28 protein-coding genes are annotated in these 43,629 nt (G+C 55.8%); 10 read left to right on the forward strand and 18 right to left on the reverse strand.

The window, feature by feature from the left end:
- Nucleotides 1-22: 22 nt before the first annotated feature.
- Complete coding sequence (locus tag KR51_RS01670) at nt 23-1,594, reverse strand: DUF6798 domain-containing protein (protein ID WP_022604176.1); 1,572 nt, start codon at nt 1,592-1,594, stop codon at nt 23-25.
- Between the two features lie 838 nt (nt 1,595-2,432).
- On the opposite strand from KR51_RS01670, the gene KR51_RS01675 reads away from it, so the two are divergent.
- Nucleotides 2,433-2,981, forward strand: coding sequence for a hypothetical protein (locus KR51_RS01675; RefSeq protein WP_022604177.1), 549 nt, complete (start codon nt 2,433-2,435; stop codon nt 2,979-2,981).
- 38 nt (nt 2,982-3,019) lie between these two features.
- On the opposite strand, the gene sir is transcribed toward KR51_RS01675, so the two are convergent.
- Nucleotides 3,020-4,981 (reverse strand): sulfite reductase, ferredoxin dependent, encoded by a 1,962-nt coding sequence (gene sir / locus KR51_RS01680; protein WP_022604179.1) that lies wholly within the window; start codon nt 4,979-4,981, stop codon nt 3,020-3,022.
- A 367-nt stretch (nt 4,982-5,348) separates the two neighbouring features.
- Nucleotides 5,349-7,685, reverse strand: coding sequence for a purple acid phosphatase family protein (locus KR51_RS01685; protein WP_022604183.1), 2,337 nt, complete (start codon nt 7,683-7,685; stop codon nt 5,349-5,351).
- A 730-nt stretch (nt 7,686-8,415) separates the two neighbouring features.
- On the opposite strand from KR51_RS01685, the gene KR51_RS21145 reads away from it, so the two are divergent.
- Nucleotides 8,416-8,679, forward strand: a complete 264-nt coding sequence (locus KR51_RS21145) for an IS1/IS1595 family N-terminal zinc-binding domain-containing protein (protein WP_040654767.1) — start codon at nt 8,416-8,418, stop codon at nt 8,677-8,679.
- Nucleotides 8,680-9,237: 558 nt separating this feature from the next.
- Here the strand turns inward: KR51_RS21145 and KR51_RS01695 are convergent.
- The 6 genes from KR51_RS01695 to ntcA all read right to left on the reverse strand — a co-directional run bounded on the left by KR51_RS01695 (nt 9,238) and on the right by ntcA (nt 20,255).
- A complete protein-coding gene (locus KR51_RS01695) occupies nt 9,238-11,829 on the reverse strand; it encodes a calcium-binding protein (protein ID WP_022604185.1) in 2,592 nt (863 codons plus the stop codon).
- A 1,162-nt stretch (nt 11,830-12,991) separates the two neighbouring features.
- Nucleotides 12,992-14,203 carry a hypothetical protein gene (locus KR51_RS01700; protein WP_022604188.1) on the reverse strand — a complete coding sequence of 404 codons (1,212 nt, stop codon included), beginning with the start codon at nt 14,201-14,203 and terminating at the stop codon, nt 12,992-12,994.
- Nucleotides 14,204-14,791: 588 nt separating this feature from the next.
- Nucleotides 14,792-16,291 carry a leucyl aminopeptidase gene (locus KR51_RS01705; RefSeq protein ID WP_022604190.1) on the reverse strand — a complete coding sequence of 500 codons (1,500 nt, stop codon included), beginning with the start codon at nt 16,289-16,291 and terminating at the stop codon, nt 14,792-14,794.
- Nucleotides 16,292-16,505: 214 nt separating this feature from the next.
- Complete coding sequence (locus KR51_RS01710) at nt 16,506-17,951, reverse strand: AtzE family amidohydrolase (protein WP_022604192.1); 1,446 nt, start codon at nt 17,949-17,951, stop codon at nt 16,506-16,508.
- Nucleotides 17,948-19,390: a DUF3084 domain-containing protein gene (locus KR51_RS01715; protein ID WP_022604194.1), complete on the reverse strand. Its 1,443-nt coding sequence runs from the start codon at nt 19,388-19,390 to the stop codon at nt 17,948-17,950. The genes KR51_RS01710 and KR51_RS01715 overlap by 4 nt, the downstream gene beginning before the upstream one ends.
- Nucleotides 19,391-19,571: 181 nt before the next feature.
- Complete coding sequence (gene ntcA / locus KR51_RS01720; protein WP_022604196.1) at nt 19,572-20,255, reverse strand: global nitrogen regulator NtcA; 684 nt, start codon at nt 20,253-20,255, stop codon at nt 19,572-19,574.
- Between the two features lie 657 nt (nt 20,256-20,912).
- Here ntcA and acs point away from each other — a divergent pair.
- The gene (gene acs / locus KR51_RS01725) at nt 20,913-22,883 is read left to right on the forward strand and encodes an acetate--CoA ligase (RefSeq protein WP_022604198.1); all 1,971 of its coding nucleotides are present in this window, start codon (nt 20,913-20,915) and stop codon (nt 22,881-22,883) included.
- 780 nt (nt 22,884-23,663) lie between these two features.
- Here the strand turns inward: acs and KR51_RS01730 are convergent.
- From KR51_RS01730 to KR51_RS01740, 3 genes are all read right to left on the reverse strand, one after another.
- Nucleotides 23,664-24,581 carry a hypothetical protein gene (locus KR51_RS01730; RefSeq protein ID WP_198016659.1) on the reverse strand — a complete coding sequence of 306 codons (918 nt, stop codon included), beginning with the start codon at nt 24,579-24,581 and terminating at the stop codon, nt 23,664-23,666.
- A 1,718-nt stretch (nt 24,582-26,299) separates the two neighbouring features.
- On the reverse strand, nt 26,300-27,232 hold the full coding sequence (locus KR51_RS01735; protein ID WP_022604205.1) for an RpnC/YadD family protein: 933 nt from the start codon (nt 27,230-27,232) through the stop codon (nt 26,300-26,302).
- Between the two features lie 66 nt (nt 27,233-27,298).
- On the reverse strand, nt 27,299-27,667 hold the full coding sequence (locus KR51_RS01740; protein ID WP_022604207.1) for a 2Fe-2S iron-sulfur cluster-binding protein: 369 nt from the start codon (nt 27,665-27,667) through the stop codon (nt 27,299-27,301).
- Nucleotides 27,668-27,882: 215 nt separating this feature from the next.
- On the opposite strand from KR51_RS01740, the gene KR51_RS01745 reads away from it, so the two are divergent.
- Together KR51_RS01745 and KR51_RS20065 are read left to right on the forward strand one after the other, a co-directional pair.
- Nucleotides 27,883-31,020: a plasmid replication protein, CyRepA1 family gene (locus KR51_RS01745; RefSeq protein WP_022604209.1), complete on the forward strand. Its 3,138-nt coding sequence runs from the start codon at nt 27,883-27,885 to the stop codon at nt 31,018-31,020.
- A gap of 302 nt (nt 31,021-31,322) precedes the next feature.
- The gene (locus tag KR51_RS20065; RefSeq protein ID WP_198016660.1) at nt 31,323-31,658 is read left to right on the forward strand and encodes a hypothetical protein; all 336 of its coding nucleotides are present in this window, start codon (nt 31,323-31,325) and stop codon (nt 31,656-31,658) included.
- 123 nt (nt 31,659-31,781) lie between these two features.
- Here the strand turns inward: KR51_RS20065 and KR51_RS01755 are convergent, their stop codons facing one another.
- From KR51_RS01755 to KR51_RS01765, 3 genes are all read right to left on the reverse strand, one after another.
- On the reverse strand, nt 31,782-32,063 hold the full coding sequence (locus KR51_RS01755; protein ID WP_022604213.1) for a hypothetical protein: 282 nt from the start codon (nt 32,061-32,063) through the stop codon (nt 31,782-31,784).
- A 21-nt stretch (nt 32,064-32,084) separates the two neighbouring features.
- Nucleotides 32,085-32,657 carry a peroxiredoxin family protein gene (locus KR51_RS01760; protein ID WP_022604214.1) on the reverse strand — a complete coding sequence of 191 codons (573 nt, stop codon included), beginning with the start codon at nt 32,655-32,657 and terminating at the stop codon, nt 32,085-32,087.
- Nucleotides 32,658-32,868: 211 nt separating this feature from the next.
- The gene (locus KR51_RS01765; protein ID WP_022604216.1) at nt 32,869-33,468 is read right to left on the reverse strand and encodes a peroxiredoxin; all 600 of its coding nucleotides are present in this window, start codon (nt 33,466-33,468) and stop codon (nt 32,869-32,871) included.
- A 315-nt stretch (nt 33,469-33,783) separates the two neighbouring features.
- Between KR51_RS01765 and rlmN the strand changes: the two genes are divergently transcribed.
- Together rlmN and KR51_RS01775 are read left to right on the forward strand one after the other, a co-directional pair.
- Entirely contained in the window at nt 33,784-34,851 is a 1,068-nt protein-coding gene (rlmN, locus tag KR51_RS01770; RefSeq protein WP_022604218.1) for a 23S rRNA (adenine(2503)-C(2))-methyltransferase RlmN, read from the forward strand.
- A gap of 323 nt (nt 34,852-35,174) precedes the next feature.
- On the forward strand, nt 35,175-36,851 hold the full coding sequence (locus KR51_RS01775) for a transglutaminase-like domain-containing protein (protein ID WP_022604220.1): 1,677 nt from the start codon (nt 35,175-35,177) through the stop codon (nt 36,849-36,851).
- Between the two features lie 92 nt (nt 36,852-36,943).
- Here KR51_RS01775 and KR51_RS01780 read toward each other — a convergent pair whose 3' ends face one another.
- The 3 genes from KR51_RS01780 to hslO all read right to left on the reverse strand — a co-directional run bounded on the left by KR51_RS01780 (nt 36,944) and on the right by hslO (nt 41,544).
- Nucleotides 36,944-38,146, reverse strand: coding sequence for an argininosuccinate synthase (locus KR51_RS01780; protein WP_022604222.1), 1,203 nt, complete (start codon nt 38,144-38,146; stop codon nt 36,944-36,946).
- A gap of 104 nt (nt 38,147-38,250) precedes the next feature.
- Nucleotides 38,251-40,380, reverse strand: coding sequence for a tetratricopeptide repeat protein (locus KR51_RS01785; RefSeq protein WP_022604224.1), 2,130 nt, complete (start codon nt 40,378-40,380; stop codon nt 38,251-38,253).
- A 267-nt stretch (nt 40,381-40,647) separates the two neighbouring features.
- Nucleotides 40,648-41,544: an Hsp33 family molecular chaperone HslO gene (gene hslO / locus KR51_RS01790; RefSeq protein ID WP_022604226.1), complete on the reverse strand. Its 897-nt coding sequence runs from the start codon at nt 41,542-41,544 to the stop codon at nt 40,648-40,650.
- Here hslO and KR51_RS01795 point away from each other — a divergent pair.
- The 3 genes from KR51_RS01795 to KR51_RS01805 all read left to right on the forward strand — a co-directional run bounded on the left by KR51_RS01795 (nt 41,543) and on the right by KR51_RS01805 (nt 43,459).
- Nucleotides 41,543-41,842 carry a hypothetical protein gene (locus KR51_RS01795; protein WP_022604228.1) on the forward strand — a complete coding sequence of 100 codons (300 nt, stop codon included), beginning with the start codon at nt 41,543-41,545 and terminating at the stop codon, nt 41,840-41,842. The genes hslO and KR51_RS01795 overlap by 2 nt on opposite strands.
- A gap of 30 nt (nt 41,843-41,872) precedes the next feature.
- Complete coding sequence (ureG, locus tag KR51_RS01800; RefSeq protein WP_022604230.1) at nt 41,873-42,469, forward strand: urease accessory protein UreG; 597 nt, start codon at nt 41,873-41,875, stop codon at nt 42,467-42,469.
- Between the two features lie 339 nt (nt 42,470-42,808).
- The gene (locus tag KR51_RS01805; protein ID WP_232214498.1) at nt 42,809-43,459 is read left to right on the forward strand and encodes an Npun_F5749 family FMN-dependent PPOX-type flavoprotein; all 651 of its coding nucleotides are present in this window, start codon (nt 42,809-42,811) and stop codon (nt 43,457-43,459) included.
- Nucleotides 43,460-43,629: the final 170 nt, after the last annotated feature.

A 43,629-nucleotide genomic window follows, 5' to 3' on the forward strand; every position in this document is an offset into this window, starting at 1 on the left:
TGAGTTTTGCCAGCATCCGGAGTCACTGAACGACTTCGTATAGGAGGTATTTCCGATCGGAATAGATCGACTTAAGTTCGGCGCAGGGAGCTTGTCGATCTTTCTGAACAACGACGTGAGAAACGCCGTATTCCTCGACGATACGGTTGAGTACATCGCACCGATCGCGATCGCCAGTGCGATTGACATTGTAGAACGCTTCTGCGAGGCCGAGTCTCTTATCCCATTCAATCACTTCTGCATCTCTGTAAGGGTGAGTCTTGCGATTTACAAAGATGGGTGCCCCGGTGTACAAACGGAATTTCTGGAGTTTTTTTGTATCCGGGGGCACCAAGTAGATCGACCCGCTCTCTTTTGTTTGATTGATGTAGTTCAAGAGCGGGATCGCGTTGTCGCGTTCGAGGAAAACTAGAACCTGTGCAACTGAGTTATAAATAACTAAGAGGGTTAGAATGGCAACACAACTTCTCAGAAAGAAACGGTATTTAGTGGCAGACGAGACATCCACAATCTCAAACAAGGCAGATTCAAGCTTGACAAGCAAGACGCAGCTGGAGAGTGGAACCAAGAAGACAGATATTCGCCAAGGTGCAACTAAGGCTAGAAAACTACTGTTTGATACGATCTGTAGCAGCGTAAGACAGACTGCGAAGGCAAGTGAGCCTGCTACAATCGCACGCAATTTGCTGCGCTTGAGCGCGATCGCAGCGCCAATAACCAGAGCCAGCTGTAAAGGAAAATCGGGTTTTGTTGCCCAGATGCTCGCATCAGCATGATGGGGAATTCTTTCATTGACAATAATATCTAAGGCAGAGTCTTGTAAAACAGCAATGCTAGGCTGTATCAAGGACAGTCCCATGTGAATAACGACGGGCATGACCAGTATTAAGGCAAAAACTCCCATACTCAAGAGCTTCTTTGCCGACCGGCCGTCCCTGAGGTCTAAAAATATGTATATGGAAACTAAAGCCCCCATGCTGGGAATGTAGGCTGGGTGGAGGTTGCTTGCAAGCCCCAAGGCTAATATAGCTAAGAAGCGCCTTTCTATCAGGAAAAGGTAAACAGACATCAGAATGAACGCACCGAAGCAAGCTGGCTGAAAAACGTCCATCAAGATGGACTGCTTTGCCACTCCTTGATGCAGGAACTTGCCCGTATCCACATCGAAGAACTTGATGTGGACGGTATGGATAGCAATCAAGAGGATCAGAAATAATAGGTAGCGCAGTAGATTCTTTCTAACGTCGTAGAAAGATGAGACGATACCTACGATCGACCAAGCATATGCTCCAAAAAGCAGGAAATAGTAAAAGTAAAATAGGTATTCTACATGAATTGAATAGGTGATTTGTACCAGGAAGCTGAATACAGGTAGCGGGTCGGTCGTACTTGCGAACCAATCTTGCGAGAGAAAGCCGCGACCTGCGTTGGCGAGTCCGTGCAGGAATTTCGTGTGTTGGTTGCCGGCCGAGCTGTAAATGGGATCTTGTGTATAACTCAGTCCAAAAACAACGGCTAAAAAGAAGAACTCCAAGACCTGGAATAGCCATTTTCTGGTTTTCAGTTGTGTAAAGCTGCGGTCGAGGAAGTCCATGCCGAGAACAGTCTGTGTTGAGTTGTGGTGACTACGTTGGGTCGGAGCACGAGCTACATGCAGGAAAGCTAAGGCAATCCATCTTGCAGTGGGTCGCGATCGAGCATTGGATAGTAAGATCCAGCGCGACGGAAAAGCCGATCGCTTCCGCAGAGGATAGCACTTTTGCGATGCCGAACGACACTGGAGAAGTTGCTTCGGATTCGAGTGTGGGGGATCGGGTGCAGACAGTGGGGCGATCTCCCAGTCAATTTCCGCATGCTGTTGCGAAATGCGCGACAAGCGCGCGTGCTCGACCTCGCCATCGTTGCTGCTGTTTGGGGAGGCGATCGCAAAGGCAATCGCCCTGCCCGAAAGCTCCAGTAGGGTGATTGGGTCTCGCGGTTTCGAAGGCGATCGCATCTCCCAAGGGCGCGATCGCCATCGTTTTCCCGTGTTTAGGTAGCCGCTTCCCAGTGAGTTCACAAAAAACTTGACACCCTACAGCCTTTGCTAAGCCAGTGAGGTAAACATGTTTTTTAGATTGACTAAATAGTAGAGGTTTGAGAAATGATGGCGTACCTCACGAGACCAAGAAACGCTGTCGTGCTGCGTCAAGAATAATTTTTAGTGTTCTCATCCTTTCGAACCATTGTCAAAAGGAGTCCCTAGAGATCGCCAACCCTAAATCTTGGACTTGACAGAGCACAAGTCACAGCCAATTGAGTATGTGTTTGCCCTGCTACCTCGCCTGGGGAAGGTTAAGTTTTGGAGAAACCCCGAGAGGCACTCGCGTCAGTCTCGCTATCCTGAATTGATGCACCAAGCGTGCAACTACTGTCCGCAAAGGACATGTCAGATGACATCCAATCCTGCTGACGCAGAGCGCTCCAATACGCCAGAAGGCCCCCAACAGCAGTCCCAAGACGATTTGGACGAGATGGAACTGCAGCGCGATAGTCTCAGGGGGCGAAAATTTACCCTTGCCGATGCGATCGGCCGCGAGGCCGGGTCTTTCCTGAAAGGTGAATCTCCAATTCCAAGGCTCGTGCAAGCAACAATCGCGATCGATACTTTTATCGGTCGCAATCTTGCAGATACGTCTGGAGTCGTGCAAGTCGTTCTGTGTCGTTGGGTTGACGAAAATACGGCACGCGTTAGTCGGCATCTTGACGTGCCACTGCAAGCGCTTCTGGAACTCCTGGAATCGATCGTCGAGAATCCGCCCATTCTGCACGAGTTCGTGTGGCAGGTTGACGTGCAGTGGGGAAAAGTTAATGCCGAGCGCCCTTTTTTCCAACGTCCCGGACAGAAACCGCACCCGGAGGACGAACATACCCACGAGTCGGTCCGTTACCAACTTGTCGAGCTGCGCGATCGCGTTCGTGAGGCGTTAATGCAGGGCTAGCTGCGGGAAATTGGTCCGGTTAGGCAAACTAGTTGCATCTACTCGTCCTTTGCCAAATATGCCTCAATGGCGTCGGCTGCCAACTGCGTCATGCTGATATTGTGTCCCTCTGCAGCTGCCTTCAGGCGATCGTGCAGGTCGTTGTAGATGCTAATGCGGTAGCGACGACCTTTACCGCGTCGCGATATCTGCGTCGATTCACGAGCATCAGCAGGGGTAGCGATAGCGGAGCCCGCGGCCGTCAGGGGTTCATAGCTATTCACAAATGCACGGATAGCGTCGAAGCCAACGCGATTGCAGAATTCGCCAAAGCTCTCACTCGCACGGCGATCGCGTGCAAAGAACCCCAGGATCGGCTCCAGATGTTCCTCTAAGCAATCGGCGGGCAGGCGCTCCATATAAGGACGTGCCAAGTGCGTTTGATTGGGCGTGCCGCCGAGCCAGAGCTGATAAGCTCCCGGCGCGCTGCCGACAAAACCTAACTCGGCCATGTACGGACGCGCGCAGCCGTTCGGGCAGCCGGTCATGCGGACGACCGGATGCTCCTGCTCCAAGCCAAGCTTATCGAGCATTGCGCGGATGCGCTGCAGGATACCCGGAATCGCGCGCTCGGATTCGACTATCGCCAAACCACACGTCGGCAGTGCCGGACAGGCCATGGCGTAGCGTACCAGTGGGTCGATTGCCTCGGGGTCGGTGACAACGCCGCGATCGCGCAGGATTTGCTCGATGTCGGCTTTCCATGCCGGCTCGACCTCGTAAAGGATAATGTTGTGGTTGGGCGTCAGGCGCATCGGCAACTCGTAACGCTCGACGATCGCCTGTAGCGCACTTTTAAGGCGGAAGTCACCCTCATCTTTGACGCGACCGTTTTCTACAGATAGTCCGAAGAACCACTTGCCGTCTCCTTGCTCGTGCCAGCCGAGGTAGTCTTCGTACTGGAAAGGCGGCAGCGGCCGGGCCGGCGCGATCGCCTTACCGAAAAATTGCTCCACGTGGCGGCGGAACGTCTCTATACCCCAGTCAGCCAAGAGGTACTTCATGCGGGCGTGGCGGCGTTCGACGCGATCGCCGTAGTCGCGCTGGGTTGCAACGATTGCCTTGATGAGATCGTAAATGTCGCTTTTATCGACATACCCGAGGGAGTCGGACAGGCGTGCGAACGTTTCTTCTTTGTTGTGGGTGCGTCCCATCCCGCCACCGACAAAGACGTTAAAGCCCTCGAGCTCGCCAGCAGCGTCGGTCATCACGACGAGGGTGACATCGTGGGTGTAGACATCGACGGAGTTGTCGCCGGGTACCGTAACGCAGCACTTGAACTTACGCGGCATGTAATGAGTGCCATAGAGTGGTTCTTCACCGCTATGGACGAGCGTTCCGTTGCCATTGCGCTGACGAGCGGCTTTGACAGCTGGATCTTCTTCAGCGCTGATAGATTTCTCGCCGTCAAGCCAAATTTCGTAATATGAGCCGGTTTGCGGGGTCAGCAAGTCGGCAAGATTATCGGCATATTCCCAGGCGTAGCGATATTCGGGTCGATTTTTATAGGGGGCGGGCGGAGCCATCACGTTACGGTTGAGGTCGCCGCACGCCCCGAGGGTCGAGCCCATGCTCTGGACGATTGTCGCGATTGTCTGTTTGAGATTGCGCTTGAGAATGCCGTGGAGCTGGAATCCTTGGCGGGTGGTGACGCGCATCGTGCCGTTGCCGTACTCGTCCGCCAGGCGATCGAGGGTGCGATACAGTTGCGGTGGGATAAAGCCGCCGGGGTTGCGGGTCCGAAGCATGAACTGATAGTCCTTCTCCTGCCCTTTGCGGCGATTGTCCCGGTTGTCCTGCTGGTAGGAGCCGTGGAACTTGAGGATCTGCACGCCCTCTTGGCTAAAGTGCGTAGTATCTTCAAGCAACTCGCTGGCCAGCGGCTCGCGCAAGAAGTTGCTGCGCTCCTTGATACCTTCGAGTCGGGAAGCGTTGCGGGATTTAGCAGGCGGGGTAACCATCGGCAGTTGCAGAGGCGCGGTATCGTCACACTTCGAAAAAGTGGATCTCCGGTAACCCGGTCGGGATTGCGGAGATCACTTCCATGGTAACGCTGCGAGGCATAGTCCACTTAACGGCGTGCTTTAGAAAATTGGCACTGTTTTTCGGAGGACTGTTTTTCGGAGGGATGTCTCGGGACGTTGACTACCCAGCCGCGTTCATTCCTGTTAAATCCCTCTGTACGAGTTCTAAGTTCGGTTGTTCAAGCCCTCTTGCTATATGTATTCCCTTACTTTGAGGATATTCTTCTTCCCCATAAGCCGAGGGAAACCCCAGTCCCTCGGCCCTATTGGCTTAAAGTGAGTTGTTCCAGCGAACGGTTGCGGTTTATAGCGCGACCGGACCTTCGAGGATTAGGAAGTTTCCTGCTTTTAGGTCGGCTCCCGGCACGCCCAATAGCGTTGCCAGTTGCACTCCGAGAGCAGAGATCGTCGCGTCGGTCTCACCGCCGATGCTTAGGTCGGAGAATTCGGTGATGCCATCGATGCCTGCAATACCGATAACGTCTTCGCCAATAGTGAAGTCTGTGAAGAGGTTCGTTGTCTCGGGGAGGATGGCACTCGCGACCCAGAACTGGTCGGCATCGCCACCACCAGTAATGATGTTGTTGCCACCGCCGTTCGGGAAAAAGAAGCGGTCTTCGCCTTCACCGCCGGATGCGCGATCGTTGCTGCCGAGGTTGAAGTCGTCATTATCGCCCAAACCATAGAGACGGTTGTCACCACCACCGACGACGCTGTCGAAGATGTCGGGGCCGTTGCCGCCGATCGCGCGATCGCCCGTACCCACCAAGATTTCGTTGACACCGGCACCAGCGTACAGACGGCTACCGCCACGGGTGGAGTTGTCGATGAGGTCACCGCCCGCACCGCCAAAGACAACTGCGTTCTCACCGGCGAAGTCGCCGAGTGCAGAATCAAGTTGGTCCAGACCGATGGTGCCAAATGCCGGCAGCGGTCCCATGACAACTTCTGCTAAAACAATGCCTCGATCGTCAACTTTTAAAGAAATCTCATCTCCATAAACCCGGCGTTCGGTATCGACGAGTTCGTAGTTGGAATCGAGAATCGGGAAACTGTAGACCGGAGTCAACGTGACTTGCGCGCCGCCAGCCTCGCCATTCAGGCGTTCGACGTTAACTTCCAGGTGACCGTAGTGCTTGCCGCCCGACACAAGTTGAGGAACTCCATCGACTTCTTGCCACAACTCAAGCTCGCCCTGGTCGGCGGTCCACTGGCTGAAGGGGTTGTATTTGAGCAGATTGCCGTCGGCATCTGTACGTTCTCCGCGCATCCCATCGCCAGCAACGCCGACATCGTAGTAATGAACGCCAACACCGTCGTTGTCTTCGTCTACAAAACTACGCTCGAACATTTCGCTGTGTCCGGAGAACACGGCGGCAACGCTATACTCCTCAAACAACGGGTGATATTGGCGTAGCGGCGTTCCCCCTTGACCCGAAGAATTTTCGTGATTCATCGGCAAGCCGTGGGTACCGCTGGAATAGGGAACGTGATGGAACTGAACGAAGATAATCCGACCCTGTTCCCGAGCATCTTCGAGTTGAGCGATCGCCCAGTTCCACTGAGCGCTCCCAGGATTGAAGTCGGCTAGATCGGTTCCCCCTTCTGCTTCGTACTGTTCGCGAGTGTAGTTTGCTTGCGTATCCGTTCCCGGCTCGGTAAAGTCCCGACCGCCGACTTGAGGAGGCTGTCCTTCCCCCCCATAATTGTCGCGACTGTCCTCCGGTTCGCCATTGGAGCTGTCGAGAGTCAGGACCGTGACCGGACCGTAATCGACACGATAGTAGGTGTCTTGGTGCTCGGGCGTGCCGTTTTCTGGAGTGTCAAAATACACGCGGTATTTGCTACGACCGAATAGAGGACCGAACCGTTCGTCTTCGTCAAAGCCATACCCACCATTGAGCGCGCCGAAGTTTTCCCAGTTCCCCAGAGCCGGCAAAATGGGATACTCCGACAAACCACTACCAAACTCGCCAGCATTGTGGCGGAAAAATTCGTCCCATCCAGGTTGGAATCCTCCCCCTTGGACGAGATCGCCAGGCATCATCATGAAGTCGGGTTCGCGATTGTTAATAATCTCGAGGTTTTCGCGATACCCGACAGTTTGAGTCAATGGATAGTTGAGGCGGGAGCCAGAAACACCGATATTTTCTGCCCAAAGGCTACCTTCTACTGAGGGACGAGGTAGAGATTCTGGTGCAAGAGCACCCTGCTGCCAATCGCGATTTTGGACGCGACCGCGCGGTTCGGTCTCGCTGTCTGCAAGAGCTACAAAGCGAACCCGATCCCAATCTTCAGCTGTGGGTGCAGTTGAGAAGCTAGCCTCATATACGCTGTCCCCAGCTGTCACAGAATAACTATATGTACTGTTGGGTAAAAGCCCATCTATATCGACAGTATGTTTGTAATTCTCTTCGCCCAGTAACCACGATCCTTGTTCTAATCCTTCGACCTCCTGTGCGAGTTCGGCTGCAGTATAGTCGAGTAATGACTCGAGAGTTGGGTCGCTTGCAAAGCTAACCGGAGCATCCAATCCCGGTCCGTTGATGGTTATCTCTCCGGAAGCGCCATCTTCCGTGAACCAAGTTATGTTCATTCCATCACTAGATGGCTGTTGAAGATAGGGATTGATGCGAAACATTATGATATGCCTCCGTAGGAATGGCGCAGGGAAATTGGTCTATCAACAGAGTACAAGTGTGAGATTAATTGGAGGATAAGGAGAATTTATTGATCGATAAGAAAAGGTTAAGACTTTGCGTCTCGATCGAATAGTTCGTGTTGCCTAGTTGGAGAAAAAGAACGCCTCCAAAGAGTTTTTGGGCTCAACGGCAATACACCCTATTAAACAAGCTAAAAAATATTAATTTCTTCCCACCTCATATCGGTGACCTATTTCCAAGTCGGAGATTGAAGATGGCTTTTATATCGAGCTTTAGGAATCTCTTGCTCCGGGTCAACGGCTAAAGTCTTCCGTCCCGGAACTACCTACGACATGAGTTCGATGGACCCGACTGCTGCAACCCTTACTACTGGGTTGGAATATCCAGTTGCCTGCAGATTATTCGCAACAAACCCCTTAATTGAGAACAGAGGCCTCATTGCGAAAGCCTTAGAAACCCTTGAGAACGATCCATTAAATTGCCATCCCGTAAGCGCTTTTCCAATCAGAATCTAGCTATCCCACATACTGTGAACTTACGTCCCTACTAGGTAGGGGTTGGTATTCTGGCAGACCTTATATGCAAGGCAGCTATTCGGTTGGGTCGGTATCGAAGCTGCAGCTGTGTCCGGGCGATCGCGACACCTGGCACGACAAAATGGCTGGCATTCCTGTACAGTGATGGAGGTAGATCTTAACGAGTTGGAACATGCAGTGCCCTGAGTGCGAAAGCAGCGAATACATCAAACATGGACGCACTCACTATGGCAAGCAACGTTATAAATGCAAAGCTTGCGGCCGTCAGTACGTCGAAGGCTCGGAATACCGCCACATTTCACCAGAGGACTGGGAGTTGGTCGACAAACTGATCCTTGAGAAGCTTCCACTAGCAGGTATCGCTCGGGTCATGGGCATCTCCGAGCGCCATCTACAGAGCTATGTGAATCGCAAGCAGGAGTCCCTCACCCGGTAGGTAAAGTTGATGCAAAAAACGGTAGAAATTGACTCTAGGAATGGATGGGCTGCGGTCTTTCGTATGTTGATAGTGTGGAAAGCATTGAGTTTGGATTGCTTTTGACGCGGATACTTGGATGATGGTTGTTCTATTCATAGAAGACTTCAAAGCCAGAGTCACGTGCCAGTTGTGAGAGTCTCGGCTCGGAGAGTACAGACAGTCTGCGGTCTGTTACACGGACTAATGGGCAGCCAATAACGCTGTGGTTCCGAAGAAGCGGCATAAGTCGGTTGGTAAGAAATCTGGAAAAACCCATTACTTGCAAGGATTTAACAAATTTCTTTGCTAGCGAATTCCGTGTCTAGATCGTAAGACTTGGGAGTATACGAGGTAGCAAAGGTACTACCTCGGAGCAATCTAGTATTTCTTCCACCACTACATCAGTTGTTACTGTGCCCCCCCCCATTTTCGCAGTGCATGACAACAAAAAAGCCGAGGGAAGCAAGTCCCTCGGCCGTATGTATTTGAAGTCAGTTGTTCCAGCTAACGGTTGTGGCTTTAGAGCGCAAAGGGGCCTTAGGCAATAACGAAGTCCGTTGCCGTCAGGTCGGCTCCCGGCACGCCCAAGAGCGTTGCCAGTTGCACGCCGAGAGCAGAGATCGTCGCGTCGGTCTCGCCGCCGATGCTCAGGTCGGAAAACTCGGTGATGCCATCGATGCCGGCAATGCCGATGACGTCTTGGCCCATAGTGAAGTCGGTGAAGATGTTTGATGCCTTGGGCAGGATGGCACTTGCGACCCAGAACTGGTCGGCGTCGCCGCCACCGGTAATTACGTTGTTGCCACCGCCATTCGGGAAGAAGAAACGGTCTTCGCCTTCACCGCCTGATGCACGGTTGTTCGCGCCCAGGAAGAAGTCATCGTTACCGCTCAGACCGTACAGACGGTTGTCACCGCCGCCGGCGACGCTGTCGAGGATGTCGGGGCCGTTACCGCCGATCGCGCGATCGCCCGTGCCGACAAGGATTTCGTTAGCACCGGAACCACCGTACAGACGGCTGCCACCGCTGGTGGAATTGTCGATTAAGTCGTCGCCCGCACCGCCGAAGACAGCCGCTTTTTCACCGTCGAAATCGGTAATCGCCGAGTCAAGCGGGTCCGGACCCATCGTGCCAAAGGCTGGAATCGGTCCCACTACTGCGGCTTTCAACGGCTCGGAGATGTTGAACTGGAAGATCTGACCGCCTTGGTCGGCCTGTCGCTCTGCGATGATGCCGCTAGATTCTCCGCGGTGCTGCACCACGCCGATGAACGTTTGCTCGCTCAAAGGCACGCTGCTGATGATTTCTTGTGCGCCGGTGCCTGCAATGTCCTCCTGAGTATAGAACTCGCCGGTTTCGGGGTTCTTCTCCACGAGGTGCGTCACCGCCCAGCTGCCCGAGAACTCCGAGCTCGTCGCTCGCGTGAACGTTTCTGGAATGGCGGCGACTCCGGCAAGTCCCCGGGGATTGTCGCTGCCGCCCGCCGATGCCAAGAAATAACCCGTGTTCGGCTCTACCAGTTCCAGCGAGTCGCCATTGATGGGGAGAACGTACTTCCGCTCGCCGGCATCGTTACCAGAGTCCTCGTCCACAATCAGGTAGTCGCCGTCAGCTGCCTTGACCCACTGCAGACCATCGGGTTGGTCCATCCGAGCTTCGCCGTCTTCGATATGAATCGCGTGGGTCAACGAGCCATCCGGATTCTCCTTACCAATGTGTCCGGCCCCTTTGCCACCCGTCTCCAGCGTCAGCGCGCCGTCTACACCAGCAAGGATCCGCGTAACGTCTGCCGATATGAAGTCCGGCAAGCCATTGCCATCGGCGTCGTTGTTCGCCAGTTCGTTAACGAGATCGGTTAACTCAACACCCAACTGAGCGCTGGGTACGGTCAGGTTTTGGACGAAGCGGTGCTTGGTGGGGTCCGGATCGACAGCGGGGTGCTCGGTCTTGCTGTCGCCGTTGAAGTAGGTGAAACCGCCAGCTTCCACACCTCCACCGGGTTGCTGGTTCGACTCGGTGCTGCCATCTTCCAGCACGTCGCCATCCTGCTCCCACAGGAATATTTCCGTTTCGTTGGCATTCTCGGGGGTGTCGAAGCCGTCCCACCGATAGCTCGTTGGATAGTAGCGCGCACCAAAACTGTTGGGAGCGTCGGCATCCTTGACGTAGTCGTCCAGCATCTTGGTGTCAACATCGACATCCTCAATGCCCAGAGACTCATAGGTCGCTCCATCGAGAGCCATGCCGTAGACTTGACCGTACAGCAAGCCGTTGCGACCCAAGAACGAATCCCGTTCGTTGGCGTCCTCGGCGAGAGGATTGCCTTGCGCGTCTACCCCCTTCTTACCGATGTAAATCGTCATCGGTTGAGGCTCGATTTCGAGGTTGTACCCAGCTAGGACGAAAACCACATAGTCTTCGCTGCCTGGGTTCATCGGCAGGATTTTTTCGAAGCCCCCCTGACCTAATGCGGGTACAGTGTAAGCGGTCTCGTTGGCGACGTCGACCACCATCGAAGCCAAGCCCATGGTGGTGGTGAAGAAATCCTGCCCGGACCCGAGACGCGCGTTCTCTTCAGTGATACCCGCAGCAGCGGCGGCCTCTTCAAACAACTGCCCGATGTTCCACTCTTCACCCATCAAGTACACGTCATCTTCAAGACCGATGCCGTCACCGTACTTGTTAGCTTGCTCGTAATAAGCTCCGCAGAAGGAGTGGAAAAACCAGTCGCCCTGGGTGAGCCGCTGATCGCCCTGCGGGTTGATGTCCGATGGCTCGCCCGAGTCAAACTCAATGACCGTGCCATCCGCCAGGGTTTGGTTGCCCCACTTAGCGCTCAAATCGGTCGGATCGAAGTTTTTGCCATCGACGATCTCGCCGAAAACGTTGTAGACAGTAGAAAACAACTTGCCCGAGCCCTCGAAAATCTCGCTAGCAGGGCTGTCGTTGTTTAGGAAATCTGCAAACCCTTCACGGTTATAGTCGATCGTGTGGACGTGTGAGCCGGTGAAGGTCGCTCCACTGTCCATCACCCAGCCATAGGTCTCGGATTCAGAAGAGCTTAAGGTTGCGTAGGACTCGGACTGATACACGACGCGAACGGTGTCCTCGTCCAGCAGATATGCCACTTGACCGTCCGGGTAGCCCGTTAGGGCTTCACCCGTGTTCGGATCGATCTCACCAACAGTTCCTAACGCCTTAAGAGGCCATTTGAAAAGGGTCTAGTCAGGTATCAAAGTACCCTGAGCGATCCGTAGAAAAGCCCCAAAAGTCCTATTCCCTCGTCGCGAGTCATGTGCCCGATTTCGCGCAACCCGACTTTTCAAATGGCCTCTAAAGTTGCCATACGGGAAATCGGTATCGCCGCTTCCCCCATCCTGCAAATCCTCGGGATTGTAGGAACTGCCTGCCTGCGGAATCAGTGCAGTCGTTTCTCCAATGTTCGGCATCGTTCAAACCTGCTTAACAACCGTGCACATTTAGGAACCCTACGCTTCGCTGAAATCGCGCATGCCAAAAGAGCGAATGTCATACTCGACACCCAGCATTTGACAGCGATCGCGAAGCTGAGAATTCGCTTAAATCGCAGCTCTTCATAGGGTTGCGCGCTCAAGTTAACGGCAAGTTAAGAGACAGGCAAGATTTTTTTTAAATTCGACACGGCGTCATACAAATTCGCGCTGCGCAAAAAAGCTTTACATTCTGGATCTATAGTTAAAGAGTTGGGCGGATAAAAGAATGTTAAAAGTTCCTTTAAAGCTTGTGTATGAGTTTTTAAGGCATCGCTTTAATTCTTTCAATCAAGGACAGATCCGCAAACCACAAGTCGGTTATATTTATTGAGATTATTCGGTTTTCACGAGCAGCAAAATGTCCCCCTAGCTCGCTGTACTTTCAGGTACTTGAAAAACTATTCTCAACACAAAAAACTTCGCACTTCAACGACCCATCAGCACACAAGAATGTGGGTTCGGACTTGGGAGGCTACGGTGAAGCCTCGCTCCAGGAGAAATCGAGACAGCTCGTAAGATGAAGCAGTTGGTCCAAACTAATAGGATCGCGATCGCGTCGGGAGCAGGCGCTGCCGGGAGGTCTTTGTCAACTAAAGGCTGCTCAGAAAGTCGACACTATCATTGGATGGATGCCTCAGATGGTTGGCTACGCAGCCGGAATCGTTGTAGGAGATGATTTCTGCCGGGAAGCGTTGACTCTGCTGGGAGATATTGCTCATCGGGCAAGGGTCAGCAAACCAAGACACCATCCGACTCAGTTAAATTGCTAATCCCGTCATTATGAAGATCGGTTCTCGGTGTTGGATGTCAACACAGTTACGCCTTCGATCGCTCGACCCACGAGAATGCGTTCGTGGTTTTTTTGCGTCATCAAGCTGCCATTTCCATCTGCTCTAATCGCGAACACGCCGCTGCCGTTGGTGTAAACTATCGTTCCGTCTTCAGCTAAGTCATAAGACAAAACACTCTTCGCCAAAATTTCCGGAACTCCTTCCACGCCCTGACGGACCAATTGCCAACTGGGCGGTACCAAAGCAGGTGCATCGGTTTCGCCTCGATGCTTTTTGGGGAGGTTCTCTGGGAAAAACGTACCACCTAACGTCCGCAATGGCTGACGCCCCACTTCTTGACGGGTCGTGGCATTTATTAGAGGCTGTCCTGTTGTCATTTGACTGAAGATATTGAAAAACTGAAAAATTGCGTAGAGCAATCGAACGGGCAACAAAAGCAAATCTTTGAGAAGCTGAGTGAGGCTGAATCCGCCGAGGGGTTTGTAGGGACGCCGAATGTAATATAGCCAGCCATCAGCAGAACACTGCGGGCCTAAAAGGTCGGATTTTGGGTCTTCAGCAAGAGTGCGGACGTCTTGCTGCTCGAAATCCAGCTCCATGATGGCAAAAGGCGCGCGGTTGACCACGTATCCTTGGCTGTTGCGGCTGACCCCGGCGGATTGATACACGATCGCCTTGCGCGCGCGATCGCTCCAGTGTGGGGCGCAGTCAATTGAATCTCCTTCTGTGAGGTCGAGGGGACGGTGGTCGTTGAGTTCTAATGTTGCTAGGTTGCTGATGCCCGTGGGATAGTTTTTCGTGCAGGCCATGAGCTGGTGCTTTTTACTGAAGTCCAGAAAGCCGATTTGAAACTCCGTGCTGTGAAACAAACGCCGTTCGCTTTGCTGCGTCGGATTGTATTGAAACAGACCCCCTAATTCTGTGGATTCGAGCGTGTAGAGCAACTGGTCTTGCTCGATCCGACAAATACTGGTGATGTGCACGGGGACCGCCGCTTCGGTGTGGGTGTTTTGTCGATCGCCGGTCGGAGGTTGCAGCATTGCCCGGATGCTGCGATCGCGCAACGCCTGACGTCGCTCGTTTTGAAGCCGCCGCTCCTGAACCGACCGCCCGAACTCGCTTTCAATTTCGCGAACGGCTTGGTTGTCTGGCTTGAAGTACAGTTTGCCTTGGGATAGATAAGCAACACTCAAAGACACCGTCGTTCCTTTCTCCTCGTTCCAATACGCCCCGTGCTTGAACTGATTATGCCAGAGAGCTGCCGAATACTTGGCTCGCAGCAGGGGGTTCAAGTCTCCGGGTCAAGCCCTGGGCTTGCGGTCAGCCTTCGCACCGATTCAGGGACATTTCTACCCTCATCAGCGCAAACTGAGCGCTAGAGATATCGTGAGTTCACGAGCAAAAATGGGAATGTTTGCGGGATTTGATAGTAATTAAGGCGGCAATTTACGCAGCTGCATAACCAACGGCTCGAGGCATCCCACGAAAAGGAAGGTGGATTTTCTGAAGCTCGCTGATAAATTGACAGTGCCCTTTTCTTGTACCCCGCGAATAGCCAGCACCCGCACCCCAATCCGAAGGGGTGGGGTGCGGAATCAACTGTGTGGCTTCGTTAACCCGGGCGGATCTATTTGCCACTGTTCGAGTTTCGTCTTAAAAACGAGACCGGTTGCCGCGATCGCGCTCGGATGGCACCCTCAACAAGACGGAGAACTCGCACTAAGGCAGAGCCGAATCGCCGAATAGAACCCTGCCTTTAGCGCGCAACTAATGTGCATCAATGCAACTTAGGCGAGCACCCAATTCACCAGCGTCCGGACTGGGAAGCCTGTCGCGCCGGAGTTGTTGACGCCGCTTTCTTTATCTGCCCAAACCGGGCCGGCAATGTCGAGGTGTGCCCAGGGCGTATTCTCGATGTATTGCTTCAAGAACAACGCTGCTGTGATCGCGCCACCCGGACGCGGCCCGGTGTTTTTCATGTCCGCGATGTCCGACTTCATACCATCGAAATACTTATCTTCTAGAGGCATTTGCCAGAACTTTTCGCCCGCAGCTTCGGCAGCATTTTTGAGTTCGGTCGCGATCGTTTCATCCGTACTCCACAGACCGCCGATTTCTTTGCCGAGCGCCACCATGCAGGCACCCGTGAGCGTTGCCAAATCGACGATCGCGTCAACCTCCAACTTCTCAGCAAACACCAACGCATCGGCCAGCGTCAGGCGACCTTCGGCATCGGTGTTGTTGACTTCAATGGTTTTCCCATTGGATGCGGTCAGAATGTCGCCGGGGTGCATTGCACGGCCGCCGATCATGTTCTCCGTCACCGCGCTGATGAAATGCACTTCCACGTCCGGCTTCAGTTGCGCGATCGCCTGCGCTGCCCCATACGTGGCAGCCGCACCGCCCATGTCCATTTTCATAGTTTCGATGCCGCTGCTCGCACTTTTGATGTTGAGGCCGCCTGAGTCGAAGGTCAGCCCTTTCCCCACAATCGCGACTTTGCGGCGCGGCATGCCCGCGGGTTTATAAGTCATGTGCACTAACTTCGGCGGTAAGTCCGATGCCTGCGCGACGCCCAAAAACGCCCCCATACCCAGACGCTCGCAGTCTGCTTTTTCTAATATTTCGAGGGTTAAGCCGTACTCGGCGGCGAGTTGTTCGGCAGTTTCTGCCATCGTCAGCGGCGTCACCGTGTTAGCCGGGCCGTTAACTAACTCGCGAGCCAAAATTGTCCCGGCAGCGATCGCTTCGCCTTTGGCAATTGCATTGTCGCGATCGCCGACTCCCAGCAAGTCGATGGTTTCTAGCTTGCGTCCCCTGGCGTTTTCCTCGGGATCGGATTTGAAACGTTTGTCTTCGTGCAGCCCGAGGATTGCACCTTCGGTCGCGATCTGCGCCACGATTGCAGGGTCGTAGTCCGCAATGGGCAAAGCCAGCCCGAGGGTTTGGCAGTGCTGGTTAGTAGCGATGCGGGCGCAGGCAGCGGCAGCGCGACGGAGCGTGTCGAGGGTCAGGGCATCGCGATCGCCCAAGCCGATCAAAATAATTTTGCGGACGGTACTGCCCCCACCAATGCGGGCGCAGGCACTTTTTCCAGGTTTGCCTTCAAACTGGGTTTCCTCGATCAGCTCCGCGATCGTGCCGGACAGTTTGGTGTCCAGTGCCGCGAGGTCGCCGGTCAACTCGGTGTCGGTGAAAAGCCCGAGCGCCAGCGCGTCTCCAGACCAGTCGAGTTGGGAGGTGCTGGTGCCGCGAACCAGGAGCTGCGGTTGCGTTTGGGTTGGCATGAGGTTTTGCGCTTACGTCTCTTTACGATTCACCTTACAATCTCTGGTGGATTGCCTGCATGCAGCAGGAACTGAGGCGATCGCCTGGGCTCGAATCTATATCATTCTGCTGACTTTATAGCTCGGCATAGATTCGATGTTCTCCACCCTTACGGTCGTCCTCGGCCAATTCCCTTGATTGTTCGAGCCTTACGCGCAGCGCGATCGGGAAATGCTATTCCGTCAGCAGAGGTGCGATCGCCGCTCGGACTATTCCCGCACGCTCCAGGTACGCGGCAACTCGCAATAACAGCCCGTCGTTGTGCGGTGCAGCCACCAACTGCACGCCCAGCGGCAACGCTCCCGACCGCCCATCTTCAGCTGCAACTGGCACCGACAGCGCGGGCAACCCGATAAACGACAGCGGCTGCGTAAAGCGCCCCAAATTCGGTCGAACCGCAACGGCTTCACCGGCAATCTCGACGATCGCTTGTCCGAGGGGCGGCGCTCTACACGGCGTCGTTGGCGTTAGTAACACGTCTACCTCGTCGAACAGCGCGCGAACGCGTTCTCCAAATATGCGTCGGAACCGCTGCGCGCGCAGATACCACTGACTCGGTACCAAAGCTCCAGCCAAAAAACGATCGCGTGTCGCCGGGTCAAAATCCTGCGGGCGATCGCGGAGATTGCTCAGATGTTGCTGCGCGCCTTCGGCAGCCGTAATTAGGTACGCCGCACCGCGCGCGCGCTCGGCATCCGGAACGGTCACCCGCCGCGTCGCGCTCAGCGCTCGTGCCACCTGCTCGACCGCCGCGATCGCCTCGGGGTCGGCTCCAGACGCGAAGTAATCGTCAGCGATCGCGACCCGCACGCCAGTGAGGTCGAGCGGACCGGGCGTGTCCGGGTCTAGGTCCGCATTCAGACCCGTCTCGGGCGGCGGCGGGGTGCAAACCGGATCGCGCGGGTCTGCCCCTTCTAACACGCGGCAGGTGTAGGCCAGGTCGCGCGGCGAGCGAGCAAACGGGCCGATGCAGTCCAAACTCGGCGCGAACAACACCGTCCCCGCACGCGACAGGCGTCCGTAGGTCGGTCGCAGTCCGAAAATGCCGCACAGCGCTGCCGGAACGCGGATCGAACCGTTCGTATCCGAGCCCAGGGCCAGCGGTACGAGCCCGGCCGCCACTGCAGCAGCCGAACCGCCAGACGATCCGCCCGCGATCCGTGCGGGGTCGTGAGGGTTGGGCGTCGCGCCGTAATGAGCATTTTCGGTAACGAAACCGTAAGCGTACTCATCCATATTGGTTGCCCCAACGAGGATCGCCCCAGCTGCCTGCAGGCGCGCGATCGCCGTGGCATCGCGGCGAGCTGGCGGGTCGTCCCGGTTGATTTTTGCTCCCGCCAGTGTCGTCACGCCCGCGATATCGAACAGGTTTTTGACTGCAAACGGCACGCCGGCTAGCAGACCGGGTTCCTCCCCGCGCGATCGCCGCGCGTCCACCTGCCGGGCCGCCGCGATCGCCGCCGCGTCAGTGACGGTCGTAAAACAGTTGCGCTGGGGATTCTCCCGCGCGATCGCCGCTAGTGTCGCCCGCACCACTACTTCTGCCGTCACGGTGCCCGCACGCACGGCCGAGGCAATCGTCGTTGCGTCAGCCGTTCGCCAGTCGCGCTCACGGCTCATTCGTCCCGCTCCGGGTTGGACCCGTCGATACCATCAGCATTGCGATCGGAGCTGTCCTCGTTCTCGGGATCGCTGTCGATCGCGGTCTCTCCGTTATACAGAGCCACGAGCTGCAACTCCAGCGGTCCTGCAGCGTAGGTGGTATCCGACGCGATCGCGCGAATCTGCTCGACGGCGGCATCGGTATCCACAATGCGCTCGATGAAGCGCACCGTCCCGAGATCGTCCGCACCGACGCGAATTTTCCCCAGGAGCCCGGCCCGCTGCGCCTGAAACTGCGCTGCTACCAACAACAGCTCCAACCGAGCGGTAAAATCGTCTGTCGACTCAACCGACACCGACGCGATTACATCTCCCGCCCCGAACACCTCGCGATTGGTTGCTACATTCAGAATCACGCGGATGTTCTCTTCGCCGAGCAGGTAATTACCAGCCGAGAGCACCTGTATGACGTACTCATTGCCGTCGCCGATCGCCTCAACAAGTTGTTCTACCTGCTCGCGCGAAACCTCAATAATCTGCCGCTCGATTGTCGAGACGCCGGGCTGCGTCTGTGCGATCGCGAAGCGATTGGCTTCGCGCAACACCACGTCTACTACAGTTTTGCCAAAGGCCGGATCGTTAAGGCGGACGACGTTGATCGCCAGGGTTTGACCGCGGACAAGTGCCACGTCTCCTTGTCGCAGTGCTTGGTAATACTGGAAGTACTGTTCTAGCTTGGCAACTTCCTCGCGCAAATCAGCCGTTTTCTGTGTGAGGTCGCTCAACACTTCATCTCGCTGCGCGATCGCAGTATCGAGGTTGGCAATGCGGCGATCGCGCGCCTGAATTTCCGACTGTAACGTGCTGCGTTGAGCTTCGAGGTCTTTCAAGCGCACGGCACTGGCATCGAGGCGTTCTTCTTGGGCGGCGATTTCTTGCTCTTGGCGGGTCAGTTCGGTATCGCGTTCGGCAATTTGCTCCTGCAAGCGATCGCGCTCCGCAACTAATTCCTCGCGTTCGCCGCGCAACCCGGCAACTTCCTCGGTCACGGTGGCAAGCTGCGACTGTGCGGCTGTGAAGTCGGCGTTCGTGCGCTCTAAATTAACCAAGGCGCGCTCTTGTGCAAAGCTGACGGCTGCCAGCTCCTCGTCAACCCGTTCCTTTTCCTCCGAGACGCTTGCTAGTTCCTTCTCGATCTCGCGGCGTTTGGTTTGAATTTCGTCGAGACGAAACAGTCCGTCGCGTAACGACTCGCTCAGGGCCAGCATAATGCCCAAGGTTGAGGCTGCGATTGCCGTTCCCGTCATCACCGTTACGACCACAGCAGTCTGACGCGGGCGCAACTTAAACAACCGCAAGCGCGCCTTGCCCACTTTCGAGCCGATGCGATCGCCTAGTGCTGCCAGGACCCCGCCCAAGAGCAGAATGGCAACAATCAAAATGTAGGCGCTGGTCATTAGCAGAGACTACTCGTGGCAGAAATTACTCAAGGACAGGCACGTGAAAGAGACCCATCGCCTACAGATTAGCCCATGAAACCCATCGGTTTCCGAGTAATTGAAACCCTGCGGCTTGGCTAACGGCAAGACTCTCGCGATCGCGCGGCAGCGGCACTGTGCAAAAAAACTAGATTTGTCCTTAGGAAAACTGCTGGCTGAGAGCAACGGGGTTGTGTACGGTAATTTTTTTCTTATGGATCGAAATCATTTCTTTCTCGCGCAGTTCGCCGAGCAGGCGCGTTACCGTCACCCGCGTCGAGCCGATTGCCTCGGCGATCGCCTGGTGGGACAGCTTGAGGTCGATGCGAATGCCCTCGGGAATCGGTTCGCCGAAATCGCGGCAGAGAATCAGTAAGAAGCTGACCAAGCGCGAACCCATATCGCGATGAGCGAGGGTCTCGATCATCATCTCGGTCTGCAAAATCCGCGACGACAATCCCTGCAGCATGAGGCGGGCGAGTTCGGGATTCTCCACGAATGCTTGGTCGGCTTGTTCGATGGGTGCCGATAGCAATTCCACGGGCGTGAACGCGACAGAATGATAGAAGCGATCCGAACGCTGCCCGGCGACCAGCGACAGGACGCCGAAGACACTGTTCTCTCGCAGCAAGGCAACGGTTATTTCCTCGCCAGACTCGTAAACGCGCGAGAGCTTAACCGCCCCGCTGAGGAGGAAGTAAACGCGCTCGGCTGGATCGCCTGGAAAAAAAATCGTTTTGCCGCGTTCGTAGGTTTCCACCATCGGTGCGAGCATGCCGCCACCGATTTGGCGGAATAAGTCTTCTAGGCTGCGTTCGCGAGCGGTATGGGGAGTAACGTTCATAGGGCAGTTGCTACGGTCGGCAAAGCGGTCAGCAGCAAGAAAGGTCGAGCAATGGGGAGACTCGAGACAGCTGATACGACTGAGTTGCTGTCAGGATGTTGCCGAATCAGTCGATTGCTACTTCAAGCTTCGATCATAATGATACATTTGCTGCAAAAAAAATCTTGGCAGCGGGCACCGCAAGCTCTGCAGCTCCCGATTGCTGGTGCATGTTACACGCCCGAGTCTCTAGGTGGGACAAGCGCTGGTGTGACGTTTCGGCAACCGGGTTGACGTGGAACATCAACCGAGCAGTTGTGGGCGATCGCGCCTGTCGGGACTGCTAAGACTCGGTCGAGTGCAACGGCTGGCGCAGCCACCGTGCAGAGCCGGGACGTTTCCGAGTTGAATGTCCCGAGCTACAAGTCCTTGCATAACTGATTTCAATAAACGGATAGCGGCGACGCTATGAGCGTTTGCAAACGGCGACGATCTTGGGGTGTAAGGTAAGACAACCGCGCTGCATTTCACACCTACATGAACCGATGCTACAGTGCCCAAAGCGAGTGCTCGATTCTTCCTTACGAAACGTTTAACTTATAGCGATTTAACTTCAGGGGACGCGATCGCATCTCACATAATCGAAGATATGGAGTCTCATGACGAGGGCATGCACTTATGTCGCAACCAACGATTGAATCAATTCTTAACGAAAACCGCTTGTTTGCACCGCCAACCGAACTGGCCGAGCAAGCTCATATCAAAAATTTAGAAGAATATCGTCAATTGCAAGCCCGCGCCACGACCGATCCGGAAGGTTTTTGGGGAGAACTTGCCGCACGGGAATTAGAGTGGTTCGAACCGTGGACTCAAGTCCTCGACTGGCAGCCGCCGTTTGCAAAGTGGTTCGTGGACGGCAAGCTGAATATCACCCACAATTGTCTCGATCGCCACCTGAGCACGTGGCGGCGCAATAAAGCCGCGCTGATTTGGGAAGGCGAACCCGGCGACTCGCGGACCCTGACCTACGCGCAACTGCACCGCGAAGTTTGTCAGATGGCTAACGTTCTCAAGCAGCTAGGCGTGCAGAAAGGCGATCGCGTTGGCATTTATATGCCCATGATTCCCGAAGCCGCGATCGCGCTGCTGGCATGCGCTCGCATCGGCGCGCCCCATACGGTCGTTTTCGGCGGATTTAGCGCAGAAGCACTCCAAAATCGCTTGGTAGACGCCAAAGCCAAGCTCGTGATCGCGGCCGATGGGGGCTTTCGCAAAGATAAAACCGTTCCGCTGAAAGTTGCTGTTGACCGAGCTCTCGCTGACAATGGCGCGCCTACGGTCGAGCACGTGCTGGTCGTCAAGCGGACGGGCGAGGCGGTCGAAATGGTGGAGGGACGCGATTACTGGTGGCACGACCTGCAGGCAGGGGCATCCGGTACTTGCCCGGCCGAACCGATGGATAGCGAGGACATGCTGTTTATCCTCTACACCAGCGGTACCACAGGCAAACCTAAGGGGGTCGTTCACACTACAGGCGGCTATAATCTTTATTCCCATGTCACGCTGAAGTGGGCCTTCGACCTCAAGGACACCGACGTATATTGGTGTACCGCTGATGTCGGCTGGATCACCGGGCACAGCTACATCGTTTACGGACCGCTTTCCAACGGCGCGACAACCCTGATGTACGAGGGTGCACCGCGACCCTCGAATCCAGGGTGTTTGTGGGACGTGGTGGAAAAGTACGGCGTATCGATTTTCTATACCGCACCAACGGCTATTCGCGCGCTCAGCAAGCTCGGCGATCGCTACCCGAACGCCCGCGATCTATCCTCCTTGCGGATCCTCGGCACCGTCGGCGAACCGATCAACCCCGAAGCGTGGATGTGGTACCGGCGGGTTATCGGCGGCGATCGCTGCCCGATTGTCGATACTTGGTGGCAGACGGAAACGGGCGGCTTTATGATTTCGCCGCTGCCGGGGGCGACACCAACGAAGCCCGGCTCGGCAACTTTTCCATTCCCGGGCATCCAAGCTGATGTTGTCGATATGGAAGGTAACCCGGTCACCGGCAATGAGGGCGGCTATTTGGTCGTCAAGCATCCCTGGCCGGGCATGATGCGCACCGTTTACGGCAATCCCGAACGATTCCGCCGCACGTATTGGGAACACATTCCGCCCAAAGACGGGCAATATCTGTACTTCGCCGGCGATGGCGCCCACAAAGATGAGGACGGATACTTCTGGATCATGGGTCGCGTGGACGATGTCATCAACGTCGCCGGCCACCGCCTCGGCACGATGGAAGTGGAATCGGCGCTGGTCTCTCACCCCGCCGTCGCGGAAGCTGCTGTCGTCGGACGCAACGACGAAATCAAAGGCGAGGATATCTTTGCCTTTGTCATTTTGGAAACCGATCGCGATCCGAGTGACGCGTTAGCCGCAGAGCTGAAGCAACATGTTGTGCGGGAAATCGGCGCGATCGCCCGTCCAGGAGGAATCCGTTTTACGGACGTCCTGCCGAAGACGAGATCGGGTAAGATCGTGCGCCGCGTGTTGCGCAGCCTCGCTTCCGGGGAAGAAGTTGCCGGCGACACCTCCACTCTGGAAGATCGCAGTGTCCTGGAAAAGTTGCGCGCGGGCGAATAAGTTAAAGCCTTTAGAGCGAAGGGATAAAGATATTTCTTCGCTCGGTGCCGGAGGAGTTGCCGCGCGTCATGCATCGGATGATAGTCCTGAAGTGTGATGCTCGTGTTGGTTAGGAGCATGGCTACGTTCGGGTTCTGCACCTACGCCATCTTCACCGTGCAGGACTACCGAATTAGGAACAGCGATCTGAGGAAACTCTGATGAGTGGCGTCACCCACGTTGAAATTCTCGAGAGTACACCAGAGGTTGTGGCTGCGCTCACGGGATATAATTTCATTCTCGACGCTCTATCTGTCGCGAAATTTATTTGATTTGGCATTACTACATCTGTTCCTTTTCCGAGACAGCAGCACAATTGGCGAAACGGATTCGAGGGTACTGGGGCGTTGAAAATAAGGTGCATTATGTGCGAGATATCACTCAGGGCACCTCCAAGAAATGCTGGATTGTGGCGTACCGGCGGCTGAAATGCCCGTGCTGCCGTGCCGACCTTTGGTCTTGAGCGAATTAATCGAGGTGCCCCTCAAGGACGAAGATAAATTGCGGATTCGAAAGACACCTCTGGTACAGAATTTTGCATTAGGTCGTAAATTTTGCTTTGAATCTCTACCGCAATTTTGGAATTACCAACATGGCCCAAGCGCAGCGGCGTTGTGGGCAGAACCCAAACTCACTATAGGAGATTTTTGAATGAAACAGTCCTGGGTTCACCTCAAGGACATTTGCCCTCGATCGCAAAAGTTGGTGTTCCCAAGACGGGTCCAGAAAGATTGCTGATACTTAGCTCCAACTGATGCCAGCGAGTTGGTCTAGGCAAAGTAGAAATAGTTTGGCGTTGGAAATTCCACTATAGGTAAAGGAGAAGTTGCCTTTGCCCCACCAACCAGCGTCACGGTGGGAGAAGCGGAAATAGCCTGAGTGGAGGGTGATATTTTTCATGTCGGTCACGGCGATGCGATGAGGGTCGCCTTTGCGCATAACGAATTCCATAAAGCCCGGTCCGACGCGAACAAAGCGAGGGTTGCCGGAGGGTATGGTGAACTCTACATATCCTTGCCGGTCTAGTTGCTCATTAATTTGCTGGAGGCAGTAGTTGCTCCAGGAATTTTCGGCGGAGTTGAGGAAGTGCCAGAGGTTCTCGTCTTTGGGCTTTGCATGGCGGCGCATATGCCCACCAGAAATGACAAGCAGGTTTTTACCGTCGGGGCGCGTCCAGCGGTAGCTGTAGCTGGTGCCAATATAGATGAAATTGTAATGGGTATGAGTAACGGTAGTAAAGAGGTTTCGGGCATCCGCGAAGCGCAACTCACGGACGATTTTAGGTCTATGAGTACGTGAACCAACTAGAGAATATTCGACGATCCCCTTCTCGCCAACGTAAGAGCAGCGATGGGAAAAGCGGGTCGCAAAAAAGGCGATCGCACCACCACCAAGCCCCACAAAGATGGCAACTGCAGTAGGGACTGCCAGGGCTTGCAAAAGCAAGATGCAAGCAAGAACAATAACGCCAACAATTCCTATTCGATGCTCTTTCGGGAAGCCGTTTTGATTAGTTTTAAGATTGCTTTCAGCAGTAAGCACCGTGCCGATGCTAGTTGGAGGTGACTCGAAGAAGTCCATATTGAGTTGAATGGTGCTACCCGAGTGGCGAGTGACATCTGCCCTCGGTCGCCATTTATAGGAACTGCCACGCATCACACCCAGACCTCACTCACGTTTGCCTAGAATTTACCATGCCCTGTGGCTGGAAAACCGGTTTCCTTACCTGCCAGAGGAGTATCAAAAGCGTCAAATTTATCTCATGTTGCCGCGATCGGCAAACGGGTGCGTTTCACCTTCTTGGGAGAAAACTCGGAAGCCGCCTGAGCTCGTGAATGGTCCACGTTCTCCGCACCAGCAAATTCCTAGCCCACTGCGAGGAGTCTTTCATGCCGATGCAGATTTATCTTTCTAGAAAGTGATACGCTCCCGACAGTTCTAGCCTGGGATTTTCGGCAAGATCGTATTTAAAGGTTTTGGGCGATCGTCAAAAACCTCATGCGAAGCGATCGTCACTCAATGTTTCCCAAGAATAAGGATATTCTGGGTAAAAAAAGTGTTCGCTGCGGTTTGAATTATTACTTTCTTTAGGACTGCTTGTCTCCGTTAGGCTGTCCGGAGACTCGTCAACGCCCGCGATCGCGAAGAGAAAATACCTGCATACTTGAGTTTGCGCACGCGAGATCGACAATTTTCTACCTGAGGGAGTTATCTAGTACGCGAATTTAAAATATATATGTCAAACTGAATAGGGAGTTCTTTTCAATTTGACAGATTGTGTACAAAACTGTTGATACGGGTTGACCCCTACGGAGTTTAGGGCGCAGCATTCGTGAAGGGCGGCTATTGTAGTAAGTTTCATTGTTGCCCGAATGCATCGTCCCCTATAGGGGGAGCTGAGGCTGTAAGGACCTATAATTAATCGATGGATTTTGGTCGACCCTCTTATGCCATAAAGATTCTTAAGCAGCGAATAAGTTTGTTATGTTCGGCAACTCAAAAATTCCAAAGGAACTCCGCAGAAAAATAGATGAATAACTTCAGCCAGGAGAGTTTATAAGATGGGTCGAATAACCCATACCACTGTTTACACAACAGCTTCCATCGGAAGGATTTTATTCGGAATTACTTGGACTAGTTTCGTCATATTTTGGCTATGTGCTGCATTGGGGTTTGAACTTCCCGATCTAAGAGAAGGCTTGCAACCTCAACATCTTTTTGCCCTTTTTGGTGCACCGTTTGTTCTTATTGGCTTAGGAATGCTGTCTAGCCCAATCTGAGTATGGCAATCAGTACGAAATACAGTTTACTTGGTGACAGATAAACGAGCGATCTCTTTTCAAGGTAGTAGGTCTATTGCAACCAGAAGTTACTTACCCGATCGATGAAAAGATATATATCGATAAGAAAATGCCGATGGAACAGGTTATGTATTTTTTGAAACTCGGCGATGGAACGACAGTGATGGCGACAAAAGAAGTAAGGAGGTAGTATTTTTTGAGAGTTCTAAGACCACGAGAAGTTGCAAATCAAATATGTTGAGACAATTGGTTTGGAATATTGCCAAACTAAAGGTGATGCACGCCGACCGCCGAGAGTCGATAGGTTGTGAAACAAAGGTTATCTACAGTAGGTGATGACCTTTGTTATCCACCCACAGCATATGACCTTTCATGCAGGGTGCAAGTTACCTTCTTGAAAGGTCATGCTCTACCGGCGTGCAAAGACTCCTCGCACAGTACTCCAGGCTGGCTGGTGCTGAGACCTTAGACTGATTCCAGGGTCAGGCGGCTTCCGAGTTTTCTCTCTAGAAGTTAACACGCATCCGGTTCAAAGAGATTATGGCTAAAAGTAGACCCAATTTACCCCAAGCGTTCTTAATAATTTTCGAAGTGTTTTAGGAGTTGGGCGCGATCGCCAGTCATAACCAGGCCCATCGTCTCGCCTAAGGGCAAAGCGAGCAGCGCCGGGATAATCCGAGCCAACTCGGGGTCGATGCCGCCGAAGCGAACGCGCAGAGCAGTCTCGATCGTCTCCCGGCGACCTGCCTGAAGACCTTCTAGGCGACCCTCTTGGCGTCCCTCTTGAAGACCTTCTTGGCGACCTTCCTGCAGGTGTGCCTCGCGCCAGCGCAAATAGGCAGGTGATAAGTTCATCAGCACTTCCTCCTCGTCCTCGCTTCTATTCTCTCTGAGCTGAATCGTGTAGCGCCAGTTCTCGAGCAAAGCCAGCACCCGCTCTATCGTCGGCGACCCCGGCAGCGATCGCACTTCCTCAATCGCCGCCCGCTGCACCTGCCCGCGTCCCAGCACCCGCAGCATCAACGTCTCGGGCGTTGCCGGCAACTGGTGGATCGCCACCAAGTGGGCTCGGTAGCCATCCGGGGTCGAGTAAACGCCCGGCAGCCAATCGGGGCGATCGCTCGCGGCAAACCGTTTCAAGAACGCTGGCGACAGTGTTGGCGACAGCACCCATAGTGGCGGCAGTGCGTTCTCGGAGAGCGGCTTGCGATCGCGCCGGGCACGCCGCAGCCCGCCCGCCCGCAGGGTATAAAGCTTGAGCAAACAGGTCTGGAACTCGACGATAGTCGGGGCATTCCGAAAAACTTCCAAGGCGCACGGCACGGAGGCAATGCGGGCGATCGTCCCTAGCAGCTCGGGGGCGGGAACCGGCGGGAAAGCCGGCTCGAAGAAAACATCGACTTGGCGCGGCTCGTCAGCAACATCCAGACTGGAAATACTGCGACCGAGGGGTTCGAGCAGATCGGCGAGGAACTGCTTGGCGAGGGCATCGTGAGCTTGGCGGGTCATAGCAGATAGCGAGCCTCGCCTTCGGGCAATCGGTCAACTGCGATCGTCTGCCAGCGTTCGGTGTGGTCAGTCCTCATCCAGCGGAATGCCAAAGAGAACGCGACCCTTGGCGAAGTAGCGACCGAACTGCTGTTCGTAGACCTCGTCTTCGTCTTGGGTTTCCACCTCGATATCCGATCGCGCGTAGCCCACGCACAGCAGCGCATAACCCTGGCGTTGCAGTTGCGGCGACAACCCCATTGCTTCCGGCTGGTAGATTTCGCCGGAGACAATGCGCACCGCACACGTCGTGCAGGCCCCGTTGCGGCAGGAAAACGGTAGCTCGATACCCTGCTCCTCCAAACTTTGCAAAATATAACGATCGTCCGGGACGCGGGCTTCGAACGTCCGTCCGATCTGCCGGTAGCGGACGCGGATCGTGTGCCAAGTAGTCATGAGCGGACGCGCCTGCAATCGTGGCTCGACTCTCCTACAGACGCAACGAGCGAGCGCTTCGTATGGTAGCGCGATCGCTCGCAGGAACCGCTCGATTGGGATTGCACGAAAGGACCTCTGCAGACCACCCGCCGATCGCGTAGTGCTTGTCACGATCGGAAGACACCATGTATAGTGTTTTTATCTGCCAGAACGCCCCATGAGCACCACATCTAGTGTTAGCGCCTGTTTCTCTTGCCACCGATAACCTATCGCTGCGACTCGACCCCGCTGCTGCGCTGGCCGATTGGAAACCGTTCCAGCGCGTCCCCGAGGCCGAAGCGATCGCTGGCGGGCTAGGCGAGATCCCACTGCACTGGAACCTGACACCATTACGCGACAAGCGCCCCTATCGCCAAGGCTGGCAGACCGAACCGCCCCTCAAGCGCTCAGAGCTAGCAGCGCTGGTGCTGCACGGTCAGCGCTGCACCAGCAGGTCCACTGGCAAACCCTACACCGGCTTTACATCCGGCTACGGGTTGCGGTTGGGCGATGCTTCGGGCGGGCTGGTGGCGATCGATGTGGACGGGGCGAGTGCCGAGCCACTCTTGCAACACCTCAGCGGCGGTAACCTACCTGCAACCACGAGCTGGACCTCTGGGAAGCCGGGACGGCGGCAGCTGCTCTACCAGATCCCAGAGACGCTACAGATAGCGTTAAAAGAGTTCCGGCGTGCAACATTTACACAATACCGCGATCGCGAAGGGTGCGATCGCCACACCGCGCCCGGCGAGCTGTTGGAGATTCGTTACAACCGGCATCAATCCGCGCTACCGCCCTCGCGCCACCCCGAAACCGGTGCATATCGCTGGTTGCGATCGCCTCAGGACGCGCCCGTTGCAGTCGCCCCCGAGTGGTTGTGCGATCTACTGCGGCGCGAGGTCGAAACAGCTGCGCTAGTCGTTGCGCTGCCCGCGCGCGATCGCCAACCGACGCCGATCCGCCGACGCGATGGATTGCTCGGCAGCACCAAGCCGGGAGGCTTGGAGGAACTGTTACAGACCTCGATCGCGCGCCTGAGCGTTGACGAAATATATTCGTGGCCCGGACATCAGTTTCGAGATTGTGGCAAGACTTTACGGGGTTTCTGCCCGCAGCACCAATCCCAGAGTGGCACGGCGTTCGCAGTCGATCCCGAGACGAAGGAATGGTACTGCTTTGGCTGTGAAGTCGGCGGCGGACCGGCTCAATATCGTCAGTTTCTGCGCGGCGATCGCGGTCCGCTCCAAGGCAGAGCGTTTGCCGACTCCGTCCGCGAACTAGCCGCAGAAGCAGGGTTGACCCAACCCCAAGGTAATGCGATCGGACTGCTTCCGGATCGCGCCGCCCAAACCTGGCAGCGGAGCCAGCAATTTACGCCCACGGCTACGATCGAACAGCCGTTTTTCGACTGGCCGGTGCCACCGTCAGGTGCGTTCGTGGCCGTGAAGTCGGGATTGGGGACGGGCAAAACCGCATGGCTGGGTCGCGTTGTCGATCGGTTGGGGGATGAAGGTTGGGTGGCGCTCGGGCACCGCAATTCCTTGCTGCTGCAGTCGTGCGAGCGCTGGGGATTCGAGCACTTGCACGTTGACGATGCCTTCGATCGCGTTGGCAAATCCACTAGCAAAATTGCCCTTTGCGTGGATAGTTTGCTGCATTTCCGGGCCGAGGATTTCGTCGATAAAAACGTCATCCTCGACGAAGCCATGGCGATCGCACTACATCTCTTGGTCGGCGGTACGCTGAAGCGCAAACGCGAGGCCGTTTTGCGTCGCTTCGGTGCGGCATTGGCGCGGGCGCGACGAGTCTTCTGCCTCGACGGGATGCTGGCAGATTGGTGTGTCGACTATTTACATCGCATCGCCGGATCGACGCGGGAGCTGATCAAAATCGAGAACGGCCACCCCACCCCACCGCTGACGGTAGATTTGCTCGCTGGCAATTGGGACGGCACTGGGTCGGGCGATCGCTCGGCGCTGCTGCAAAAGTTGTGGGCGTCGCCGCAACCCGTGGTTTGTACTGACAGCCAGCTGGAAGCCGAAGCCCTCGACCGCGTGTTGCAATCGGCTGGCAGCATCGGCTTACGCGTGGATTCCAAAACGATCTGCGAACCGGACGTTCAGGAGTTCTTGCGCGACCCCGATCGCTTCATTGGCGAGCGCCAGCCAGAGTATTTGATTTACACCCCATCGGCAGAAGCAGGGATCGACATCGACATCCGCGACTACTTTAGCGATCAGTTCTGTTTCTTCTTCGGCGTCCTGCAAACCAACGCTCAACTGCAAATGATCGGGCGCATCCGCGACCCACAAGTCAAGCGCTGGGTCTGGTGTCGCGGGTCGGGACTGCGCGAGGGGGATGGCGATCGCTCGCCGTTTCCGCAACAAATTGCCCGCAAACTCGAAGAGTTCGTGCTGCAAGAAGGGCTGAACTTGCTCGAAGATGCTACCGACCCTGACGCGATCGCCCGCCTCGTGCAACAGCTTGCCAGTGCTCGCGAAGATGCCCACCATCAAGCGTTTTGCATCCTCAAGGCCATCGAAAACTACGAGCGCGCGCGCTTGCGTGACTGTTTGCAAGCAAGCCTCGCGGCAGCAGGGCACCGCGTGCGCGCGATTGTCCTCGATCCGGTTGCCTCCGTAAGCGAGAGCGAGCGGTCTGCCCGCGAGTGCATTAAAACGGCTAACGCCGAAGCGATCTTTAATGCGCCCTTGTTGTCGGCACCGCTCCCGCGCCAGCGCAGCAGCTTGCAGGTGCCGCCAGCCGAACGCAATAGCGCGGTAAAAACGCACTTGTTGCATTTATTGCCCGGCATCGAGCGATCGCCCCAGTGGACGCCGGGGTTCGTGCGGCGCGTGCAGTTCGACGATCGACAGTTCGTTTTGAGGCAGGAGCTGTTCTGGCTGGTGACGCATCCCGCGAGCGCCCGCGAATTGCTACAAGTCAACATCCCGGTGCCCGGCACCCTGGCATTCCTCGGCGACCTCCGCAGTCGTTGGTCCCAGGTGCGGGCGTTGACCGACCTGGGGGTTGACTCGCTCTTGGACCTCGAAGCCGAGTGGACGGCGAACTCGCCGCAGCTCAGACTCCTTGTCGCCCATTGCCGATCGCGCGAGCAGCGCTTGGCATTAGGACTCGGTCGCAGCGAATCCGACCCGATCCGCTGCCTGCGACGCTTGCTGCAGGTATTGGGCATCCGACTCGAACGCCGCCGGGTGAAACGCAATCGCGATCGTTTCGAGATCTATCGCATCGACCGCCATGCTTGGTACGACAGCGATCGCCTTGCGGTTCTTGACTGTCTAGACCGCCGTTGGCTCCACGACCCTTAAAGCCTCTGGGGTCAACCGATTCAGGAGTCTATGCAATCCTCAGCCAACTCGGACTACTCCGGGTGGCTTGGGGTTTTGCCGTGAAGTTTTTTTTGCGAGCGGTCTCGCTCTGCGGACTTCAATTCACGGATGTACGGGTTACGCAGCCCTATCGTTGCAGGGTGTGGTTGAGTTGGCCACTCTGGCAGTGACTGCTGAGGGCAATAGCAGTAAGGGCTGGAGCGGATACTGCAGTTGCTCCTTCAGCCAGGGGTCAAGAAAATTGGCGGACGTGCTTGCAATTAGTATATTTGTACTGTAATATGTATTCATCGATTCAAGGCACCGTCGCCACAGCCGAGCGCAACGAGGTTTCTGTCGTCATGACCAAGCACTACGTTTTACGGGTAAATCCACAAGCTGAGTACGATTGGGACCGATACGTCCTGCTCGAGCCGTTTTCGGGCGTGCGTCCCGACCTATCCGCATTGATCGCCAATGCAATTGAAGACCGACCGGGTGCGTACTTAGTTGCCGTCAACCTAGAGGTACGGGTGCTAGAGCGATCGCTCGACCGCGCGATCGGCGACTCGTTCGCCAGCCATTGTGCCAAGCGCTTGCCAGGATTATCTGAAGAGCGCCAATCGCAAGCAGCTTAGAGTTCCGCCCAAATCGAAACTGAACTATACAACTCCATCCAATTTTCACTCCCAAGTTTGACTGACGAGGGTAGGGCAGCTGCGAGCTTCAGGCTGCCCTTTTTCTTGCGGTTTTCCTCAATGTCATAAGGAACGATGCCAACTCAAAAAAGCGGAATTATGCTTCACGCACCGCAAACGAGTAGAGGTTTCAATCCAGGGCAAATCGAAATTTGCCAAAGTGTAGCGTACCAGCGGCTGAAATGCCCTGCCGCCGTGCCAACCTTCGGTCTTGAGCGAATTAATCGAGGTGACCTCCAGAAGCGCGGGCTTCGACATAATCTCCCGAAGTTGGTATAGAACCTCTGCGATGGAGCGTTTAAGGTCAGCCATCGAGCGGGACTCGGGAAAGAGCTTCAGCAACATCGGTCGTTGACCGCGATCGCGTTACTGCATGGCTGCCAATGCTGCCAACAGGCGATCGACTCCGGCATTGGGATCTAAGAACGAGAATAGATGCTTGAAACGAATGCAACCCTCGCGATCGAGGACAAACTGTGCGGGGAGCGGAGCGCCCAAGGCTTGCCCGGTGCCATAACGGCGAAACACAGTGTTGGAGGAGTCGCTCAGGAGCGGCATTGGTAAGCTCAAATCGGCGGCGATTTGCTGGCTTTGTCGCCCGTCGGTGCTAGTTACCAGCAGTACCTCTGCTCCCGTTGCTGTTAGCTCTGTGTAGCGATCGCGTAGTTCCACGATGTGGGGATAGCACAGAGGGCAATACAGATTCTCATTAAATATGCGAGTGAAGGCGACGATAACCGGCTTGCTGTCGCGAAACGCTGCTAACCGGACCTCGCATTCTTGCGTCACGTCTGTCAGCGTGAACTTCGGTGCAAATTGCCCGACCTGCAGTGCACTCGTTGCCGGAATGGGAACGAAATTACGGCGAAAGCGCGGGTCCCTAGCGAGATCTTTGAAAGTCGCGATCGCCGTTGAAACCAGAGACGTTATGGTTGACATCTGTGGCGAACCTTAGAGCGCGGTAGGAATGTCTTGCAAGCCGAACGGACAGCATCCGGCTGCGGACGCGGCGGATATGGTATTCGGCCGCGAACGAGCAGAGATCGAAAAAAGGGGGCACCTGCCCCCACACATTCGCACTGGGCTGCGGTTCGGACAACGCGACAATACACGATCGCCAATTGCCAGCGAACCGGAACCGACCTGCGACTTACACGGTTGCGAAGTAAACCTTAGATTTAACCGGGTCGGGAGTCATCGTTTTGTCGCCAGGCTTCCAACCCTCGGGGCATACTTCATCCGGGTTTGCTTGGACGTACTGGATTGCCTTAAGCGTCCGCAGTACTTCGTCCACATTGCGACCGAAAGAGAGGTTGTTGATCGTCGCGTGCTGGATGACCCCCTCTTTATCAATGATGAACAGGCCGCGCAGAGCTACTCCTGCTTCAGGATCCAGCACATTGTAAGCCGAGCTGATTTCCTTTTTGATGTCCGAAACCAGTGGATAGGCTAGGTCGCCAACACCGCCGTTCTTGCGGTCGGTTTGCACCCATGCCAGGTGCGAAAACTCGCTATCCACAGACACGCCCAGCACTTGTGCGCCTATCTCGGCAAACTCGCTGTTACGATCGCTAAAGGACACAATTTCCGTCGGGCAGACAAAGGTGAAGTCCAGCGGATAGAAGAACAGGACGACGTACTGACCGCGAAAGTCAGACATTTTGAGAGTCTTGAACTCTTGGTCGACTACTGCCGTCGCCGTAAAATCAGGGGCAGTTTGACCGACGCGCAGGCATCCTTCTGCAGCCATGTGCTCGCTCCTTAGGGAAGTTTCTACGTCAACTAATTGAACGTTACGGGATAACACGTGTCGTCATCGAGCCATGCTCGCCCAATACGCGATGAAACCCGGTACGACTCGGTTCCGTAAAGAACTATTGCAACTATATCATAGTCATAACGATTTTGAGTTTCGTGCGATCCCCTGCCAGGAGCGTTACCCGACGACTAGGATGGGGAAGAATCAATTGCCCTTTGGGAAAGTACTTTGGGTATCTGCTTGACCCGGATCGGCAGTTGCTCGACGTACCATTGCACTCACCCACTCCCCAACCGACCGCCGGCGATGACAGCTGCAACGCGTGCTACTACCGAAGTTTTGCTGGGTAAATCCCTGGCCGAGCTTACTGCCTGGGTCCAGCAACAGGGACAGCCAGCTTATCGTGGCAAGCAACTACACCAATGGTTATACGACAAAGGTGCGCGATCGCTGTGCGATATTACAGTACTGCCGCAAACATGGCGTGCGGCGGTAGCCAGCGTGCCGGTGGGGCGATCGCGGATTCACCTCAAGACCCTTGCACCAGACGGCACGCGCAAATTCCTTCTGCAGCTGGCAGATGGGCTAACCGTCGAGACCGTTGGCATTCCGACTGAGAGACGCCTAACGGTCTGCGTTTCGTCGCAGGTGGGGTGCCCGATGGCGTGTGATTTCTGTGCGACCGGCAAGGGCGGCTTTACGCGTAATTTGCAGGTTCACGAAATTGTCGATCAGGTGTTGACTGTAGCCGAAGATTTTCAGCAACGTGTCAGCAACGTCGTGTTTATGGGCATGGGCGAGCCGCTGCTCAACCTCCACGCCGTGGTGGCGGCCGTACGATCGCTCAACAGCGACGTTGGTATCGGCCAGCGATCGCTAACGATCTCCACCGTAGGGTTGCCCGGCCGCATCAACGAACTAGCTACGCATCGATTGCAAGTTACCTTTGCCGTTAGCTTACACGCCTCCAATCAATACTTGCGCGAGCAGTTGATCCCGAGCGCGCGACACTATCCGCTTGCAGCTTTGCTAGATGAATGTCGCGATTACGTAAGAAAAACCGGGCGTCGCGTGTCCTTCGAGTACATCTTGTTGTCAGGCACGAATGACCTACCGGAGCATGCTAGCGAACTTGCTGATCGACTGCGCGGCTTTCAATCTCACGTCAACTTAATTCCCTACAATCCGATTGCGGAAGTAGATTATCAACGTCCGAGTAAAAAACGCGTGCGTGCCTTTAAAGCGATTTTGGAGCAAGCTAACATCGCCGTTAGCATTAGAGCTTCGCGCGGGCTCGATACCGATGCTGCCTGCGGACAGCTGCGCGCGGCGCGCGATCGCACCCTTGGATTGGATGCTCGACCGACCCGCTAGCCACTGACCGTTTGGGTCGTTGGCAGCCGGGAATCGCGTTCGGTTCGAGCATCGTGCTTGGAGAAAGTTTGTTATCTTGTTGGGATTATCTGCTAAGCCGCGAAGAGCCAAAGCGATCGGCAAGGTGACATTGTTGCTTTGTATGCTGACGTTTATTTTTTGGGATCCTCCGCTGAACCGTCAACGGCAGGAGGTGAGGGTGCCTGCTACATTAGCGGTCTATTGGCACCTCAAAGGGTTTTAGACATAGCGGCTTGCGGCTCGGCACCCCAGGCTTTTCTCCCGTCACGAACGACCATCGGTTTCGAGACAACCTATCGACGATGCTGCACCTGACCTCTCCGGTTTCCACTTCATCCTCACAGACAATCCGTCCGTTCGCAGCGGCATCTCTCTACGGCATCGCTCAGCGTGGTCGACATCTCTTAGCGATCGACGCGCGCACGGGCTACCTATTCGAAATCGATCCCATCGACGGCAGCATGCGCGTGCTCAATACCCACAACGCGACCGACTTCCTCGACACAACGGGCATTGCGATCGCGGGGAATACCCTGTGGTTTACTCAGCATGAATCGGTGTGTTTTTGTTCGCTTGAGGGCGACCTGAAACCGCAGCTCTTCACCACGCTGCCCTACGCTGCTGACGGCATCACCGTATGGGAGACGGCTATTTATGTTTCCTGCAACGGAACGGACAGCATTCACGTTTTCAGCAGCAATACCCGGAAAGAAATTACGCGCCTGCTTGCACCGGGGATCGGGCGCGAACATCTGACGATTCGCGGCGAAGAGCTGTGGGTCAGCGATCGCACCGAGCAAACCGTGTTTTGCCTCGACCGAGCCACGGGCGAGATCGATTTCAGCGTGCTGACGCCGTTTCCATGCCCGACCGGACTGGCATTCTTTACCGACCCAAATACCGGTCGCGAACAGCTTTACGTTGCCTACACCTTTGAGGAACCCTTCATTCGCGATAACCCCAACGCCACGCCAAATCACGAAATTCAATATCGCGATGCTGCATTCATCCATCCGCTTTACGTTTGCTACGAACCCGAGCGGCGCTACACCCGCTCCAATGGTTTTCTGGTCGAAATGAGCTATGTCGAGGAAATTGCCCCACTCGATGCGATCGACCTGACCGATCTGGAATGGCGGATTGCACTGCCTGCCGAAACTCACCGTCAAAAGCTCCACAGCGTGGAGCCAATCGGCATTCCGTTCGCAGAAGAAATCATCGACGGTCAGCGCGTGGCGGTGTTTAATATCGAGCGCCTCACTACCAACGATCGGTTCGTCTTCGGCTGGAAGGCCCTGCTGGAGGTTTGGAGTATCAAGTACCAATTCGAGCCGCGCGATGGCGATCGCGTGCCGGAATTGGACCCAGAACTCCGCAATCGTTACACGCTCGACGATGACGAACTGGCCATGGATACCGACATCATTCGCCGTGCGGCGGTCGATGCACCGGGCGACGAAACGAACTTACTGCGGCGCATGTACAACATCCGCAACTTCGTCTACGACAAACTTGCCTACGGGATCAAGCCACAAATCGATCCCCCCGATGTGGTAATAAGACGGGGGGTGGCATCCTGCGGCGAATATCTCGGGTTGCTGTTGGCGATTGCGCGCCTCAACGGAATTGCCAGCCGCACGGTTGGGCGTTACAAATGCCCTCAGCAACCACACGCGCGCAACGTACCGCTGGAGCCGGATTTCAACCACGTGTGGATGGAGTTTTACTTGCCGGGATGGGGCTGGCTGCCGATGGAGTCCAATCCCGACGACATCAATGAAGGCGGTCCTTATCCGACCCGATTTTTTATGGGTTTGGCATGGTATCACGCCGAGATGGCCAAGGGCATTCCCTTTGAGACCATTTGCAGTCGCGGCGAGCGCTTAACCAAGGAAGTCGTAGCGATTGGCGAATTGGCAATCAACCACGTCCGCTTTGTCGTCCTTGACGAGCTCATTCCCAATCCGGAACCCAAGTAGGTAAGGGGTGCCGCTAGTGCGGAATCTCGACCGACCGCAGGAAAAATAGTTTGCACGCGGAGTGGTCTCTCGGAAACGTCATTTAGACGGACTTACCCGCGTGATTTCTGCGACCAAACCCGCGTCGGCAAGCCCCAAATATAAATGAAGCCTTCTGCGGCCGCATGATCGAACTGGTCGTCCGCACCATAGGTTGCCAGATCGGGCGCATAGAGGGAGTTTTCGGAGCGACGACCGACGATGGCGATGCTACCCTTGAACAACTTGACGCGAACGATTCCCGTGACGCGCGCCTGGGTTTGTTGGATAAAGGCATGGAGTGCCTGCCGCAGCGGACTGAACCAAAGCCCTTCGTAGATCATCTCGCCGAAAGTTTGCTCGATGCCGCGCTTGTATCGAGTGACGTCGGCGGTTAGCGTCAGCCGTTCGAGGTCGCGGTGGGCATAGATCAGCACCAGCAATGCCGGCGTCTCGTAGATTTCGCGCGATTTGATGCCGACCACGCGGTTTTCGATCGTGTCGATGCGGCCGATCCCGTGGGTGCCCGCCCGAACGTTTAGTCGCTCGATCAGTGCGATCGGGTCGAGAGCCTGCCCGTCCAGGGTCGTGGGAACGCCGCGTTCGAAACCGATCTCCACATAATCCGGCTCGTTCGGCGTATCGGCGATCGCGCGGGTCATCGCGTAGATTTCTTCCAAAGGCTCGGTCATCGGATCTTCGAGCGGACCGGCCTCGATGCTGCGCCCGAGCAGGTTGCGATCGATGCTGTAGGGCGAAGACTTCTTCACTGGCGCCGGAATCCCGAAGCGTTCGCCGTAGGCAATGGTCTCCTCCCGGCTCATGCCCCATTCGCGGGCCGGAGCCAGGACGGTTAAGTTCGGATTGAGGGCCGCGATCGCCAGATCGAAGCGCACCTGATCGTTCCCCTTTGCCGTGCAACCGTGGGCAACGGCATCGGCTCCGTACTTCGCCGCCGCTTCGACGAGGAGTTTAGCAATGAGCGGTCGTGCTAGCGCTGTCGACAGAGGATAGCAATCTTCGTAAAGAGCATTAGCTTGGATGGCTGGAAACGCATAGTCCGTCACGAATTCTGCTCGCGCGTCCTCGACCAAGGATACCAATGCTCCAGACTTGAGAGCCTTCTCCTTAACCGGACCCAGTTCTTCGCCCTGACCGAGATCGGCCGCAAGCGTAATGACTTCTTTGATACCCCATTCCGCTTTCAGATAGGGAATACAGACGGACGTATCCACGCCGCCAGAATAGGCAAGTACGACTTTTTCTGCGCGACCCATGCTCGCTCGACCCTATACAACACGTGCAAAACATCAAGTCGCTATTGTACCGGCTCGCGCGCGTCGGGCAGCGATCGCGGCGAACGCGTTTGCTCGTTGTTCTCTCAGAACAGCGGAGCTGAATTGGTGAATGGCGCACTGTCGGCAGGAGGCAGAACTTCGGCTTCGATCGCCGCCGAACCATCACCATTCGATGCGCCTTCATTTGCAGGAAGAGCTGGCTCGGGTATTGAGGTATCGACGCGATCGGCGGACGGTGCAGCAGCATCCACGGCGCTATCCCTGGCATCCGGTTCGGATACCAGCGGTTCTGGGCGCAGGCGGGTTTGCCACTCAGCGATGCGTACTTGGGCGGCACTGCCTAGGCGACTATTTGCCGGAATCAACTCGGCAATTCGAATCGCACCAGCCGGATCCCGATCGGCAGTCCGCGTGGCAATGCCCAACAAGCGCTCGCTCCAGCGCGCGATCGCGCGATCGCCTGCCCTGCGGGAGCTGGAAACGGTTGGGATTCGATCGGCCGTCTGGATGGCCGCTGCCAGCGCTTCTGGGCTGCCCGGCTCGGCTGTGCGGTAGGCGCGTTGGAGCAACTCTGCACCGCGCAATTGCGCGCGCCAGAGCGCGATCTTATTTTGTGCATCTGGGTAAAGCACGCGCCCGCGCCCGATCCGCTCGGCCGTCGCGACCGCCTCTTGGAGGCGCCCAGTGCTGGCAAGTGAGGTGGCGCGCGAGAGGATCGGCCGGTCTTCAGCTCGCTGGATGTTCGCCCGCCATTGCCGGACCCGCGTTTGGGCGTCGTCGTAGAGCGCGCGCTGGGCTCCAATCCGATTGGCAATAGCAATTGCCTCTTGCCAAGCTGGGATCGAGTTGCCTTGGGCGGCAAGGACGGCGCGGTTGAGCGTTGGCTGGTCTTGGATCGTTTGGATGTCGCGCGTCCAGTCGCCGATCGCTGCACGCGCTTCCCGGTAGCGGGGATTGCGGCTGGGAATTTTATCGGCTTCGGCGATCGCACCCTGCAAGTCGGCGAGCGTCCCCGGTTCTGCCAGCTTGCGCGCGCGATTGAGGTGGCGGACGTCGACAATTTCCAGCTCCCAACGATCGATCAGTTGCTGGGCTTTGTAGTAGAGGGGGCGGTCTTCCCCGAGCAGTTGCGCGCGGGAGATCGCGACTTCGATGCCGGCGATCGTCCCGGTTGCGGCTTGCGTTCCGGCACGGGTTAGATCCAGCAAATCGCGAACTTGCTCGTCTAGGTCTAAGCTGTTTGGTACGGCAATGGTAATCTCGCGGACGACGGCCCAGTTACCCGCATCCATTTCCTGGCGGGCGAGTGCAAGCATGTTGTCGCCGATCCGCGCGATCAAAACCTGCGCTGCCTCGTAGCCAAAGCTGCCGGATTCTACCTCTTCGGCAAGGGCTAGCGCGGTTTTCAAGTCATCGAAATTGCCGCGCTCGAACGCCGCCCGAGCTTTCTGGAGCTGTCGCGTCTCCAACCGCGCGCGCTGTATTTCCTTAACGAGCGCTTCATAGCGACGCCCGGACCAATAATCGTTGTCGACTGACGCCAGCTTGACGACAGCGCCAAAAGCCCCGCTCCAGTCGAGCTCGAGTATGCGTTCTTGCACAATCTCTTGCAACGCTTCGCCTTCAGCCCAGACCTCGCGCCAGCGATCGATCCGTTCGTCGGCGAGGTGTGCGGCGTCGAGGTCGTCAGGAATTGCCTGTGCTAACGCGATCGCCTCATCAAGCTTGCCGGTCTGGAACTTCGCTTCGCCGAGAACCAACAACTCCTCAGTCCACTCGGTAATGAACCGCTCGCCCTCGGCATGCATGGGGTGGTCGGCCGGCAGCCCGTTAACAAGCGCAATGGCTTCTAATAAACCGTCCCGCGTGCGCGTTTCTGCCTTAGCCTGCGCGCAGTACAACCGCCGCGAGGCCGAAGCCAGCGGCCAGTAAACTGAGGCGCAACTCTTGGACAGAGCTGGCAGATTCAGCAACATCGACGTCGCCGTGTAGCCGAGCCCACCAAAAACCAATACGAGTGCGACCATCCAAAACTGCCAGCCCACCCAGCGTCCCCAGCCCCGACGCGGCGTGCCGCCGGGACGGTCGATTTCCGACGTAGCAGCCACCTCTGACGTGCCGATCGCTCCGCCCCGCTCGGCACCCAGCGACTCGTTCGATGCGACCGATCCGATCTGCGACTCGTCGTTCTTACCAACGCGATGTTCGGGCACGACTACCTCCTCCCACTGCTAGGCGCAATCGCCGCTCGCTCCACCGAGACGCGCGTCACGCATATTTCGCTCCCTGACGGTTTCCTTATCTCCTGGGTACAAGCATTGAAATCCTGCCAGAGCCCTAAGGCTATTTATCTGATGCTGTCAGTAGAACCTTTATCTTAATTAAGGCTGTCAGAAGAACCTCGCTGCCGTCTGAACTTAGAAACGCCGCGAGACTGTTCGATCGAAGAATCAACCAGCAGAATCATCGGCCGACAGCAATTATAAGGATTTAGTTTGTATTTCCTCAACGAGCTGTGTCAGTTCGTCGGAACTAGCACGGTAAACACTCGCGCAAAAGTGGCAAGTTGCCTCCGCTCCTTCATCTTGCTCGATCATGTCCTGGAGTTCGTCAACTCCAAGCAAGCGCAATGCACCTAACATGCGATCGTGCGTGCAGCCGCAGTGGAAACGCACCATCTGCACGTCGGGGAAGATGTTTAGCCCCATGTCTCCGAGCAGTTCTTCGAAAATCTCATGCAGTGATTTCCCCGCACGCATCAGCGGCGTGAATCCCGTCAAGGCAGCCACCCGCCCTTCCAAGGTCTGGACTAAGTGCTCGTCGCTCGAGGCTTTAGGCAAGACCTGCAGTAGGATACCGCCGGATGCACTGACGCCCTCGGCACTGACAAATACACCGACAAGCAATGCCGAAGGCGTCTGCTCTGAGGTCGCCAAATAATTCGCCACGTCGTCGCCGATCTCCCCCGAGACTAGCTCGACCGTGCTGGAATACGGGTAGCCGTAACCCACGTCGCGGACAACGTAAAGGAAACCTTCGCCGATTGCGCCGCCTACATCGAGCTTGCCGAGAGCATTGGGGGGCAATTCTACCGTGGGATTATCGACGTAGCCGCGAACTGTACCGTCGGCACCCGCATCGACAAGCAATCCGCCTAGCGCACCCGAACCGCGAATGCGGAGATTGACCCGTGCCTGAGATTGCTTCATGTTAGAAGCCAGCAACAACCCGGCTGTCATTGCTCGCCCAAGCGCTGCCGTGGCAACGTAGGACAGCCTGTGAAGTTGACGTGCGGTTTCGGTCAAGTTCGTCGTTGTTGCTGCAACCGCGCGGATACCGCCATCCGCTGCCGTCGCGCGTAGGAGCCGATCGCTCATGAATGAATCCCTTACATTTCTTAACGCGCCTTCCCACTTGCCTATTGTAAGAGGGACGACAAACCCGCTAGATCCCGGTGGTAACGGATTGCCAGTTATCCACCCTGTAGACAAACGTCAGGACGATCGCGAATTTGCGGCGGCGATCGCGCAACTATGGTTCGCGCTTGAAATCGCAGCGGCACGTCGACAAAGCTCGATCCAGATGCGGAGCTGGGGCGGATCGCCAGCACAAGGCTCGGTGGGAGAGATCCGAATCGACTTGCCAGCAAAAATTTCAGAAAATCGGATAATTTAGAAGGCACAATCTAGTCGATATGGCACATCGATGAGCGCACTGCGAGTTGGAATTGCAGGTCCAGTTGGTTCGGGAAAGACGGCGCTAGTCGAAGCGCTTTGCAAACGCCTCCGGGATCGCTACGAAATTGCCGTCGTCACGAACGACATTTATACCCAGGAAGACGCGCAGTTCCTAACGCGGGCCCGTGCTTTGGAACAAGGGCGCATTCGCGGTGTCGAAACCGGCGGCTGCCCCCACACGGCGATTCGCGAAGATGCGTCTCTGAACCTGGGGGCGATCGCCGAACTGGAAGCAACATTTCCCTCGCTGGATCTGGTTTTACTCGAGAGCGGCGGCGACAATCTCGCGGCGACGTTTAGTCCAGAGTTGGTAGACCTCACGATTTACGCGATCGACGTGTCTGCTGGCGACAAAATTCCGCGCAAAGGCGGCCCTGGTATCACTAAATCCGATTTACTCGTCATCAATAAGATCGATCTCGCTCCCTACGTCGGTGCCGACTTACAGGTGATGGAGCGCGATGCCAAGCGGATGCGCGGTGATAAGCCCTTCGTGTTTGCGAATCTCAAGACGCAGGAAGGGCTGGAGCCAATCATTGCCACGATCCTTCCACATTTGGACTGACGTTAATCAGGAAGCGCATCGTTTCCGACGACGTGCGGTCCTTGACGTCATCCACGGTTGCCCTTCATTGTTGATATTGAGTGTGGCGGAGAAGTCGATTGCTCTTGTCTTATTGGGTATCAGAATTTAATGGTACCTCGACAAATTGCGGGACTTTAGCGTATTGGCAGCTGAAATGCCCATGCTGCCCTGCCGACCTTCGGTCTTGAGCGAATTAATCGAGGAGCCCCCTTGAGGCTGTTTGAAAAGTTCAGAGCGGTATCAAAATACGCCAGCCATCTGACCATCAGGTGTACCATCGCAATCTGAATCATTGCCTCCGATGACTCCGGCAGAGGGGTGGACCCCAGTACAAGCGAGCAGCTGGCACGATGGAAACGCGGTGCATTCAGCTACAGTTCTATGGCCCTAGCTCCTTGGCGATCTCCGATCGCTCGCGCGCTGCATCGCAATCGTAGCGATGCCCACGCACGTTTTTTTCAACTCGCCACTGTCATGCCCGACGGTCGTCCGGCCAATCGGACAGTGGTATTCCGCGGCTTCTTCCCAAATACCGACACGTTAGAGGTGGTTACGGACGCTCGCAGCGAGAAAGTCGCACAGATCGATCGGCAACCATGGGGGGAAGTGTGTTGGTATTTCACGAAGACGCGCGAGCAATTTCGGATTGCCGGGCGCTTGAAGTTCGTCAGCGCTGACGCTACAGACGCCGATCTTCAACGAGAACGCCAAGAACGCTGGTACGATCTCTCGGATAGCGCGCGCCTGCAGTTTATCTGGCCGCAACCAAAGGCAAGCCGAGACAGCGATCGCAACGCATTTTTCGTTAAGGCACCAGCAGCAAATACCAAACCGGCAAGCACATTCAACCTATTGCTCGTCGAACCCGTTGCGGTCGATTGGTTAGAGCTACGCGGAGACCCCCAAAATCGCACCTTGTTCCTACAGACGGACGACGGCAAGTGGTCTGTCAGGTCTGTCAATCCATAGCAAAACCCCGCCTGCAAATCGCTACGACTCGGACGGATGGCATCGGTAAAACTTTCGCAAGCTGCTCGGCAATTCCGACACGCTCGGCCCCGCCAAAGTGAGTGGATGAGTGCTGTTCTGTCTGCTTGCAGCCAGAGCTTGTTCAGACGGGAGCCACCGACTATTTGGGG

It is taken from the genome of Rubidibacter lacunae KORDI 51-2 (assembly GCF_000473895.1).
GTDB classification, from domain to species: domain Bacteria; phylum Cyanobacteriota; class Cyanobacteriia; order Cyanobacteriales; family Rubidibacteraceae; genus Rubidibacter; species Rubidibacter lacunae.

What these genes read in the sequence shown, in the direction of transcription:
- KR51_RS01670 (WP_022604176.1), bottom strand. Translation starts at nt 1,594, where the DNA reads ATGGACTTCCTCGACCGCAGCTTTACACAACTGAAAACCAGAAAATGG.
- KR51_RS01675 (WP_022604177.1), top strand. Translation starts at nt 2,433, where the DNA reads ATGACATCCAATCCTGCTGACGCAGAGCGCTCCAATACGCCAGAAGGC.
- sir (WP_022604179.1), bottom strand. Translation starts at nt 4,981, where the DNA reads ATGGTTACCCCGCCTGCTAAATCCCGCAACGCTTCCCGACTCGAAGGT.
- KR51_RS01685 (WP_022604183.1), bottom strand. Translation starts at nt 7,685, where the DNA reads ATGTTTCGCATCAATCCCTATCTTCAACAGCCATCTAGTGATGGAATG.
- KR51_RS21145 (WP_040654767.1), top strand. Translation starts at nt 8,416, where the DNA reads ATGCAGTGCCCTGAGTGCGAAAGCAGCGAATACATCAAACATGGACGC.
- KR51_RS01705 (WP_022604190.1), bottom strand. Translation starts at nt 16,291, where the DNA reads ATGCCAACCCAAACGCAACCGCAGCTCCTGGTTCGCGGCACCAGCACC.
- KR51_RS01710 (WP_022604192.1), bottom strand. Translation starts at nt 17,951, where the DNA reads ATGAGCCGTGAGCGCGACTGGCGAACGGCTGACGCAACGACGATTGCC.
- KR51_RS01715 (WP_022604194.1), bottom strand. Translation starts at nt 19,390, where the DNA reads ATGACCAGCGCCTACATTTTGATTGTTGCCATTCTGCTCTTGGGCGGG.
- ntcA (WP_022604196.1), bottom strand. Translation starts at nt 20,255, where the DNA reads ATGAACGTTACTCCCCATACCGCTCGCGAACGCAGCCTAGAAGACTTA.
- acs (WP_022604198.1), top strand. Translation starts at nt 20,913, where the DNA reads ATGTCGCAACCAACGATTGAATCAATTCTTAACGAAAACCGCTTGTTT.
- KR51_RS01735 (WP_022604205.1), bottom strand. Translation starts at nt 27,232, where the DNA reads ATGACCCGCCAAGCTCACGATGCCCTCGCCAAGCAGTTCCTCGCCGAT.
- KR51_RS01740 (WP_022604207.1), bottom strand. Translation starts at nt 27,667, where the DNA reads ATGACTACTTGGCACACGATCCGCGTCCGCTACCGGCAGATCGGACGG.
- KR51_RS20065 (WP_198016660.1), top strand. Translation starts at nt 31,323, where the DNA reads ATGTATTCATCGATTCAAGGCACCGTCGCCACAGCCGAGCGCAACGAG.
- KR51_RS01755 (WP_022604213.1), bottom strand. Translation starts at nt 32,063, where the DNA reads ATGTTGCTGAAGCTCTTTCCCGAGTCCCGCTCGATGGCTGACCTTAAA.
- KR51_RS01760 (WP_022604214.1), bottom strand. Translation starts at nt 32,657, where the DNA reads ATGTCAACCATAACGTCTCTGGTTTCAACGGCGATCGCGACTTTCAAA.
- KR51_RS01765 (WP_022604216.1), bottom strand. Translation starts at nt 33,468, where the DNA reads ATGGCTGCAGAAGGATGCCTGCGCGTCGGTCAAACTGCCCCTGATTTT.
- rlmN (WP_022604218.1), top strand. Translation starts at nt 33,784, where the DNA reads ATGACAGCTGCAACGCGTGCTACTACCGAAGTTTTGCTGGGTAAATCC.
- KR51_RS01775 (WP_022604220.1), top strand. Translation starts at nt 35,175, where the DNA reads ATGCTGCACCTGACCTCTCCGGTTTCCACTTCATCCTCACAGACAATC.
- KR51_RS01780 (WP_022604222.1), bottom strand. Translation starts at nt 38,146, where the DNA reads ATGGGTCGCGCAGAAAAAGTCGTACTTGCCTATTCTGGCGGCGTGGAT.
- KR51_RS01795 (WP_022604228.1), top strand. Translation starts at nt 41,543, where the DNA reads ATGAATGAATCCCTTACATTTCTTAACGCGCCTTCCCACTTGCCTATT.
- hslO (WP_022604226.1), bottom strand. Translation starts at nt 41,544, where the DNA reads ATGAGCGATCGGCTCCTACGCGCGACGGCAGCGGATGGCGGTATCCGC.
- ureG (WP_022604230.1), top strand. Translation starts at nt 41,873, where the DNA reads ATGAGCGCACTGCGAGTTGGAATTGCAGGTCCAGTTGGTTCGGGAAAG.